The organism is Vibrio chagasii (assembly GCF_002954585.1).
In the GTDB taxonomy this organism is placed as follows: domain Bacteria; phylum Pseudomonadota; class Gammaproteobacteria; order Enterobacterales; family Vibrionaceae; genus Vibrio; species Vibrio chagasii_A.
Genome location: NZ_MSCI01000002.1, coordinates 231,951 through 286,878, shown reverse-complemented (window position 1 = coordinate 286,878; position 54,928 = coordinate 231,951). Strand labels below are relative to the sequence as shown.

General features: G+C 44.5%; 44 protein-coding genes, 1 rRNA gene, 1 pseudogene and 1 other annotated feature (2 of these 47 only partly in view). Of the genes and pseudogenes, 17 read left to right on the top strand and 29 right to left on the bottom strand.

The window, feature by feature from the left end; translation table 11 throughout:
• The 4 genes from BTO10_RS23950 to rluD all read right to left on the bottom strand — a co-directional run.
• Positions 1 to 319, bottom strand: a 16S ribosomal RNA gene (locus BTO10_RS23950); it reaches 1,243 nt to the left of the window's first position.
• Between the two features lie 524 nt (positions 320 to 843).
• Positions 844 to 3,417 carry an ATP-dependent chaperone ClpB gene (clpB, locus tag BTO10_RS09375; protein ID WP_105024377.1) on the bottom strand — a complete coding sequence of 858 codons (2,574 nt, stop codon included), beginning with the start codon at positions 3,415 to 3,417 and terminating at the stop codon, positions 844 to 846.
• 142 nt (positions 3,418 to 3,559) lie between these two features.
• Positions 3,560 to 4,300 carry a peptidoglycan editing factor PgeF gene (gene pgeF / locus BTO10_RS09370; protein ID WP_105024376.1) on the bottom strand — a complete coding sequence of 247 codons (741 nt, stop codon included), beginning with the start codon at positions 4,298 to 4,300 and terminating at the stop codon, positions 3,560 to 3,562.
• 2 nt (positions 4,301 to 4,302) lie between these two features.
• A complete protein-coding gene (gene rluD / locus BTO10_RS09365; protein ID WP_004739484.1) occupies positions 4,303 to 5,277 on the bottom strand; it encodes a 23S rRNA pseudouridine(1911/1915/1917) synthase RluD in 975 nt (324 codons plus the stop codon).
• 137 nt (positions 5,278 to 5,414) lie between these two features.
• Between rluD and BTO10_RS09360 the strand changes: the two genes are divergently transcribed.
• The 6 genes and pseudogenes from BTO10_RS09360 (at position 5,415) to yjjX (ending at position 13,052) form a co-directional block, all read left to right on the top strand.
• Positions 5,415 to 6,143 (top strand): outer membrane protein assembly factor BamD, encoded by a 729-nt coding sequence (locus tag BTO10_RS09360; protein WP_004739486.1) that lies wholly within the window; start codon positions 5,415 to 5,417, stop codon positions 6,141 to 6,143.
• A gap of 138 nt (positions 6,144 to 6,281) precedes the next feature.
• Positions 6,282 to 7,706 (top strand): MltF family protein, encoded by a 1,425-nt coding sequence (locus BTO10_RS09355; RefSeq protein WP_374955526.1) that lies wholly within the window; start codon positions 6,282 to 6,284, stop codon positions 7,704 to 7,706.
• A 422-nt stretch (positions 7,707 to 8,128) separates the two neighbouring features.
• On the top strand, positions 8,129 to 8,464 hold the full coding sequence (hpf, locus tag BTO10_RS09350; protein ID WP_004739490.1) for a ribosome hibernation-promoting factor, HPF/YfiA family: 336 nt from the start codon (positions 8,129 to 8,131) through the stop codon (positions 8,462 to 8,464).
• Positions 8,465 to 8,574: 110 nt separating this feature from the next.
• Positions 8,575 to 8,696 (top strand) — a sequence feature (Phe leader region).
• A 12-nt stretch (positions 8,697 to 8,708) separates the two neighbouring features.
• Positions 8,709 to 9,884 (top strand): prephenate dehydratase, encoded by a 1,176-nt coding sequence (gene pheA, locus BTO10_RS09345; RefSeq protein WP_105024375.1) that lies wholly within the window; start codon positions 8,709 to 8,711, stop codon positions 9,882 to 9,884.
• A gap of 269 nt (positions 9,885 to 10,153) precedes the next feature.
• Positions 10,154 to 12,568, top strand: a pseudogene (locus BTO10_RS09340) (putative bifunctional diguanylate cyclase/phosphodiesterase).
• The gene (yjjX, locus tag BTO10_RS09335) at positions 12,531 to 13,052 is read left to right on the top strand and encodes an inosine/xanthosine triphosphatase (RefSeq protein ID WP_105024373.1); all 522 of its coding nucleotides are present in this window, start codon (positions 12,531 to 12,533) and stop codon (positions 13,050 to 13,052) included. Before BTO10_RS09340 ends, yjjX begins: the two are co-directional and overlap by 38 nt.
• Before the next feature lie 126 nt (positions 13,053 to 13,178).
• On the opposite strand, the gene trpR is transcribed toward yjjX, so the two are convergent.
• Together trpR and sltY are read right to left on the bottom strand one after the other, a co-directional pair.
• Positions 13,179 to 13,472 (bottom strand): trp operon repressor, encoded by a 294-nt coding sequence (trpR, locus tag BTO10_RS09330; RefSeq protein ID WP_004739494.1) that lies wholly within the window; start codon positions 13,470 to 13,472, stop codon positions 13,179 to 13,181.
• A gap of 170 nt (positions 13,473 to 13,642) precedes the next feature.
• Positions 13,643 to 15,592: a murein transglycosylase gene (gene sltY, locus BTO10_RS09325; RefSeq protein WP_105024372.1), complete on the bottom strand. Its 1,950-nt coding sequence runs from the start codon at positions 15,590 to 15,592 to the stop codon at positions 13,643 to 13,645.
• Positions 15,593 to 15,855: 263 nt separating this feature from the next.
• On the opposite strand from sltY, the gene ettA reads away from it, so the two are divergent.
• The 3 genes from ettA (at position 15,856) to BTO10_RS09310 (ending at position 19,064) form a co-directional block, all read left to right on the top strand.
• The gene (gene ettA / locus BTO10_RS09320) at positions 15,856 to 17,523 is read left to right on the top strand and encodes an energy-dependent translational throttle protein EttA (RefSeq protein WP_105024371.1); all 1,668 of its coding nucleotides are present in this window, start codon (positions 15,856 to 15,858) and stop codon (positions 17,521 to 17,523) included.
• Positions 17,524 to 17,613: 90 nt separating this feature from the next.
• The gene (locus BTO10_RS09315; protein WP_105024370.1) at positions 17,614 to 17,982 is read left to right on the top strand and encodes a PilZ domain-containing protein; all 369 of its coding nucleotides are present in this window, start codon (positions 17,614 to 17,616) and stop codon (positions 17,980 to 17,982) included.
• 50 nt (positions 17,983 to 18,032) lie between these two features.
• Positions 18,033 to 19,064, top strand: a complete 1,032-nt coding sequence (locus BTO10_RS09310; protein WP_105024369.1) for a M23 family metallopeptidase — start codon at positions 18,033 to 18,035, stop codon at positions 19,062 to 19,064.
• A gap of 128 nt (positions 19,065 to 19,192) precedes the next feature.
• On the opposite strand, the gene tyrA is transcribed toward BTO10_RS09310, so the two are convergent.
• The 3 genes from tyrA to nagZ form a co-directional block, all read right to left on the bottom strand.
• Positions 19,193 to 20,320 carry a bifunctional chorismate mutase/prephenate dehydrogenase gene (tyrA, locus tag BTO10_RS09305; protein ID WP_105024368.1) on the bottom strand — a complete coding sequence of 376 codons (1,128 nt, stop codon included), beginning with the start codon at positions 20,318 to 20,320 and terminating at the stop codon, positions 19,193 to 19,195.
• 101 nt (positions 20,321 to 20,421) lie between these two features.
• Positions 20,422 to 21,495 carry a 3-deoxy-7-phosphoheptulonate synthase gene (locus BTO10_RS09300; protein ID WP_004739501.1) on the bottom strand — a complete coding sequence of 358 codons (1,074 nt, stop codon included), beginning with the start codon at positions 21,493 to 21,495 and terminating at the stop codon, positions 20,422 to 20,424.
• Positions 21,496 to 21,740: 245 nt separating this feature from the next.
• Complete coding sequence (nagZ, locus tag BTO10_RS09295) at positions 21,741 to 22,730, bottom strand: beta-N-acetylhexosaminidase (protein ID WP_105024367.1); 990 nt, start codon at positions 22,728 to 22,730, stop codon at positions 21,741 to 21,743.
• A 100-nt stretch (positions 22,731 to 22,830) separates the two neighbouring features.
• Here nagZ and BTO10_RS09290 point away from each other — a divergent pair, with 100 nt between their 5' ends.
• Positions 22,831 to 23,967 carry an anhydro-N-acetylmuramic acid kinase gene (locus BTO10_RS09290; protein WP_105024366.1) on the top strand — a complete coding sequence of 379 codons (1,137 nt, stop codon included), beginning with the start codon at positions 22,831 to 22,833 and terminating at the stop codon, positions 23,965 to 23,967.
• Between the two features lie 31 nt (positions 23,968 to 23,998).
• Positions 23,999 to 24,919 (top strand): N-acetylmuramic acid 6-phosphate etherase, encoded by a 921-nt coding sequence (gene murQ / locus BTO10_RS09285; protein ID WP_004739508.1) that lies wholly within the window; start codon positions 23,999 to 24,001, stop codon positions 24,917 to 24,919.
• 125 nt (positions 24,920 to 25,044) lie between these two features.
• On the opposite strand, the gene BTO10_RS09280 is transcribed toward murQ, so the two are convergent.
• Positions 25,045 to 25,395, bottom strand: a complete 351-nt coding sequence (locus tag BTO10_RS09280) for a DUF2799 domain-containing protein (RefSeq protein ID WP_105024365.1) — start codon at positions 25,393 to 25,395, stop codon at positions 25,045 to 25,047.
• A 333-nt stretch (positions 25,396 to 25,728) separates the two neighbouring features.
• Between BTO10_RS09280 and BTO10_RS09275 the strand changes: the two genes are divergently transcribed.
• From BTO10_RS09275 to btsR, 3 genes are all read left to right on the top strand, one after another.
• On the top strand, positions 25,729 to 27,216 hold the full coding sequence (locus BTO10_RS09275) for a carbon starvation CstA family protein (RefSeq protein WP_004739511.1): 1,488 nt from the start codon (positions 25,729 to 25,731) through the stop codon (positions 27,214 to 27,216).
• Positions 27,217 to 27,480: 264 nt separating this feature from the next.
• Positions 27,481 to 29,151: a sensor histidine kinase gene (locus BTO10_RS09270; protein ID WP_105024364.1), complete on the top strand. Its 1,671-nt coding sequence runs from the start codon at positions 27,481 to 27,483 to the stop codon at positions 29,149 to 29,151.
• Between the two features lie 102 nt (positions 29,152 to 29,253).
• Positions 29,254 to 29,985: a two-component system response regulator BtsR gene (btsR, locus tag BTO10_RS09265; RefSeq protein WP_061033337.1), complete on the top strand. Its 732-nt coding sequence runs from the start codon at positions 29,254 to 29,256 to the stop codon at positions 29,983 to 29,985.
• Positions 29,986 to 30,089: 104 nt separating this feature from the next.
• On the opposite strand, the gene ispH is transcribed toward btsR, so the two are convergent.
• The 6 genes from ispH to murJ form a co-directional block, all read right to left on the bottom strand.
• Positions 30,090 to 31,046, bottom strand: a complete 957-nt coding sequence (ispH, locus tag BTO10_RS09260) for a 4-hydroxy-3-methylbut-2-enyl diphosphate reductase (RefSeq protein WP_105025584.1) — start codon at positions 31,044 to 31,046, stop codon at positions 30,090 to 30,092.
• Between the two features lie 136 nt (positions 31,047 to 31,182).
• Positions 31,183 to 31,614 carry an FKBP-type peptidyl-prolyl cis-trans isomerase gene (fkpB, locus tag BTO10_RS09255; protein WP_105024363.1) on the bottom strand — a complete coding sequence of 144 codons (432 nt, stop codon included), beginning with the start codon at positions 31,612 to 31,614 and terminating at the stop codon, positions 31,183 to 31,185.
• Positions 31,615 to 31,772: 158 nt separating this feature from the next.
• Positions 31,773 to 32,273: a signal peptidase II gene (gene lspA / locus BTO10_RS09250; protein ID WP_004739521.1), complete on the bottom strand. Its 501-nt coding sequence runs from the start codon at positions 32,271 to 32,273 to the stop codon at positions 31,773 to 31,775.
• A gap of 160 nt (positions 32,274 to 32,433) precedes the next feature.
• Complete coding sequence (gene ileS, locus BTO10_RS09245) at positions 32,434 to 35,274, bottom strand: isoleucine--tRNA ligase (protein WP_105024362.1); 2,841 nt, start codon at positions 35,272 to 35,274, stop codon at positions 32,434 to 32,436.
• 63 nt (positions 35,275 to 35,337) lie between these two features.
• Positions 35,338 to 36,273, bottom strand: a complete 936-nt coding sequence (gene ribF / locus BTO10_RS09240) for a bifunctional riboflavin kinase/FAD synthetase (RefSeq protein ID WP_105024361.1) — start codon at positions 36,271 to 36,273, stop codon at positions 35,338 to 35,340.
• 70 nt (positions 36,274 to 36,343) lie between these two features.
• Positions 36,344 to 37,906 carry a murein biosynthesis integral membrane protein MurJ gene (murJ, locus tag BTO10_RS09235; protein WP_105025583.1) on the bottom strand — a complete coding sequence of 521 codons (1,563 nt, stop codon included), beginning with the start codon at positions 37,904 to 37,906 and terminating at the stop codon, positions 36,344 to 36,346.
• Positions 37,907 to 38,157: 251 nt separating this feature from the next.
• Between murJ and rpsT the strand changes: the two genes are divergently transcribed.
• A complete protein-coding gene (rpsT, locus tag BTO10_RS09230) occupies positions 38,158 to 38,418 on the top strand; it encodes a 30S ribosomal protein S20 (protein ID WP_004739529.1) in 261 nt (86 codons plus the stop codon).
• Between the two features lie 307 nt (positions 38,419 to 38,725).
• Here the strand turns inward: rpsT and BTO10_RS09225 are convergent, their stop codons facing one another.
• The gene (locus tag BTO10_RS09225) at positions 38,726 to 39,019 is read right to left on the bottom strand and encodes an ArsR/SmtB family transcription factor (RefSeq protein WP_004739532.1); all 294 of its coding nucleotides are present in this window, start codon (positions 39,017 to 39,019) and stop codon (positions 38,726 to 38,728) included.
• Positions 39,020 to 39,119: 100 nt separating this feature from the next.
• Positions 39,120 to 40,010 carry a transcriptional activator NhaR gene (nhaR, locus tag BTO10_RS09220; protein ID WP_004739533.1) on the bottom strand — a complete coding sequence of 297 codons (891 nt, stop codon included), beginning with the start codon at positions 40,008 to 40,010 and terminating at the stop codon, positions 39,120 to 39,122.
• A 389-nt stretch (positions 40,011 to 40,399) separates the two neighbouring features.
• On the opposite strand from nhaR, the gene BTO10_RS09215 reads away from it, so the two are divergent.
• Positions 40,400 to 41,545, top strand: coding sequence for a Na/Pi symporter (locus tag BTO10_RS09215; RefSeq protein ID WP_105024360.1), 1,146 nt, complete (start codon positions 40,400 to 40,402; stop codon positions 41,543 to 41,545).
• Between the two features lie 509 nt (positions 41,546 to 42,054).
• On the opposite strand, the gene BTO10_RS09210 is transcribed toward BTO10_RS09215, so the two are convergent.
• The 5 genes from BTO10_RS09210 to rppH are packed head-to-tail and all read right to left on the bottom strand — an operon-like array spanning position 42,055 to position 47,363.
• Entirely contained in the window at positions 42,055 to 42,906 is an 852-nt protein-coding gene (locus BTO10_RS09210) for a thymidylate synthase (protein ID WP_105024359.1), read from the bottom strand.
• Between the two features lie 9 nt (positions 42,907 to 42,915).
• Positions 42,916 to 43,737 carry a prolipoprotein diacylglyceryl transferase gene (lgt, locus tag BTO10_RS09205; protein WP_008221585.1) on the bottom strand — a complete coding sequence of 274 codons (822 nt, stop codon included), beginning with the start codon at positions 43,735 to 43,737 and terminating at the stop codon, positions 42,916 to 42,918.
• A 55-nt stretch (positions 43,738 to 43,792) separates the two neighbouring features.
• Complete coding sequence (locus BTO10_RS09200; RefSeq protein ID WP_004739541.1) at positions 43,793 to 44,584, bottom strand: sulfite exporter TauE/SafE family protein; 792 nt, start codon at positions 44,582 to 44,584, stop codon at positions 43,793 to 43,795.
• Positions 44,585 to 44,592: 8 nt separating this feature from the next.
• Positions 44,593 to 46,842, bottom strand: coding sequence for a phosphoenolpyruvate--protein phosphotransferase (ptsP, locus tag BTO10_RS09195; protein WP_105024358.1), 2,250 nt, complete (start codon positions 46,840 to 46,842; stop codon positions 44,593 to 44,595).
• Positions 46,843 to 46,844: 2 nt separating this feature from the next.
• Positions 46,845 to 47,363 (bottom strand): RNA pyrophosphohydrolase, encoded by a 519-nt coding sequence (rppH, locus tag BTO10_RS09190; RefSeq protein ID WP_004739545.1) that lies wholly within the window; start codon positions 47,361 to 47,363, stop codon positions 46,845 to 46,847.
• A gap of 617 nt (positions 47,364 to 47,980) precedes the next feature.
• On the opposite strand from rppH, the gene mutH reads away from it, so the two are divergent.
• A complete protein-coding gene (gene mutH, locus BTO10_RS09185) occupies positions 47,981 to 48,646 on the top strand; it encodes a DNA mismatch repair endonuclease MutH (RefSeq protein ID WP_105025582.1) in 666 nt (221 codons plus the stop codon).
• Between the two features lie 54 nt (positions 48,647 to 48,700).
• Here mutH and BTO10_RS09180 read toward each other — a convergent pair whose 3' ends face one another.
• The 6 genes from BTO10_RS09180 to recJ form a co-directional block, all read right to left on the bottom strand.
• Complete coding sequence (locus tag BTO10_RS09180; protein ID WP_004739547.1) at positions 48,701 to 49,012, bottom strand: DUF6482 family protein; 312 nt, start codon at positions 49,010 to 49,012, stop codon at positions 48,701 to 48,703.
• 201 nt (positions 49,013 to 49,213) lie between these two features.
• Positions 49,214 to 49,465, bottom strand: coding sequence for a hypothetical protein (locus tag BTO10_RS09175; protein WP_004739549.1), 252 nt, complete (start codon positions 49,463 to 49,465; stop codon positions 49,214 to 49,216).
• Between the two features lie 586 nt (positions 49,466 to 50,051).
• A complete protein-coding gene (gene vpsR / locus BTO10_RS09165; RefSeq protein ID WP_102426300.1) occupies positions 50,052 to 51,386 on the bottom strand; it encodes a cyclic-di-GMP-binding transcriptional regulator VpsR in 1,335 nt (444 codons plus the stop codon).
• Between the two features lie 272 nt (positions 51,387 to 51,658).
• The gene (lysS, locus tag BTO10_RS09160; RefSeq protein ID WP_105024357.1) at positions 51,659 to 53,191 is read right to left on the bottom strand and encodes a lysine--tRNA ligase; all 1,533 of its coding nucleotides are present in this window, start codon (positions 53,189 to 53,191) and stop codon (positions 51,659 to 51,661) included.
• Positions 53,192 to 53,242: 51 nt separating this feature from the next.
• Positions 53,243 to 54,341 (bottom strand): peptide chain release factor 2 gene (prfB, locus tag BTO10_RS09155; protein ID WP_100205982.1). Its coding sequence is split into 2 segments (ribosomal slippage): positions 53,243 to 54,265 and positions 54,267 to 54,341, totalling 1,098 coding nucleotides; the frame shifts between segments, so codons are not numbered across the junction.
• 235 nt (positions 54,342 to 54,576) lie between these two features.
• Positions 54,577 to 54,928, bottom strand: partial view of a single-stranded-DNA-specific exonuclease RecJ gene (gene recJ / locus BTO10_RS09150; RefSeq protein ID WP_105024356.1) — the 3' end only. The gene runs 1,385 nt beyond the window's last position; the window shows 352 of its 1,737 coding nt (coding positions 1,386-1,737); its start codon lies off the right edge, out of view — the gene reads right to left on this strand; the stop codon is at positions 54,577 to 54,579.

Sequence of the window (54,928 nt, the reverse complement as noted above, 5' to 3'; positions counted from 1 at the left end):
TGATCATCCTCTCAGACCAGCTAGGGATCGTCGCCTTGGTGAGCCATTACCTCACCAACTAGCTAATCCCACCTAGGCATATCTTGACGCGAGAGGCCCGAAGGTCCCCCTCTTTGGCCCGTAGGCATTATGCGGTATTAGCCATCGTTTCCAATGGTTATCCCCCACATCAAGGCAATTTCCTAGGCATTACTCACCCGTCCGCCGCTCGACGCCGTTATCGTTCCCCGAAGGTTCAGATAACTCGTTTCCGCTCGACTTGCATGTGTTAGGCCGGCCGCCAGCGTTCAATCTGAGCCATGATCAAACTCTTCAATTTAAGATTTTGTCGACTCAATGAATACTGATTACATTTTCTTCGCTTAATAAAAAGCTAAGTAATGTTGAATTGACTGTGCCGAATCTTACGATTCGAATTGGTCACTCAGTTCATTGAAATCAAGTTGAAACCGAAGTTTCATTTTTGATATTCATCAACGAGTGCCCACACAGATTGATAGGTTTAAATTATTAAAGAGCTTAACTTCTTAATCGCTCCTTTTCGTAAGGAGCCTCTCGAAGTGGACGGCCATTCTAGCGAATTGGGATTCAGTGTCAAACACTTTTTCCTGCTAATTTTTTCAAGCATCTTAAATGCTTATTTGCCGCTTCGCTGCTCGGTTCAAACCACTTGGTTATCCCTGACAACGGACGCGCATTATAGAGAGAATAATCTTGTGCACAAGGCTTAAAACGAAAAAAAGCCGCCACTGGCGACTGTTCGAATAGTATTTATACAAAGCGTTCGAAATAGGTACGATTTAGCCTAAATTTAGCGAATCGTACCTATTGTTTATGCCTCAATTACTGGTGAGCAATAATTCTGTCGTTATTAACCAATAGCTGCACTTTTTTATCCGGGTTAACCTTACCTGCCAATATCGCTTTCGCCAGCGGGTTCTCAACACTCTGTTGAATCGCTCGTTTTAATGGTCTTGCACCATAAACTGGGTCAAAGCCAACCTGAGCAATTAGGTCAAGCGCCTTCTCGGATACTTCTAACTCATAGCCATTGTCTTCCATTCGCTTACTTAAATGTTGAAGCTGAATAGAAGCAATCGACTTAATGTGTTCTTGTCCCAATGGATGGAACACCACACTTTCATCAACACGGTTCAAAAACTCTGGTCGGAAATGTTTACCTACCACTTCCATCACTTCATTTTTGATGCCTTGGTAATCAAGCGTATTGAAGTTTTCTTGGATTCTCGCAGAACCCAAGTTCGATGTCATGATCACTACCGTATTTCTGAAGTCGACCGTACGACCTTGTCCGTCGGTAAGACGCCCGTCATCAAGAACCTGAAGTAAAATATTGAAAACATCTGGGTGCGCTTTCTCAATTTCATCCAACAAGATTACTGAATATGGCTTACGACGAACTGCTTCAGTTAAGTAGCCACCTTCCTCATAACCAACATAACCCGGTGGCGCGCCGACTAAACGAGCAACAGAGTGCTTCTCCATAAATTCAGACATGTCGATACGTACCATTGCATCGTCACTATCAAACATGAAGTTAGCGAGCGTTTTACAAAGCTCCGTTTTACCTACCCCGGTTGGGCCAAGGAATAGGAACGAACCAATTGGCTTATTCGGATCCGATAAACCAGCACGGCTACGACGAATCGCATTCGAAACCACTTCTACCGCTTCGCCTTGCCCAATAACTCGCTTATGCAGAACCCCTTCCATCTTTAGAAGCTTCTCTTTTTCTGCTTCTAACATCTTGGAAACCGGAATCCCCGTTTGCTTTGATAAAACATCTGCAATTTCTGCATCAGTCACCTTATTGCGTAATAATGTCATCTCCTGCATTTCAGCTTGAGTAGCAAGGTCTAGTTGCTTCTCCAACTCTGGGATACGACCATATTGCAGTTCAGACATTCGATTTAGATCACCAGCACGTCTTGCAAAATCCATATCCATACGAGCTTGTTCTAGCTCTGATTTGATATGTTGCGTGCCAGACAATGCTGCTTTCTCAGCGTTCCACACTTCTTCAAGTTCAGCAAAATCACGTTCTTTATCTGAAAGCTCCGCTTGTAATGTGCGAAGACGCTTTTCACTGGCTTCATCGTTTTCATTAGTCAGCGCTTGTTGCTCGATCTTAAGCTGAATGATCTTACGCTCGAGTTTATCCAGAGATTCAGGTTTTGAATCGATCTGCATACGGATACTCGATGCGGCTTCATCGATCAGATCAATTGCTTTATCTGGCAGTTGACGATCAGAAACATATCGATGAGATAGTGTTGCCGCTGCGACAATGGCAGGGTCGGTAATTTCTACATGATGGTGAAGCTCATAACGCTCTTTCAAGCCACGAAGAATCGCCACCGTGTCTTCAACCGTTGGTTCATCGACCAGCACTTTTTGGAAACGGCGCTCTAACGCTGGGTCTTTCTCTATATGTTGACGGTATTCATCAAGAGTCGTCGCGCCAACGCAGTGAAGTTCACCACGAGCCAATGCTGGTTTCAGCATATTACCCGCATCCATAGAACCTTCACCTTTACCAGCGCCGACCATGGTATGAATTTCATCGATGAAGAGAATGATATTGCCCTCTTCTTTAGACAATTCATTGAGAACTGACTTCAAACGCTCTTCAAACTCACCACGGTATTTGGCACCAGCCACCAAAGCGCCCATGTCTAATGAAAGTACGCGTCGACCTCTTAAGCCTTCTGGCACTTCATTATTAATAATGCGCTGAGCCAAACCTTCAACGATAGCTGTCTTACCTACACCTGGTTCACCGATAATGACAGGGTTGTTCTTAGTACGGCGCTGAAGAACTTGGATGGTACGACGAATTTCGTCATCTCGACCGATAACAGGATCGAGCTTGCCTTGCTCCGCTCTTTCAGTCAGATCGATGGTGAACTTCTCTAACGCTTGGCGTCGGTCTTCGGCATTTGGGTCATCAACTTTTTGACCGCCACGAACCTGCTCGATAGCTTGAGATAATTTTTGCTCAGTAAGACCTAGCTCTTTAAGTAAGTTACCTAAAGGACCTTTATCTTCAATGGCGGCAAGTAGGAAGACTTCCGAAGAAATGTATGTATCTTGGCGCTTTTGTGCGACCTTGTCACATAGATTGAATAGAGTACCCATTGCATTCGAAAGCTGAACATCACCACCGATACCACTTACTTTCGGTACACGGTCTAATATTTCGCTTAGTTTTGAACGCAACTGAACCACATCAATATTCAACATGGTAAGCAATGGACGGATCGCACTACCATCTTGATTTAATAGCGACACCAATAGGTGTACAGGCTCTATATATTGGTGATCACGACCTAATGCGAGCGACTGAGCATCAGATATCGCAATTTGAAATTTACTAGTGAATCGATCGAGACGCATGCCAACCTTCCTACTCTTAGATATGTTTATCTTATGGCTAGAAGATGGATACGGTAACGCGGATTTTCAAGGGATAGGAATGAAGAATAGAGTTTATATAGAAATATAATTGCGCTGGATAAAAGCGGACACTTACTAAACGTTACTCTAGCCAAATAAAGGTAGCCTGACGGCCAGTAACGCCATCTCGACGATAAGAATAGAAAGCATCAGAATCGGCAAAAGTACAAAGGTTCGAATCCGTCACTTGCGAAACACCCACTTTAGTCAGTCGTTGTGTAGCAAGCTGAGACATGTTCGCTAACCATTTGCCCGGTTCAATTTTCGCTTTGAATGCAAGTTTGGCTTGAGGGTCAAAACTAACGAAAGCTTCTAACACATCATCACCAACCTCAAAGGCTTGTTTGCCAATCGCTGGGCCTAGCCAAGCAATGATCTGGTTGTCAGAGCTGAGATTAGAAAACTTTGCGACTGCATTTTCAAGAATACCACCAGCAAGACCACGCCATCCGGCATGAACCGCAGCAACTCGAGTGCCTTTAGTATCAGTAAGAATCACTGGTAAACAATCCGCCGTCATCGCTGAACACACAACCCCAGTCGCTGTAGTAAACGCACCATCAGCGTCGAGAACATTGGATGTTGGCTCTAAGACCGTAACAACATCAGTAGAATGTGTTTGGTTTAGCCATATCGGTGCTGCGGGCATGTTAGCGTGTTGCGTAAGCCATATTCGGTTACGTTCAACCAGTGAAGCATCATCCCCAACATGCATACCGAGATTTAGCCCTTGATATGCATCAGCAGAAAAACCACCAACACGCGTCGAAGCAAAAGCCTTCACGTTACTTGGTGCGTTCCAGTTAGGGATGATCATCGACATAATTAAATGTCTTCTTCTAGGTTATCGCGAGCATCAACGCGCAGTGCTTCGGCCATCACAACCATGTCATTTGGCACAGGTGCATGGAACTCAACTTCTTCGCCCGTAATTGGGTGAACAAATTTAAGCATAACCGCGTGAAGAGCTTGACGATCAAAAGCACGAATCATCTTCGTTAATTCTTCTGATGCGCCTTTTGGAATACGTGCACGACCGCCGTATGCAATATCACCTAACAGTGGATGCTGAAGGTAAGACATGTGTACACGGATTTGGTGAGTACGACCCGTTTCTAGGCGTAGACGAATACGTGTGTGTTCACGGAAGTGTTCAGCAACGCGGTAGTGAGTTACCGCTGGCTTGCCCGTTTCATTCACAGCCATCAAAGTACGCTTGGTTGCGTGGCGGCTAATGCCTTTTTCTACCATGCCACCAGCGGTCATTTTGCCGATTGCAATCGCTTCGTATTCACGAGTAATACGACGCTTAGCCAATGCACGAACAAGACGAGTCTGAGCTGGTACTGTTTTAGCAACAACCATAAGACCTGTTGTGTCTTTATCGAGACGGTGAACAATACCTGCACGAGGTACTTCAGCGATTTGTGGGTAGTGGTGCAGTAACGCGTTTAGCACGGTTCCATCCGGCGTACCTGCTCCTGGGTGAACAACAAAATCACGTGGTTTGTTGATCACCAGCAGATGTTCATCTTCAAAGACAATGTCTAGAGGAATGTCTTGTGCTTCCCAGCGCTCTTCATCTTCAAGTTCAGCTTGTAAGATGATCTCTTCTCCGCCCATAACCTTAACGCGTGGCTTGGTAATAACTTCGCCATCCACTTGGACTTTGCCGTCAAGAAGCCACTCTTTAATACGAGAGCGAGAAAAATCGGTAAATAGTTCAGCGACAGCTTGGTCTAAACGTTGACCTAACTGGCTGCTTTTTACTGTGTCTGTTAATGTGATCTGCTGAGCCATATCGAACTTTTTTAAAAACCGTGAGACTAATACCCATTAGTATGGATAAAATAGAATAATTGCATCATTGTATCTGTTACTGGTTAGAAAGTAACGGAAGCTTACGAAATATTTAATTCAAGGAATCGACGCCTGACATGAAACACCTTACTTTAGCGGGTCTATTAGCCGTATCACTCTTGGCTGGTTGTTCAAGTACCGAAGAGATAGTGCCAGATGTACCGCCATCGGTTCTCTATTCTGAGGCGCAAGAATCGCTACAAAGTGGTAGCTGGCTTTCTGCCATTGAAAAGCTAGAAGCCCTAGACTCTCGTTACCCTTTCGGCGCCTATTCTGAACAAGTACAGCTAGACCTGATTTACGCTTACTACAAAAATGATGACCTAGCGCTTGGCCTAGCGACCATTTCACGTTTCTTGCGTTTAAACCCAACTCACGAAAAACAAGACTGGGTTCTTTACATGCGCGGCCTAACGCACATGGCACAAGACAGAAACTTTATGCACGATATTTTTAATATCGACCGTAGCGACCGAGATCCTGAACCAGTAAAACTCGCTTTTGCTGATTTCAAACGACTATTAGAGCGCTTCCCTGCAAGCCCTTACGCAGAAGATGCACAAAAACGCATGTTCGCACTTAAAAACCGTTTGGCAGATTACGACCTAGCAACGGCAGATTTCTATCTGCGTCGTGAAGCTTGGATTGCTGCAATCAATAGAACGCAAGAGTTGCAAAAGACTTACCCAGATACCATCGCTGCGCGTAAGTCTCTAAAAATTCAGCTAGAGGCCTACAAACAGCTTGGCCTTGAGGATGCAGTTCAAAGAACAGAAGCCTTGATTGAGCTAAACCCATTACCTTAGCCAACCATTCCTTTTATGACTAAAAAAGCGCGCTAATTTACTAGCGCGCTTTTTTTAAACACATTCCACGAACTTGATGAATCGCACAATACACGGTATCTTCAATAAATAACTTTTAACAAAACATCAACATGGAGTGTGGGTGTGAGTAGGTTGTTATTATTTATTGGGATCGTGCTATTTAGCCAATTTTCCCACGCATTAGAGCTCTCGCCATTAAGCAATAAGCCTTACATGGGGGACCTAGATGTACTCAAAACCAAAGGAACGGTGAGAGTGCTGGTTTCTGCTGACCTCGGCTTTTACTACATAGAAGATGGCAAGCCCAAAGGCATCGTTGCCGAGATGCTTTATCACTTCGAAAAAAGTCTTCGTAAAAAACACCCTTACCTGAACGTTCAAATTATTCCTGTGCAACGAGATGACCTGCTCCCCTCTTTACAGTCAGGCTATGGCGATATTGCTGTTGCAAACCTTACCGTAACCGATAAGCGATTAAAGGTGATCGACTTTTCGGACCCTCTGATTAAAGACGGCAAAGAGCTCATTATCACAGGTAAGAACTTAGAACCGCTCACCGAGATCAAGCAACTCAGCGGTAAGGAAGTATGGATTAGAGCAAGCTCTAGTTACTTCGAAAGCGTGCAAAGGGTCAATAAAGAACTCAACGAACTGGGTTTACCGCCACTGCATGTCCACTTCATCGAAGAGTCCCTGCAAGACTATGAACTGATCGAACTCGTTAACCAAGGCTATATACAAGGTACGATTCTAGACAGCCACAAAGCGAAACTCTGGATCGATGTCATGGAAAACATCCAAGTCCATCACGACTTACCTTTACGCGAAAATGGTCAAATAGCGTGGGCATTAAGAAAAGACAGCCCTCAACTAAAGAAAGAGATAAACAAATACGTTAAGACCGCTCGAACAGGCACCCTGCTTGGGAACGTGATCTATAAGAAATACATCGATAATACTCGTTGGTTAGGCCGCGCGCTCAACCCGAACAAAGTTGACCGTGTTGCTAAACTGGCGGATGTTTTTGAAAAGTATTCGAGTAAGTATGAATTCGATCCTTTGATGATGTCTGCGCAAGGCTTCCAGGAGTCGGGCCTTGATCAAAGCAGAGTCTCCCACCGAGGTGCTATTGGAGTAATGCAGGTTCTCCCTAGTACTGCGAGAGACAAAAACGTCAACATCAAGAATATCCACATCGTCGATAACAACATCCATGCTGGCGTAAAGTACATGCGCTTCATTAAAGATAGATATTTTGATGACCCAGCCATTACTCCAGATAACCAGCTTTACTTTACTCTCGCCTCCTATAATGCAGGCCCCGCTAAGATCAGAAAAATGAGGAACCTTGCGAAGAAGAAAGGCTACAACCCAAACATCTGGTTTAAAAATGTAGAGATCATTACACGTAAATACGTCAGTAAAGAGCCTGTCACCTACGTTGCCAATATCAATCGCTACTTCGTCATATATAAGCAGCTAGAAGCAATCAATGCGATTAGAGAGAACGGCACAGCGAGATTGCTCAAAACGAATGATTAGAGCGACTTTAAACTTGAGTCAGACAAGAAAAGACATTGAGTAAAGACAAAAACACAAAAGCCGCATCAGCAAAGTTATGCGGCTTTTGTTTGTCTAATTCTGAGGAAGCTTACCTAGCGATATGTATCACGTGCTCTGGATCACAAAATGCTTTTGGATAAATATCCATCAAACACTTTCTGTAAGCTGTAAGACGCCCCTAAAAACTGATTTAATTTTTAGCGAAGCCTTGCCTCCAACTTATCGTTTTTCATAAGGATAACAAGCATTTTTCACCAAAAAGATATCAAGACTTGCGTAAGATCACATTTGATTTTAATGCTCATCCCACCCAACCAAAACAGGATCTAGATCACATTATCAATTCCCAAAAGTCGTAATCTGAAGTTAACCCATGAGGGATACAACAGAGGAAAACTTCTATGAAAATGAACATCACTGGTAAAAACATCGACATTACCTCTGCAATCCGTGATCACATAGAAAGCAAATTTAAAAAGCTGGATAAATGGCAAGTAGACATCATTGGTTGCCAAGCGAGCTTTAGTGAAGAGCCAAACAAGAAGAAGAAATTTGAAGCGGTAATCACTGTACCAAAAGGACAACTTGTAGCTTCATCAATCCATGACGACCTCTACGTGGCTATCAACGAAGTAGAACAAAAACTAGAGCGTCAACTCAACAAGCTACGCCATAAACCAGAAGCGCGCCGCGCTGAAAAGCCTGAAATCGAAGAGCTAGAAGCTGAAGTAGAATAAGGAAAGATAACAGATTAAAAAATAGCGCCTCAGGGCGCTATTTTTTTGCTTGACGCTCGTAGCTCGCTTGCTTATTGTGTTTAAACATTCATAAAACAATCACTTTTTATGCAAACTCAATCTTTGTTTATTTTTGACTTCTTTTTTCTTCCGTAAATCGGAGGCTAAGTCGTTTTAGAAAAACAAGTCAAAAACGAACAAGAAGCCTCCCAAACTAGGGAGGCTTTTTTATAAGGACACATTTATGACTGACCGCTCAATTTCACTGGATGATATCCGCCTTCGTCTTAATGATTTAGATGACGAACTACTGAAGCTACTTTCAGAACGTCGCAAGCTAAGTATCGAAGTGGCTAAAAGCAAGGTAGAGACATCAAAGCCAGTTCGTGATGCAGTAAGAGAACAACAACTGCTAGTTAAGCTGATTAACAACGGTAAAGACAAATACGAACTGGACGCTCAGTACATTACTAAGCTGTTTCACACCATCATTGAAGATTCAGTTCTACTGCAACAGTCATACTTACAAAACCTCGCCAATCCACAAAGCCGTAAGCCTTTGGCTCGCGTGGCATTCTTGGGTTCTAAAGGCTCTTACTCGCACCTTGCAAGCCGCGAATACTTCAGCCGCAGGAATATGGAGTTGATTGAGCTAAACTGTAGCCATTTCAAAGAGGTTGCCTCAACAGTAGAGTCTGGACATGCAGATTACGGTGTATTGCCGATTGAGAACACCAGCTCAGGTTCTATTAACGAAGTGTACGACCTGCTTCAACACACGACGCTTTATATCGTAGGTGAGCTATCTCAACCAATTGAGCACTGCCTAGTTGCTAAGAATGATATCCGTTTAGAAGACATCAAAACCCTCTATTCTCACCCACAACCTCATCAACAATGCAGTGAGTTCTTGAGCCGACTTAAAGATGTCACCCTTGAATCTTGTGCCAGCACAGCTGACGCCATGAAAAAGGTGAAAGATCTGGACGGTGATGATGTCGCGGCGATTGGTAACGCATCGAGCGGTAAGCTTTACGGGCTTCAGCCAATCCAAGGTAACATTGCAAATCAGACAGAGAACCACACGCGTTTCATCGTGGTAGCACGCAAGCCAGTTGAAGTATCAACGCAAATTCCAGCGAAGACGACACTAATTATGTCGACTTCACAAGAGGCTGGTTCATTAGTAGAGACACTACTGATTCTGCAACGCTTAGGTATCAACATGACTAAGCTTGAGTCTCGTCCGATTATGGGTAACCCTTGGGAAGAGATGTTCTATGTGGACTTAGAAGCACACCTAGACTCAGATAATATGCAGAAAGCGATCACCGAGTTGACGGCCATTACTCGTCACTTAAAAGTCCTTGGTTGCTACCCAAGTGAAAATATCAAAGCGACTCAGGTTAAGCTGTCGTAGCCGAAAACGAATAACGCTTTCAACCAGAATAAGTATTTGGCCTACAGTAGGCCAAATACTTAAAACTGGTTTATCGTTCTACACTACCTCCCCCTATCAGTAGCCCTACGCTTTTCTAATAGAAAACTCTTTAGTGGCTTTTTTATCAATAAAGACAAAACCTTACCGCCTTCACAGGAAAGCACCGTACAACGTGTAATTGATAGCGAGCTCACCCCAAGTAACATAAACTTACGCGCTCAAATTTATAAACCATGTTGTGAGTAGCCATGAAGCTAAGTACGAAAATATTACTTCTGATTGCACCCGTAATTCTGATAAGTACTGCGGCCTCCAGCTATATCATCTACTCGACTCAAAAAAACAGTTTCATCAAACGCGAAGATAACGCTCTACAATTAAGCATGGAAAAACTGGCCGGTCACTTTCGCCAGTCACGCTCTTTTCTTAATAGCTATTCTTATGCACTCACTAAAAGTGACATGATTAAACGCTTCTTCTTGGCAGAAGAGAACCCTAGCCAAGAACTCGCACTCATCGATGACCTGCACGAAACCGTTAAGTTATTGCAAGATGGCGACGACAGCTTTACCGGACTCGCTCTGCTAGACAGTGATCGCACTGTCAGCTATTACGCCGAAAATAGCCGAGATCCCTTTGCAGAGATGGATCCTAAAGTCTTAGAGTTCGTTGAACATCAATATCAAGAAAAACAAACCACTTCGAGTACTGACTACATCCAAAACTCACAAGGTGAAGGTGTGCTTGTTCACTATGAAGTACTCGATAAAAAGAGCGTTTCCGCTCCGATAAGCGAACAACTCAACGATGTGTTTTTTCTCGTCGTATCTGTTTCTCTCGATAAGTTTAATTCACTACGAAAACAGATAGAGTTTGACTATCAAACCAGCCTTTTCTTTACCAATGAGCCAATATCCCTCGGACATGGCTTAACTCAATCAGTAAAGCTAGGGCCTGAATTTTACGCAACACTCGACCCTGCTCATTTTTTGTTGGACAACAAACTCAAATCCATCTGGAATGAGCTCAGCGTGTCATTTGCTCTTTCTGCTTTTGTCAGCATGGGCTTATTACTCATGCTTTTATCTCGCTGTGTAATCAATCCAATCACAAGTTTGGATAAGCAGCTGCAACAGGTCGAAAAAAAGCAAAGAAAGAACATTGAGCGCTTAGGTACAAATGATGAATTAGGCCGCTTATCACAACGCTTTTACGACATGTATCAAGAGCTCGATAACACCTACCAACAAACCAAAGTGTTGGCAGAAAATGACCAGCTGACCCAGATCCCCAACCGACTTCAATTTCAGTCGTTTGTTCAGCAATCTCTTCCAGAACCCAACTCGAAAACCAATACCTGGGTGCTCTATCTAGACTTAGACAACTTCAAGTTTGTGAACGACAAATACGGACACCAAATTGGGGACTCGATTCTCATCTCCTTTGCTGAGCGCATCACAAAGCTCTGTAGTGAATATCAAAAAAGAGACAACGCTCACTGCATGCCTGCGCGCTTGTCGGGCGATGAGTTTGTTGTCTATATCAATGCCCCAGCGAATGCCGACAATATTGCGCATCAATTCTCTGAAAAGTTACTCGCTCCGCTACAAAAAGGGTTTATCACCGACTCAGGAAGCTTTCCAATTACAGTGAGTATTGGTATCGCGACCTATCCAAATGATGGGTATACCATCGAGAAACTACTCTCAAACGCGGACACCGCCATGTACCAAGCGAAACATGCTGGTAAGAATCAGTTCGCGGATTACTCGTTAGACTTGGATAAAACCATTCAACGTCAAGCCAATATTGAACGAGCTCTGAGAGATCAGAACTTTGATGAAGAGTTTAAACTCGTTTACATGCCATATATGGACGCTGCAGGAAACCACGTGATAGGGGTTGAAGTACTGCTACGCTGGGAGTCAGAACAGCTTGGTACAGTTGCTCCCAATGAGTTTATTCCAATTGCTGAGCAAACAGGCCTGTTCGAACTCGTCGATCGCTGGGTTATCGAGAATGCCTTTGCTTCTTTCCATCAGCTTCAGGCTCAATTTGATCACTCAATTCAGCTGTCTATCAACCTATCTTCTGCCGGGATAGAGACTACGCACCTCGCAGATTTCATTGAACAACATGCCAAGATTAATGGCATTCCACCAAGCTTGATTGATTTTGAAATCACCGAGACCTTCTATTCAAATTCACATGGCTTTCCGCTACTCAACGAACTCGCTCGAATGGGCTACCGATTAGCTATTGATGATTTTGGTTCGGGCTACACATCCATAACTCAATTGGTTGAGTACCCGACGCAAAAAATCAAATTGGATAAAGGTTTCTTGGAAGCCTTGATCGAAACAGACAATCAGAACATAGTTAAGCCTGTGATCGGACTGTGTCATGCGCAAGGCAAAACCGTGACTGCTGAAGGTATCGAAACCAAAGAGATGCACCAATGGTTACAAGACGCGCATTGCGACATGCTGCAAGGTTTCTACTTTGGTAAGCCTATGCCTCTCAATGACCTGAGTGACTGGTATCAAGAACACCAACAGCGATTTAAGCAGCAACAGAACGATTAACACGTACCAACTGAATCAACCGACTATAAGAATCGAACACATGAAATCTGTCATCATCGCCTCGCTAAATCCCGCTAAGATCAATGCTGTCAAAAGTGCTTTTGTCTCTGCGTTTCCCAACACCGAGTTTGAGTTCACGGGTGTAAGTGTGCCAAGTGGTGTTGCCGATCAGCCCATGAGCAATGATGAGACCTATCAAGGTGCAGTGAACCGTGTACACAACGCGACACAACAGCAACCTAATGCGGATTTCTATGTCGGGTTAGAAGCGGGAATCGAAGGCGGTGTCACGTTTGCTTGGATGGTGATTGAATCAAATGGTCAACGTGGAGAATCTCGCTCGGCAAGCCTGATGCTGCCACCAGCCGTTATTGAAAAGCTACAACACGCTAACGAACTTGGTGATGTGATGGATGAAGTGTTTGGTACAGACAATATCAAACAAAAAGGTGGAGCAATTGGTTTACTGACACATAACCAGCTTTCACGTAGCTCGGTCTATCATCAAGCGTTAATCTTAGCGCTGATCCCATTTGTGAATCCTGAACATTTCTCAGCTTAACCAATGAATGCTTCTCAAGCTCTCTAGCAACTCGATTGCAAGCTTGAGAAACTAAAAAACGCTAACCATCAGTTAGCGTTTTTTCAATTCGTACTCTCACTATCCAGTAATAGCTTAAGCCCAGTATTACTTAAGCAGCAGATCGGCAATAACCGCTTTCTCTTGTTCTGATTTTGCCTTGAGCTCATTCGAGCCTCTGGTGATGGTTGCCACGCCGACTCCCAGCATTTGGCTTACTTGTCTTTGAGACATTTCACCTTTCATTAGCTCACAAAAAATATTAATTCGAGCAACCAGAGCATCTCGCTCATCGGGCGTCATCATCATGGTCAACAACAGTTCATGCTGATCTTTCTCAACCGCTGTCTTAACTAAATCCATGAGTTGTTGCCAGTTATCATATTCAGGTTGTGATGCCATATCTCTACACTTACTTTTAAATTCAGACTTTAAAGAGTCGCTTATCGATTGAAAGCGTTTACCACTTTATACCGAAATACTGGATGTGATCCAATGTAAAAAGGCAGTAAGCGGAAATGGTTCGCACTCACTGCCTTCGATTGTCACTCAGTTTCAGGCCTTATCGGCCTCTAGTATTTAGTTTTCACCTCATGGGGAGCCAAAAACTCACCCTGCTCACCTAAGATGTCTCGGTAATAAGTCTCAAACATTAAGATATTCTGAACGTAACCGCGTGTCTCTTTGAATGGAATCATCTCAATAAAAGCGAAGGCATCAAGCTTTTCATCACTGCGAGAACGCCACTGTTTCACACGGCTCGGACCTGCATTGTAGGCTGCAAAAGCGAAGATACGGTTGTTGTCATATTGAGTAAGCAAACCATCTAAGTAGTGGCTACCAATTTCGATATTCTTGCCGACATCGTAAAGGTCATCGCTACCCTTGTACTTAATCTTGTGCTTGTTCGCCGTGTATTGCGCTGTCTTTGGCATAATTTGCATAACACCACGCGCTCCAACAGGAGAACGAGCTTCAGAATCCATCGCACTCTCTTGTCTTGCTAGAGACATCAATGTGATTGGGTCAATATCATGCTTCTCTGCGTAGAAGTTAAACCACCACTTATGAGCGACCGGGAAACGCAACGCAATGTTATCCCACATTTTCGCTGAAATACTGGCAATCACAGTGAAGTGATTCCAACGCTGTGTCGCAGCGTAAGCAGCAAGCATCTCTTTTTGCTCTTTATCTGCGTTGGTAAGTAGCCAGCGCCATTCACTTTTGGCTGCGGCAATTTTATCGCGAGTGATCAGTTCATCGATACGAGTCAGCGAAGTACTAAAAGGCTTCACTGTTTCTGGGTTGTATTTCAACGTAGAGGTTGGATATTGAATCGGTTTACCTAACTGCTTTGCCGCCGCAACACTGTAGAAATTACGCTGACCTAAAATATCAGACAGACGTTGGTTACCCTTTGCGGTATCACCTGTTGCTATTTCAGCCCTGCCTAACCAGTATTGCCAGCGCAATGACGCTTGGTGCTTGTCGTCTAAGCGGGCAATCCACTCTTTCAATCCAGTCCAATCGGCATGCTGAATAGCCAAGCGGGCGCGACGTTCGAGTAAGACTTGTTTCGACGAACTCGCCAATACCTCGTCTCGCCATTCCATCAACTCTTCAGAATCGGTATTAATCAAACGGAAAGTCAGGTAATCCGCGAGCTCTTGAGATTTCTCTTCAGAAAACTTCTGAGCCTTGATGACACCATCGAATACTTCTTGGGCACTGCTAGCCGATTTTCGCGCGAGCTTCTCAAAAGCAAACTCCGTTTGAGCTTGATAAAACTCATTGGCTGGATGCTTCTTCGCGAATGTGAGCACGTTTTCAGGCTTGTTGTACAACGCCTTCATCTGCTTAGCTTGAGCAATTGACTCATTATGATCCAATTGCTTGATCAGATAGGTCATCAGCTTACCGTTACGTCCTTCAAACGCTAACAGCATACGCTCTAAAATCAGTTCATCGGTTCTTAAGCCTGCTTGATCCCAACTCTTAAATAACGGGTCGCAAGCGTCATCAACACCATCACCGCTCAACCAAAGCTGCTTCGCCCCTTTAAAAGCCAATTCTTGATTACCTTGCTCATAGTTCGCTCGGTAATAAATGCATTGGTACTTTTCACCCACCGGCTCTTTGGTCTGAAATTCGAGGATGGTTTGCCACTGTTTTCTAGAAGCCAGCACATCTAGATATGGTGCTCGCATACGATTAGAAAATGGTAGGGCTTTGTTCTCTTCAATAAACGCATCCACTTCCGCCGGAGTGCGATCACCTAAGCCAATAAGGAAAGCTCGATAATCGGTGTAAGGCGTGAGAGGGTATGTTTGAATTTTGCTGCGCAGTGCTGAATAAGCTTTTAGATCACGGTTGTCTAAAACCTCTTGCGCTCTATCATAAACATCACGCTGCATTTCTAACTCTGAGGCATTGCTAGCCATAGCCATTGGAGCCAGTAAAACTGAAGACAAGATTGCCGATGCAGCCACAGCAACCTTCGTATTACCAATTCGGAAAAACATTCGCTCTTTCCTTAGTGCGTGTATGAATACGTGAAATCTATTTACGCCCGACACCACATAAAATGTAAAGGAATTGAGTGTAAATATTATTAATATTTAACACTTCATCTAAGAAGCATATTAAATATAGTTTTAATAACCAATGTGACAATAGTAAGTAAGAATTCGTTCAAGAATGGCTTTTCTTTCCTAGGAGTAACATCTTTAGGGATATTGGTATAAAATAGCTAACAATTTTGAACAATAACTAGGATCGATCGGCAATGGCTGAATACGTATATACCATGTCTCGGGTGAGCAAAACTGTTCCACCTAAGCGTCAAATTCTTAAAGACATTTCTCTTAGCTTTTTTCCTGGCGCTAAAATCGGTGTTTTGGGTCTAAATGGTTCAGGTAAATCTACCCTACTACGTATCATGGCTGGTATTGATACTGATATCGATGGCGAAGCTCGTGCACAACAAGGCCTTAACGTAGGTTACCTACCTCAAGAGCCGGTACTAGACGAATCAAAAACAGTTCGCGAAATCGTAGAAGAAGCGGTTTCTGATGTTGCTGACGCACTTAAACGTATCGACGCAGTTTACGCGGCTTATGCTGAACCAGATGCAGATTTCGATGCGCTAGCAAAAGAGCAAGGCGAACTAGAAGCACTTATCCAAGCAAAAGACGGTCACAACCTAGAAGCAGCTCTAGAGCGCGCGGCTGACGCACTTCGTCTTCCTGAATGGGATGCTAAGGTTGAACACCTTTCTGGTGGTGAGCGTCGTCGTGTTGCTATCTGTCGTCTACTTCTAGAGAAGCCAGACATGCTGCTTCTTGATGAACCAACGAACCACCTGGATGCAGAATCAGTTGCATGGCTTGAGCACTTCCTAGTGGACTACAGCGGTACTGTTGTGGCGATTACCCACGACCGTTACTTCCTAGACAACGCTGCTGGTTGGATTCTAGAACTTGACCGTGGTGAAGGTATCCCATGGCAAGGTAACTACACGTCTTGGCTAGAGCAAAAAGATGAGCGTCTAAAGCAAGAGAAAGCTGGCGAAAGCGCACGTCAAAAGACTATCGAGAAAGAACTTGAGTGGGTTCGTCAAAACCCTAAAGGTCGTCAAGCTAAATCTAAAGCTCGTATGGCTCGTTTTGAAGAACTGACGACTGGCCAATACCAGAAGCGTAACGAAACCAACGAACTATTCATCCCGCCAGGTGAGCGCCTAGGTGACAAAGTTCTTGAAGTTAAGAACCTAACTAAGTCATACGGTGACCGCGTTCTTATCGATGACCTATCGTTCAGCATGCCTAAGGGTGCAATCGTGGGTATCGTAGGTGCCAACGGTGCGGGTAAATCAACACTATTCAAGATGCTAAGCGGCGCAGAACAACCAGACTCAGGTACGGTTGAACTGGGTGAAACAGTTAAGCTTGCTTCTGTTGATCAGTTCCGTGACAGCATGGACGACACTAAGACAGTATTCCAAGAGATCTCTGAAGGCGCTGATATCATCAAGATCAACAACTTCGAAATCCCAGCACGTGCATACTGCTCTCGTTTCAACTTCAAAGGCAACGACCAACAGAAGATCATCGGTGAGCTTTCTGGTGGTGAACGTAACCGTGTTCACTTAGCTAAGCTACTAAAAGCGGGCGGTAACGTACTGCTACTCGATGAGCCTACCAACGACCTAGACGTTGAAACGCTACGTGCTCTTGAAGAAGCACTACTTGAGTTCCCTGGCTGTGCAATGGTTATCTCGCACGACCGTTGGTTCCTAGACCGTATTGCGACCCATATCTTAGACTACCGTGATGAAGGTCAAGTTAACTTCTATGAAGGTAACTATACTGAGTACACAGAGTGGCTGAAGAAGACTCTTGGCGCACAAGCGGCAGAACCACACCGCATCAAGTACAAACGTATTGCTAAGTAAATAAGCTTGTATTTTGAACAAAGGCCGCGATAATAGCGGCCTTTGATATATCTGGCTTACGTATTACGTATCGATATAGAGAGAATACTTATGATTGAAAGACGTCAATTTTCACGAGTTGTTTATCAAGTTCCGAGTGAAATCTCACAAGAACACATAAATGTATCAGGCTCAGTGCAAGACTTGTCTCTCCATGGTTTACTCATTCAATGCGATGAATTACAACGATTCAGCCAAGATACCCCTGTTCACGTTAGCTTTAAGCTGGCCAACAGCGATATCAACATTCAGTTAGAAGCAACGATAGTCTCTACCATCAATACCTCAATGCGTTTACGCATAGAGCATTTAGATATTGATAGTATCAGCCACCTTAAGCGCCTTGTTGAGCTTAACGTTGGTGACGATGAACTGCTTTATAGAGAGATTGAACACCTTACCGACTTAGGCGAGGAATAGTGTCTCCATTACCCTTTTTTCTTTTAGAAGCATTTAGTTAATACAGAACCATGTCTAAAAAAGTATCCATTACTATTCCCTCAAGCCAAGGGGAACAGACGTTTTACTTCGGTCGAAAAGCCGTACTCTTATGCATGACCTCCCTGCTCTCAGTACCAATATTGATTGGTGGTGCGACCTACATGCACTTTGAGAGTAAAAACAAGCTGGCTGCACAAGCCGGTGATGCACAAGAGTTAATTGAAACTCTGATTGTTGAAAAAGAGCAGACCGAGTTTTTATACGCGGAACAGGTTGAAACCAACCATAACCTATCTCAAGCATTAACTGAGAAAGAAGGTACGATTCAGCTACTCGGTAAGCGTGTATTCGATGTGGAATCCGTTCTTGGCCTGGCTGATGAAGAGTTACACACCGATGAGGTTTCATTAGAAGACCGTATTGATGCAGCAGCCGTCGATTCAGCGGTAAGAGCTACCATGTTCCGCTTAATTCCTAATGATAGTCCGATGGCTTATCAACGTATCTCGTCTTCTTACGGTCGCCGTACTAACCCAATTACCGGCAAACGCCACAACCATACTGGTATCGACCTTACTTGTAAGCGCGGCGAAGATATCTTAGCGCCTGCAGATGGTGTGATTGAAACGGTTCGTCCAAGCAAGAAAGGCTTTGGTAACTTTATCACTATGCGCCATTCCTTCGGCTTCATGAGCTCTTACGCGCATCTGCAAAAATTCAAAGTTCGCAGCGGTCAGTTTGTCAGTAAAGGTGATGTGATTGCGAACTGCGGCAACTCAGGTAACTCAACCGGCCCACACCTGCATTATGAAGTACGCTTCCTTGGCCGCTCATTGAACCCTCAATACTTGATGGATTGGACACCAGAGAATTTCAATTACGCGTTTGAGAAAGAGAAAAAGGTGAAATGGGGCCCGCTGGTTCAACTTATAGATAACGTGGTTCGCTTGCAGATCAACCTAACTAACGTGCCTTACATCAGCTCAACGATCGATACGGTATCAAGCGAAGATAACCGAGTATCGAACGAGAATAACAAAGCGCCTATCGCGACGAACTAGGGCTTGTCGTTTGGCCCATGATGATCCAAAAGCATTTTATCTACCATAGGCCAAATGCATTGCGAGCATTCAACACAAACAAAAAGAGCGACCAAATGGTCGCTCTTTTTTATATCTTTAAACCGCGATTAGCCACGATGAATCGAGTCATGTGCTTGTTTTAAAAGACTTTGACTCTCTTGCAAGAATTGCTGTGAGTAGTCACCAAACCAGTCACTCACCTGATTAAAACTCTCAACAAACTTGGCTTTATCTTTTCCGTCTAAGATCTCGAGTGCTTCACCAAAACAACGGTGGAAGCGTCGAATCATCTCAATGTTCTCATCTGAAGAGAGGATGATATCACCGTACAAGTTCGGGTCTTGAGCAAACAGACGGCCAACCATCGCAATTTCTAGACGATAGATTGGAGAGCTAAGCTTCAAAAGCTGATCGATGTTCGGATTCTCTTTGCTTAGGTGTAGGCCGTAAGCAAAAGAGGTAAAGTGGCGAAGTGCTTGAATCAGAGTCATGCCGTGGTCGTGCTCAGCAGCATCCATCTGGCATAGGCTTGCGCCCCAGATACTAAATTGTTCCAGTAGCCATTGGTAGCTTTCAGAACCACGCCCATCACTGTAAACAATTACCTGTTTCGCTAAGCTTGGTACATCTGGGCCAAACATAGGGTGTAGACCGACAACAGGACCTTGGTGCATGTTCATCATTGCTTGCAGCGGCTTTGATTTAATCGATGTTAAATCACAAAGGATACAATCGCTTGGCAGGTTACCAAGTTTCGCAATCACACCTTCCGTTAAGTGAATTGGAACGGTAACAACCACGAGACCTGCGTTATCTAGGATTTCATCGGCTCTATCCCAATCTTGGCTACCAAGAACTTTAACTTCATAGCCAGAAAGCTTAAACATGCGGCCAAATAAGCCGCCAAGCTGACCATTACCACCAACGATAACCACTGAACGCAATTGTGGGTTGAGACACTTAAAACCAGAGTCTTTTTCGCTGGCATAAGATTCACGCATAGTTCGACGCAAAATATCTTCGATGAGCTGTGGTGGAACCCCTATTTTTTCTGCTTCTTGACGACGAGACGCCAACATTGCCGCTTCACGCTCCGGCACATAAATAGGTAATCCATGTTCACTTTTCACCTCACCAACTTTCTCAACGAGAGCAAGTCGCTGAGCCAGTAAATCCAGCATTTGTTTATCGACAGCATCAATTTGGTCGCGTAATTCGTTCAGTTCAACGGCCATTTTATTCCTTACTAATCTATAAGCCCGTACCAACGCCGATTTCGTTAGCAACAGATCTTAAAATGCCCCATTAGATGAGGCACTTAACTTTTAAACTCTGACTAACCTTTCAAACGGTTCTCTAAGAACGGGACTAGTTCCGTATGTGCATGTTTCAATAGTGCCTCAGTTGTGTCCCAATTGATACACGCGTCGGTAATTGAAACGCCGTATTTCATCTCATTGAGAGGTATATCAGAAGATTGGTTTCCTTCGTTGATATGGCTTTCAATCATAAGGCCGATGATCGACTTGTTACCTTCACGGATTTGGTGAATCACATCTTCAGCAACCAGAGGCTGGCGACGGAAATCTTTGCGAGAGTTAGCATGACTACAGTCAACCATCAGTGCCGCTTCTAAACCTGACTTACCTAGCTCTTGCTCACATTCGTGTACGGATACTGAATCGTAGTTCGTTTGCTTACCGCCACGTAAAATAACATGACCGTTTGGGTTACCTTGAGTAGTTAATAGTGCAACTTGACCTTCACGGCTGATACCCATGAAACGGTGGCTAGAAGAAGCCGCCTGCATCGCATTGATTGCTGTGCCTAAGTTGCCATCGGTACCATTCTTAAAGCCGATTGGCATTGAAAGACCACTGGCCATTTCACGGTGAGTTTGTGATTCAGTTGTACGTGCGCCGATCGCCGCCCAGCTGAATGTATCTGCTAGGTATTGTGGGCTGATTGGGTCTAGTGCTTCTGTTGCCAGTGGAATTTCCATCTCAGCAAGTTCAACCAGTAGCTCACGACCTACATGCAAACCATGCTCAATGTCGAAAGTACCATCTAGATGAGGGTCGTTGATTAAACCTTTCCAGCCCACCGTAGTACGAGGCTTTTCAAAGTAAACACGCATAACAATATACAGTTGATCGCTAAGTTGCTCAGATAAAGCTTTTAGGCGTTTCGCGTACTCTTTTGCCGCTTCAACATCATGGATAGAACACGGGCCACATACAACCAGCATGCGGTGATCTTTCTTATGGATGATGTTTGCGATAGTTTGACGAGACTCTTGAATGAAACGACGAGCATTATCACTCAAAGGCAGTTTTGCTTTTAACTCCTCAGGAGTAATCAGTACCTGTTCGTCGATAATATTGACATTGCTTAATTCACTTTTCTGCATAACTCAACCTGTATATTTATTTTTACACCCACATTTCCATTTGGGTTAACAATCTTTAAAAACACAATAACAGCTACAAAAACGATTGCAAGCGTAAACAATAAAAAACATTTAGTGTAAATTTAATTTTACACGTGGGTTTTGAGTCGTTTTGATTAGATTAATGACTTAAACCACAGTCAATACAAACAAAAAAGGCGATATTTCTCATATCGCCTTCTTTAAACTTGTAGAGTGTTTATTTATCACTCATCGCTTAGCATTCGCTTAATCTGCTCTGAAGCCTCTTTCCATCGGGCATCAGAGTGAAGAGTCGACAAATCAAAGCTGTATTTTTTAAGCAATGAGTTGGCTAAAGGCACCTCTTGAATCGCTAAGTGATCAAGAGCCTCAATTTGTGCATCTCGTTTATTACACATCAACACCATGTCACAGCCCGCATTCAAAGCTGCTTTTGCTCTGTCAGCCGGCCCGCCCATGATCGCAGCGCCTTCCATCGTTAAATCATCAGAGAAGATCAGACCTTTAAAGCCCAGTTTTTGTCTCAATACTTTCTGTAACCAATATTGAGAGCCACTTGCTGGTTGGTCATCATAATGAGAGAAAACCACGTGTGCAGGCATCATCGCATCTAATATTCCCGCTTCAATTTGCGCCTTAAAGATCGCCATGTCGGTGTCAAAGATATCGTCTCGAGGGTCGTAAGGGGTTTCAAGGTGCGAATCGGCTACCACACCACCATGACCAGGGAAGTGCTTTCCAGTTGTCGCCATACCAACCGACTTCATGCCTTTGATGAATGCACTACTGTGACGAACGATGGTATCAATATCTTCACCAAATGCTCGGTTACCAATCGCCTTACATTGATGACCTTTATCTAATACTGGAGCAAAACTTAGATCGATATCGTGAGCAATCAGCTCCGCCGCCATCAACCACCCTGCTTGTTCTGCTAATTGTTCACCATTGTTGTGAGTCGCGAACTCTTGAGCGGCTGGGATAATAGAAAAACCATCACGGAAACGCTGTACTCGTCCACCTTCTTGGTCAACACCAATTAAAATAGGACGCTTAGCCGCTTTGCGAATCTCTTTATTTAATGCCGATAGCTGCTTGCTATCGTGGTAGTTTCTAGCAAATAAAATGAGACCACCAACGGTTGGGTGCTCTAAAATTTCTTTGTCTTCCGCAGTCAGTTCGTAGCCTGCAACGTCAACCCACAACGGTCCCATATTTATCCCTTATTTAACCTAATTTCATAAACTTCCCGAGATTATTCTCTTTAAATTTGCTTTACAATGTTTTTAAACCAATCTGTGGAAGACTTTAGAAATGCAGTGCAATTGCGTAGAGTTAAAACATAAAGAACTGTATATCGGCGTGATGTCAGGCACGAGCATGGACGGCGTTGATACGGCACTGGTGTCGATAGAAGACAACCGGATCACACTGCTTGCTCATGATGAGTTTCCAATGCCAAAGGAACTCAAAACACGCTTGCTGGATGTATGTATTGGTCAGCAAACTGACTTGATTGCCATTGGTGAGCTCGACCACCAGCTTGGCCACCTATTTGCTGATGCCGTTCTACAGCTTCTCGACAAGTCAGAGACTCCTGCATCGGCTGTCACTGCAATTGGCAATCATGGTCAAACGGTATTCCACCAACCAACGGGCGACTCTCCCTTTACCATGCAGTTAGGCGATGCCAACGTTATTGCCGCTAAAACCGAGATCCAAACCGTCGCTGATTTCAGACGTAAAGACATGGCGCTTGGCGGACAAGGTGCACCACTGGTCCCCGCTTTTCATCATACTATTTTTCAGCCGCAAGAAAGCTCAGTTGTGGTTTTGAACATTGGTGGCATATCGAATATTTCAGTACTGCGCCCGAATCAACCAACACTTGGTTATGATACAGGCCCTGGCAATATGTTGATGGATGCTTGGGTAGATAAGCATACGGGTGAAAAATTTGACCGCGACGCTCAGTTCGCACTTCAAGGTCAGGTCAATCAAGCCTTATTAAAACAACTATTGGAAGAACCTTACTTATCTCTAACACCACCGAAAAGTACCGGTAGAGAGCTTTTCAACCTGCCTTGGTTAGAGCAACAATTAACAGAATTTAATGACATCTCAGCACAAGATGTCCAGCGCACGCTTTGCGAATACACGGCTTTGACGATAGCCAATGAAGTCGAGGCTTACCGCTTAGGCAACGCACCAGCATTGTATGTATGTGGTGGTGGGGTTAGAAACCCACTGTTGATGAAGAGGCTGTCTGAGCTTTTACCAAGCTGGGAGGTTGCCTCAACCACTAGCAAAGGTGTAGACGCTGACTATATGGAAGCCATGGCTTTTGCTTGGCTTGCTCAGCGTCATGTTCATCAACTACCGAGTAATTTACCAGAAGTGACTGGTGCAAGCAGAGCTGCCTCTCTAGGCGTTCTATACAGTGCTAACTAAACCATTTTAGAATCATCATTTAAGGATCATTATGAGTAACGACGCTCTCATATCAGCGCTCTCGCACCTCGTTTCGGAGGGGAGAAACCCTGACACTATGGATATTGATCTACTCACTTCTCTTGAAGTGGTCGAAAAGATTAACCAACAAGACAAACAAGTCCCACTAGCGATCGAAGCTGAACTGCCACAAATTGCTAAAGCCGTTGATAAAATCGCTCACGCCTTTCAAAACGGTGGGCGACTGATTTACATGGGTGCTGGCACCAGTGGTCGATTGGGCGTATTGGATGCCTCAGAGTGCCCGCCTACATTTGGTGTTTCTGACAAAATGGTAATCGGCCTTATCGCCGGCGGACCAGAAGCCATTTTAAAAGCAAAAGAAGGGGCTGAAGATTCACTGACGTTAGGTATCGATGACCTGAAAGCGATTCAATTTTCAGAAAAGGATGTTGTGGTTGGCATTGCGGCAAGCGGGCGTACACCTTACGTGATTGGCGCACTAAACTATGCCAATCAAATCGGTGCGGTGACGGTTGCTCTGTCTTGTAATCCAGATTCGCCAATTGCTGATATTGCTCAGATCGCGATAAGCCCGGTGGTTGGCCCAGAAGCCCTAACAGGGTCAACAAGGCTGAAATCCGGTACAGCGCAAAAGCTGGTGCTTAATATGCTAACCACAGCGAGCATGATTCGTATTGGTAAGAGCTACCAGAACCTGATGGTCGACGTAAAAGCAACTAACGAAAAGCTGGTTGCCCGCGCTGCTCGTATCGTTATTCAAGCAACAGAATGTGATAAAGCGTTGGCAGTGTCGACACTTAAAACTACCGATTATGACGTAAAACTAGCGATCTTGATGATTCTGACCGGGCTTGATTTGCAAGCGGCTAAGGCTCAACTGGACCAGCAGAACGGCTTTTTAAGAAAAGCGGTCGAGAATAATCAGTAAATGTCGGATTAATCTTCAATACTGATGAAAGCGTGATACAAAAACCAGTACGCATAAGGTACTGGTTTTTTTTCGATTTAAGCTTGATGATTCCGCTTCCGAGATGTGACTAATCACGAGCGAAGTTAGTGGTCGTTGGAGAACTCATCCCAGCCACGTTGCCACTCCATTCGGAAACGCTGGGCATCTTCGGTACCAGAACAAACACCTTCATACACCTGACCTGATAAGCCAATCTGATAAGCGTGGTTCGGGTTACAATATTCAGTCACACCGATTTGGTAACCTTCGTTGTAGCTTGCTTGGTCAACGGCACCCAGTTCTGCCATCTCTGAATAAGAGCGTTGAGTGTTGCCTTTGATACCATCACGGTAGCCAATCTCTTGCCAGTTACCTTCTGCCGCTAAGTCTTGAACATTGGCGCTGCATCCTGCAAAGCTAAATGCTACGGCGAATAGTGCTATTATCTTTTTCATTTCAATCCTTTATATTTCCCTAGCCACTTCTAAATGAAGCTTTGCCTCTGGTAGTAATTCTCCGCTGAACGGGGGCTAATGTCCACTCATCTCTGTTATCTACCGTTGATCTTTATTACGCGCCGTTTAATGCCCACCATCGACCACTTAACAGAAGCACGATACTTCTCAACACTTCTACCCCACCACTCAACAAAGGTCACAAACCACTAAACCGGTTATAACACCACTTAATTAGCTATTCGACCACTCACTCCAGTAGCGGAAGTTTCTTTCCATACACTCCTCTAATATACACCCTGACTTAATTAATACATTCAGGGATAACAAATTATGATGTGGTTTCTTACCTGTGTCGCAGCACTCATTGGTGGCTACTTTATTTACGGTACCTTTATCGAGAAGATTTTCGGTATCAATGAAAAGCGCCAAACACCGGCTCACACAAAGCAAGACGGCGTGGACTACGTTCCAATGTCGACTCCAAAGGTTTACCTAGTTCAGCTGCTTAACATTGCAGGTGTAGGTCCAATCTTCGGTCCTATCATGGGTGCCCTATACGGCCCGGCAGCAATGCTATGGATCGTACTAGGTTGTATCTTCGCAGGTGCAGTACACGACTACTTCTCAGGTATGTTATCTATCCGTAATGGCGGTGCTTCGGTTCCAACCATCACTGGACGTTACCTAGGCAATGGCGCAAAACACTTTATGAATATCTTTGCCATTGTTCTGCTTCTTCTAGTTGGTGTGGTATTCGTTTCTGCTCCAGCAGGCATGATCACTAACCTAGTGAACGACCAAACTGATTTCGCGATGTCTGCAACGACTATGGTTGTTGTTATCTTTGCTTACTACATCATCGCAACGATTGTCCCTGTCGATAAAATCATTGGTCGCTTCTACCCACTGTTCGGTGCTCTGCTTATCTTCATGTCTGTAGGCCTAATCACTGCAATTGGCTTCTCTGATGAACACCAAATCATGGGTGGTTTTGAAATCAGCGACATGTTCACCAACATGAACCCTAACGATCTACCGCTATGGCCTGCTCTATTCATCACTATCGCTTGTGGTGCAATCTCTGGCTTCCACGCAACTCAGTCACCTCTGATGGCGCGTTGTATGGAAAACGAGAAGAACGGTCGCTTCGTATTCTACGGTGCAATGATTGGTGAAGGCATCATCGCTCTTATCTGGTGTGCACTTGCACTATCGTTCTTCGGTTCAGTTGAGTCTCTATCTGAAGCGGTAGCAAACGGCGGCCCAGGTAACGTGGTATACAGCGCTTCATTTGGCCTACTAGGTGTATTCGGCGGTATCCTTGCTTTCCTAGGCGTGGTTATCCTACCAATCACATCTGGTGACACAGCATTCCGTTCAAGCCGCCTAATCCTTGCTGAATACTTCAACATGGAACAGAAGACACTGCGTAACCGCCTACTAATGGCTCTACCGCTGTTCGTTATCGGTGGCATCCTGACTCAAGTAGACTTCGGTATCATCTGGCGCTACTTCGGTTTCGCTAACCAATCAACAGCAGTAATGATGTTGTGGACAGCGTCAGCTTACCTACTACGTCACAACAAACTGCATTGGGTAACGACAGTTCCAGCTATCTTCATGACGTCTGTGTGTATCACATTCATCCTGAACAACAGCCAACTTGGTTTCGGCCTACCTATGCAAATCTCAACTATCGTTGGTGTGATTAGTGCGCTGGGTGTTGCGGCTTACGTAATCAAGATTTCTAAAGGCAAAGGCGAAACTGACCTTGCTAATGAAGAAAAAGAAGCAAAAGGCGAGACCAAAACAGCCTAGTTCTTAGACTCTTTGCAAAAGAGACCAGTCTTCATAGAAAGACAAGAACAGCCAAACACAACTTCGCTTGTTCCGGCAATCACTCAGTGATTCATGGATATTAAGACTAAAGCCCATCCCCTGTGATGGGCTTTATTGTCTGTACTGGTTAAGCAAGAAAGTGAGAAGCGCTAATCGCTCGAGAAAAGCCTTACAAACAAAAGCAAAACTACCCTTACCACACAATGAGCTTTACACTTAACAAGCGTCTCGATAGGTGAAAATATGGAACTCATTCTCTCTCTGCTTCAACAAACCTGTGTCTACTTAGTGATCGCTTACATGCTAAGTAAAACCCCACTGATTCTTCCATTATTGAGCATCTCTTCACGCTTAAGCCACAAGATCAGTTGTTACGTTCTGTTCTCTCTGTTCTGCATTATGGGCACCTACTTCGGCCTACAGATAAATGACGCCATCGCCAACACACGTGCAATGGGAGCGGTGATGGGCGGCCTGTTTGGTGGGCCTGTGGTTGGCTTTGCAGTGGGTTTTACCGGCGGGATTCATCGCTACTCATTAGGTGGCTTCACCGACTTAGCATGTGCGATTTCAACCACTGCAGAGGGCCTAATTGGTGGTTTGCTGCATGTGTACTTAGTCAGAAAGAACAAAGCCAGCCAGCTATTTAATCCGATGGTGGTGTTCTCTGTGACGCTCTTTGCAGAGATCATTCAGATGTTGATTCTGCTTGCAGTCGCCAAACCATTTGAACAATCTTACGCGCTGGTTTCCGACATTGCAGCGCCGATGATCATTGCCAACTCCGTGGGTGCTGCACTGTTCATGAGTATCATCCAAGACCGTAAAACCATCTTTGAGAAGTACTCGGCGACTTTCTCGCGTCGCGCACTGACCATTGCCGAACGTTCGGTAGGTATTCTGCATGGTGGTTTCACGTCTGATAACGCGCAGAAGATCGTGCGCATCATCTACGAAGAGACCAACGTAGGTGCTGTGGCAATCACTGACCGAGAAAAAATTCTCGCTTTCGTTGGCATTGGCGATGAGCACCATATTCCCAACACCCCTATTTCATCGCAAAGCACACTGACTTCGATGGAACAGAACGACATCATCTACCTGGATGGTAAAGAGAACCCATACCAATGCTCTCTCTCACAGGATTGTAAGCTGGGGTCAGCGCTGATTATCCCACTGCGTGCTGGTAACGAAGTCGTCGGCACCATCAAGCTGTATGAGCCTAAACTGAAGCTGTTTTCAACCATCAATATGTCGATGGCTGAAGGTATTGCTCAGCTGTTATCGAGTCAAATCCTGTTCAGCAACTATCAGCAACAGCAAACCCTGCTCACTCAAGCTGAAATCAAACTGCTGCACGCACAGGTCAACCCACACTTCTTGTTTAATGCACTCAACACCATCAGTGCCGTAACACGTCGTGACCCAGATAAAGCACGTGAGCTCATTCAGCACCTGTCTCACTTCTTCAGAAGTAACCTTAAACAGAATATCAATACCGTAAAACTCAAAGACGAACTCGCGCACGTTAATGCATACCTGACGATTGAAAAGGCACGTTTTACTGACCGCTTAGAAATTGAATGGGACATAGACCCACAACTGTTTGAGTCACAACTGCCAAGCTTTACCCTGCAACCTCTGGTTGAAAATGCCATTAAACACGGGATTTCAAATATGCTGGAAGGCGGCAAAGTGAAGATCTATAGCGAAGCTTTCCAAGGTGGATTTAAACTGATCGTCGAAGACAACGCTGGTAACTACCAGAAGCCATCTCAAGATCATGTTGGATTAGGGATGGAAATTGTTGATAAACGACTCACTAATTTCTTTGGACAAGACTCAGCACTAAAAATAGAATCTCAACCACAGCAATTTACTCGAATGAGCTTTATCATACCTATACTAAAATAATGGTGTTTCGTAGGTAATCGCTTCTCAGTAGCGACATTTAGAAGCAGGCATTAAAAAGATAAGCGGAATAAGCAGGGACAGAACAAAAATGAAGATTGCAGGATGTTAAAAGCACTCGTTATCGATGATGAGCTTTTTGCTCGCGAAGAGCTGATTGAGCTACTGACTGAAACGGGAGAAGTGGAAGTCATCGGTCAAGCAAGCAACGCGATCGAAGGACTTAAGCAGATCAACCTTCTTAAACCCGACGTGGTGTACCTAGATATTCAGATGCCTCAAGTTACGGGTATTGAGTTGTTGAGTATGCTTGACCCGGATACCATGCCTTACGTGGTATTTGTGACTGCTTACGACCAATATGCAATTCAAGCCTTTGAAGACAACGCCTTTGATTACCTGCTTAAACCCGTTGAGCCCTGCCGACTCAATAAAAGCGTCTCTCGACTGAACAAAGTCGTTAAGCAGAACCAAAAAGCACCAGAGCAAGATGTTGCTTCGATTGCCCCTTCCCGCTTAGAACAGATTCCATGCATTGGTCACAACCGCATTGTGATCATGGCGAGCCAAAGTGTCGAGTGTGCCTATTCTGATATCAGCGGCGTGCATGTTCGTTGTTCATCGCAAACGGCCACTTCACAGTTAACGCTAAAGATCTTAGAAGAGAAGACCGATTTGATCCGCTGTCATCGACAATATTTGATCAACATAAAATCGATCCAAGAGATCAAGTTACTCGAGAATGGATTAGCAGAGATCGTCACGCTTACCGGGTTTGAAGTGCCTGTGAGTCGTCGCTATCTCAAGACACTAAAAGAACAACTCGGTATCCAATAGCTTATCAAAGCGCACGATCAAAAAAGCCAACGTATCAACGTTGGCTTTTTACTGCTTGCGAATCGACTGTATGACGAATCGTTAATGCCACGAATCGATAGAGATTAATCGACTTGTTTAATCTGTAGCTCTTTTGGTACTTCGAAGAACATGTTCTCTTCACGACCTTGAATCTCTTCAACGTCAGTAGCACCTAGCTCGCGAATACGATCTAAGATTTGATTTACTAGCTCTTCAGGAGCAGATGCGCCAGCCGTTACACCGATTTTCTTCTTGCCTTCAACCCATTCTGTTTGAATGTCTTCAGGACAATCCGTTAGGTAACCTGGTGTGCCTAATTTTTCAGCCAGCTCTTTCAAGCGTGTTGAGTTCGATGAGTTCTTAGAACCAACGACAATCACAACGTCAACGTCGTTTGCCATCTCACGCACGGCGTCTTGACGGTTTTGAGTCGCGTAACAGATGTCATCTTTACGAGGGCCTTGAATCTCAGGGAATACACGACGTAGCTCTTCGATTACGTCAGCGGTTTCATCAACAGATAGCGTCGTTTGGCTCACGTAGTGCAGGTTAGTTGGATCGTTTACCACTAGGTTTTGCACGTCCTCTGGCTTCTCAACCAAGTACATACCACCCATTTGGCTCGCGTATTGACCCATAGTACCTTCAACTTCAGGGTGACCTGCGTGACCAATCAGCACCACTTCCATATGTTTACGGCTCGCACGCGCAACCTCCATATGGACTTTAGTTACTAAAGGACACGTTGCATCGAATACCGTTAGCTCGCGCTCTTTCGCTTCTTTACGAACCGCTTGAGACACACCGTGAGCAGAGAAGATCACAATGTTATCGTCTGGCACTTCGCTAAGTTCTTCGACAAAAATAGCACCGCGTTGTTTTAGCCCCTCAACAACAAAGCGGTTGTGTACCACTTCATGACGAACGTAGATCGGTGGCTGGTACATTTCGAGTGCGCGCTCGACAATGCTGATCGCACGATCAACACCGGCACAAAAGCCACGAGGGTTAGCTAACATTATTTTCATTTCATTGCTCATCATTTACCGCGGTACTAAGGTTGTTTCTATAGAGTTCGCCGTCGGCGAGGCTCGCATTCTACAGTGAAGCGCCTAGACAGTGAAGCTCTGGGTGACATCTCAGCTGTAAGGCGGTGTTATTCTAACGTTCAGAGAGTTAGTCGACAGATAAGATATTGACGTCAAACGTAACATCTTGGCCTGCTAGTGGGTGATTAAAATCAACCGTCACAGAATCGCCAGCGATCTCAGTGATAATACCTGGGATTTCCATACCGTCAGGGCCAGAAAATGCCATGATAGTGCCCACTTCAACCTCAGAGTCACCAACAAATTTAGCACGATCCATATGGTGGATATGATCTGGGTTAGGCATACCAAACGCATCTTCCGCTTTGAGGTCGATAGACTTTTCAGTACCTGCTTCAAGCCCAAGTAAGCACGCTTCAAAGTTCTCGCTTAGGCTACCATCGCCCATCACGAACTTCGCTGGTTTGCCCATATTTTCGGTACTATCGGCAACTGAACCATCCTTCATCTTAATCGTAAAATGTAGGGTTACTGCTGAATCATTTTTAATTGCTGCCACGTTACTTTCCTTAGACTTCTTTATTATTTGAGGATGCATTTTTTATGCTTCCTTGTTGACTGAAGCATAAAAAAAAGCGCCACCGGAATCAACCGACAGCGCTTAGGGCTATTCTATTCTGTGAGTCATAGACTGACTTTAGAGCATCTATTTAAAAGCTATTTGCTTTCGTCTTTCTTACGGAAACCATCTAGGATGATCATCGCGGCACCAATACAAATTCCCATATCGGCTAAGTTGAATGCTGGCCAGTGGTAAGTGCCCCAGTAGAAATCTAAGTAATCGACAACAAAACCATGTACGACACGGTCAAATACATTACCTACCGCACCACCAATGATGATGGCATAAGCGATGTTGTTCCACTTTTCTGTCGCTGGTAGCTTGCTCATCCAGTACGTCAGCATACCCGTTACAGCAAAGGCAATACCGGTAAATAGCCAACGCTGCCAACCACTTTGATCACTCAAGAAGCTGAATGCGGCGCCGTAGTTGTGAACGTACAAAAAGTTAAAGAACGGCAACACCTCAATACGGTTTGCCCAGCCATACCCCATGTTGTCCATAACAAAGAGTTTGATGCCAATGTCTGCAAGAAAAACCAGCAGAGCTAACCATAACCAACGTACACCAGATTGTTTTAACGAAACTTCACTCATTTCTATTCCTAGTATTTACGAAGCGATTCCTCATTCGCACACTCGGTTTGAGTCGCCATTAAGAATCAGCTTGGTTAAACACATTTCCTATAACTAAAAATAACCCCAGTTGATACTGGGGCTATGATTTTTACAAAAAGTTCAGTCTTTCTCTGAGTCGTTATGCGAACTTACGCACTTCGCCTTCACCATCAACGTTTGATACACAACGGCCACAGATCTTCTCGTGTCCTTCAATTGTGCCTACGTCTGGTGTGTGGTGCCAACAACGGTCACACTTCTCAGCTTCTGTTGCTGCAACTTCAACGAATAGACCTTCAACGTCTGTCGCTTGAGCCGCATCAGACTTCTCGCTCAGTGGCTTAACAACCGCTGCAGAAGTGATAAGTACGAAACGTAGCTCATCTTCTAGCTTGTTGATCTTAGCCGCTAGTGCGTCGTCAGCGTATAGCGTTACTTCAGCTTGCAGTGCACCACCGATTGTTTTCTCTTTACGAGCATCTTCAAGAAACTTGTTCACAGCGCCACGAACCGTTTGGATTTCAGCCCAGAATTCGTTGCTTAGCTCTTCGCCTTCAGCAAGACCGAATAGGCCTTCGAACCATTCGCCAGTAAACACGAACTTGTCACGTTGACCAGGCATCTCGTTCCAGATTTCATCTGCAGTGAACGACATGATAGGTGCCATCCAACGAACTAGAGCTTCTACGATGTAGTAAAGCGCAGTCTGACAGCTACGTTGAGCATGGCTGCCCTGTTTTGCTGTGTACTGACGGTCTTTGATTACGTCTAGGTAGAAAGAACCCATTTCGATAGAACAGAACTGCATTAGACGCTGAGTTACACCGTGAGTGTTGTACTCGCCGTATGCTTTCACGATCTCTTCTTGTGCAGCTTGTGCACGGCCAACAGCCCAGCGATCAAGTGCAACCATCTCTTCAGCAGGCACTAGGTCAGTTTCAGGGTTGAAACCGCTTAGGTTTGCTAGGAAGAAACGAGCAGTGTTACGAATACGACGGTAAGCATCAGCAGAACGCTTCAGGATTTCATCAGAAACCGCTACTTCACCCGTGTAATCCGTAGAAGCAACCCATAGACGTAGGATATCTGCGCCTAGTTTGTTGGTTACGTCTTTAGGAGCAACAACGTTACCGATAGATTTAGACATCTTACGGCCGTTACCATCTACTACGAAACCGTGCGTTAGCACTTGCTTGTATGGTGCTTCGTCTTTCATCGCGATAGATGAAATTAGAGAAGACTGGAACCAACCACGATGTTGGTCAGAACCTTCAAGGTAAAGATCTGCACTGTTGCCGTTGTACTCTTCGCGAGAATCAACAACAGAGAAGTGCGTAACACCTGAATCGAACCATACGTCTAGTGTATCTAGCACTTTTTCGTACTTGTCTGCGTCTTCAGCGCCCATAAGGTCTGCTGCGTCTACATCCCACCAAGCTTGAATGCCTTTCTCTTCAACTAGCTTCGCTACTTTTTCGATTAGCTCAGAGCTATCTGGGTGAAGTTCTGACGTCTCTTTATGAACGAACAAAGCAATTGGCACACCCCAAGTACGTTGACGAGAGATACACCACTCAGGGCGACCTTCGATCATACCTTCGATACGGCTTTGACCCCACTCAGGCATCCACTCAACATTCTTCGTTGACTCTAGTGCTTTTGCACGTAGGCCAGCTTGATCCATAGAGATGAACCACTGTGGTGTTGCACGGAAGATGATTGGAGTTTTGTGTCTCCAACAGTGTGGGTAGCTGTGCTCGTAAGCGTGGTGATGCAGAAGTGCACCTTTCTCTTTTAGAACTTCTAAAACAGAGTCGTTCGCTTTGAATACGTGCTGACCAGCAAATAGCTCGGTATCTGGTAGGTAAACGCCGTTAGAGCCTACTGGGTTAGCGATTTCTAGGTTGTATTTCTTACCAACCACGAAATCCTCTTGACCGTGACCAGGAGCAGTGTGAACCACACCAGTACCTGAATCAGTCGTAACGTGATCACCTAAGATCGCAGGAACTGTGAAGTCGTAGAACGGGTGGTTGAACTGAGAAAGCTCAAGATCAGCACCAGTTGCAAAACCTAGGTTATGGAAGTGCTCGATACCCGCACGATCCATTACGTCTTTTGCTAGTTCAGAAGCAACAACGATACGTTGAGCGGGCTGGTCGCCATTCGCTTCAACTTGGATAAGCACGTATTCAAGATCATCACGTAGACATACTGCGCGGTTAGCTGGCAGAGTCCATGGTGTTGTTGTCCAGATAACGATAGAGATTTCGCCTTGACCAGCGTGGCCGTCAGCTAGAGAGAATTTCTCTAGAAGCGCCGCTTCGTCAGCTGCAGTAAATTTCACATCGATAGATGGAGATACTTTATCTTTGTATTCAACTTCAGCTTCAGCCAGAGCAGAACCACAGTCAGTACACCAGTGAACAGGTTTGAAACCTTTCAGTAGGTGACCTTTGTCTGCGATTTTGCCTAGTGAACGAATGATGTTCGCTTCTGTGCCGAAATCCATAGTGCGGTAAGGTTTGTCCCACTCGCCCATGATACCAAGACGTTTGAAGCTCTCTTTTTGACCTTCAACTTGGCCCGCAGCGTACTTACGACACTCTTCGCGGAATTCAGCAGCCGAAATCTTCTGACCTGGCTTACCTTTCTTCTTCTCAACCATTAGTTCGATTGGAAGACCGTGACAGTCCCAACCAGGGATGTATGGAGCATCAAAGCCAGAAAGGGTCTTAGATTTAATAATAATGTCTTTAAGAATCTTATTCAGCGCGTGGCCAATGTGAATGTCGCCGTTCGCGTATGGAGGGCCATCATGCAGTACGAAAGATTTTTTACCTTTCTTTGCCTTACGGATTTCGCCGTAAAGATCTTCTTTGTACCAACGCTTAAGCATTTCTGGCTCACGATTTGCCAGATTGCCGCGCATTGGGAACCCTGTTTCTGGTAAGTTCAGGGTATCTTTATAATCACTCATCGATTCTTAATTCCGTTATATTGGGCGAAGTTAGACATTATGTTAATCGGTGGAATCATCCGATTAATTCTTTAGCTGAAGCAGCCACACCCTTGCGGCTTCAGCATCCAATTCTATTTGATTCTTTAATGCGTCGAACGATTCAAATTTTATCTCGTCGCGCAGTTTGTGCAAAAGTCGTACTTCTAACTGTTTACCATACAAATTGGCTTTAAAGTCAAAAAAGTGCACTTCTAATTGCTGCCTTACACCATTCACCGTTGGTCGTTGTCCAATATTAGCAACGCCACCGACAGGAACCCCGTCGATATCCAATGCTTCAACAACGTACACTCCCGACACAGGAGAGACACAACGCTTTAATGGAATGTTAGCGGTAGGGAAACCTATGGTTCTCCCAAGTTTTCGACCATGGGACACACGACCACTAATGCTGTAATCACGTCCTAACATGGTAGCACTTGCAGCCAAATCATCGACCGCTAATGCATTTCGTATCTCAGTACTGCTGACACGTAATTGATTTAAGCAATAGCTTTGGGTGCTTACCACCTCAAAACCGAACTTCTCGCCCGCTTCTTTGAGCATAGCGAAATTGCCAGTGCGGCCTTTGCCAAAACAAAAGTCATCACCAACCACCAAAAACTTCACGCCAAGCTTATCAACCAAAAGATCTTTAATGAATGCTTCCGCTGATAAACTTGCAAAGTACTGATTAAAATTGACACACAATAAACGACTGATACCTAGCTTGCTCAGTTGCACGTACTTATCGCGTAAGCGAGTTAAACGTGCCGGCGCTCTATCTCGGGCAAACAGCTCCATAGGCTGCGGTTCAAACGTCATAACAACAGAAGGTAACCCTAATGCTGCCGCTTGTTCAGAAACCTGACCAAGAACCTCTTGATGTCCTAAATGAACACCATCGAAGTTACCTATGGTCAATACACAGCCGTGATGCTGCACTTTAATATTGTGTATACCTCGGATCAGTTCCATTATGATCAGCTAAAACCTGTTATTTGCATCATTCATTGTGTGAAACCGACGGATTATATACTAATCAGTATTAATCTGTCGCTGCTTTTAAATGTTTTACTCGGATACCTAAAACCAGTACCGAAACAATATAAACAAAGCCACCAAGTCCAATCAAGCCTGTTAGCATCAGCGCTCTCTGACTAAAGCTCCATTCAAGCCACTGTTGCATATTATCCAACTGCCACAAAATAGCCGCGACCATCACGCCGCCTGAGACAATAAGCTTCGCGCAGAACAGTAAAGTGGTCTTTGTCAGTTTATAGACACCAGCAAGGTGTAAACCGCGATATAACAAGGCCATATTCACAAAAGCTGACAGAGCGGTTGCAATCGCCAAACCGATATAGCCATAGAAATAAGCAAAGATAGCGTTAAATACCATGTTCGTGACCATTGCGATAATGCCGTACTTCACTGGGGTTTTCGTGTCTTGACGAGAGTAATAACCCGGAGCCAATACTTTAATCAGCATGAAGTTAAGCAAACCGGAGGCGTACGCAACTAAAGACATCGATGCCTGTTGCACGTCGTGAGGAGAGAACTCACCACGCATGAATAACACCATCAACATCGGTTTTGCTAAAACAATAAGCCCCAACATAGCCGGAATGCCAAGCAGTAGCACCATACGCACGCCCCAGTCCATGGTATGTGCAAAACCTTCCCTTTGAGCATCAACGTGCTTACGAGACAAAGCAGGAAGAATCACAGTCGCAATTGCAATACCGAATAGACCTAGTGGGAACTCAAGCAATCGATCTGAGTAGTACAACCAACTAATAGAGCCTGTCGCTAGGAAGCTGGCAATAAAGGTATCAAACAGTAGGTTGATTTGGCTAACTGACACACCAAACAGAGCTGGGATCATTAATGTGCGAATCTTAACGACGCCCGGATCTCTCCAGCCCCACTTCGGCTTAACTAACACGCCTGCTTTAATAAGGAAAGGCATTTGGAAAAGGAATTGAACTAAGCCACCAAGAAACACACCGATCGCCAAGCCGATTTCTGGCTGTTCTAAGTTCGGGGAGATAAACCACGCTGCGCCGATGATCATGACATTCAAAAACACAGGGGTAAAAGAGGAGACCGCAAACTTACCCAGTGTATTGAGAATGGCACCGGATAACGCGACGAAAGTGATGAACCATAAATAAGGGAAAGTAATCTTGAGCATAAAGCTCGCTAGCTCGAACTTAGGAGCCGCAGGGCCATCATTTAGCCAGTCGATAAACCAACCCGCACCAAACAGCGCGGTAATCGCCCCAGAGCCCAGTACACCGATAATAGTAACAATAGAGACTAATACTCCGAGCGTACCCGACACCTTAGCGATTAAGTCTCGGGTTTTCTCTTTATCACCAGCCGCGTGATATTCTGTTAATACTGGGACAAACGCTTGAGAAAAGGCACCTTCTGCAAACAGTCGACGTAAGAAGTTCGGGATTTTATTAGCGAAGAAAAATACGTCGGCACTCGCTCCTGCTCCCATCAAATTTGCTACTACTACATCACGTACTAGCCCCAATACACGGGAAACAAAAGTCATTGCACTGACAATCAGGCCTGACTTTAATAGTCGTTTACTCACAGAAACCTCTGACACTGGTTGATTACTTTCAAGGGAGGATAAATACTATCCTGTCCTAAGAAGCATATTTATTAGCATTGGTCTAAAAATGCTGTTAGAATCCCCGCCATCTTAACCGCGATGACCTTTCCATTCCAAAGTTTGTTTGGCTACGATTGGTTTTTGCACAAATCATTTGACAATTAAGCGCTAATGAGGGATAGTCCTCGCCCTTAAATTGTCACCGAACTAAGTTTTTGGGAGTTAGACCCTTGGCAAACAGTAAATCTGCTAAGAAGCGCGCTATCCAAGCTGAGAAACGTCGCCAGCACAACGCTAGCCGTCGTTCTATGATGCGCACTTACATGAAAAAGACTATCGCAGCTATCGCAGCTGGTGATAAAGAAGCTGCAACTGCTGCTCTTGTAGAAGTTACACCACTTCTTGACCGTATGGCGACTAAAGGCCTTATTCATAAGAATAAAGCTGCACGTCATAAGTCTCGTTTCGCTGCTGCAATCAAAGCTCTTTAATAGAAATTTGATTACAACGCAAAACGAAAAAAACCGGCTTAGGCCGGTTTTTTTATATCTGAATTTTGAGTAGCACAATGAAACGACTGACTGACAGTAGTTAAAAATAACGAACAGACTCAGATATCGATAGGGAATAAAACAGAGAAGAGTCAAATAGATAGGTAATGACTAAATAGCTAGAAAGTAGATAAGTAGCTAAAATAGATAGTGAACAGACAGCTTTAAACGTTCGACGCGAAATACTGACACTTCCTTGTGTCGACCTTATTCCTGATAAGAAACCACTTTTCTTACCAACAATAAACTACTTGCAATATAGACCATGCAGTAGGTTAATCATTGCTTTTACTTCTTCACTGCTCAATGTGTAATACACGGTTTGAGCTTCTTTACGAGTATCGACCAAACCATCTCTTCTCAACCAAGCAAGATGTTGAGATAAAGCCGATTGACTCAGTTCCAACTTGCCACACAACTCCCCAACCGACAGCTCAGTACCATGTAAAAGGCACAAAATCTGTAAGCGACGTTCGTTGGCCATGGCTTTGAGTAGAATCACAGCTTGTGCTGAATTCTTCTCCATCTCTTTTAAGTTCATAGTTTGGCTCCCTACAACCTTTACGCCAACTACGGGCTATCAGTATTTACGGCATATTGCGGGGTTATCATAGTCGATATCAATTCATTAACAAACTACCTCATTCGAACAATTTGCTAAAATCTGCGTCACATACATTTTTTACGGCTGGATGTTGGATCATCCTCTCAGCAAAAATGACATAGTACTCTTCTTTTAACTCTTCAATACCGCCTAATAATTGCAAGGAGGTGTCTTGCTCCACTTCAGACATGTACAAGGTTGGTGCTAAGAAAATAGCATCATGGTGGTAACGAGCGAACGCTTTCATCAGTGCTGCATCATCAAACTCACCCAAAATATCCGGTTTTAGACCCTGTCTATCAAACCATTGCAGTATCTTGCGCCCCATAGAGGTTCGACTTCCTGGGATCAACAACTTTCTTTGCTCTAATACGGCTGGGAAATTAACCCCTTTCACTTCACCAGAGCTGAAGAAGCTCATACCACTCTCACCCAACTTCTTGCTGAATAAGCCTGGGCTTTGGCTAGAGTCCACTGGGCAGTCAGACAAGATCATATCGAGCTTATGTTGAGAGAGCTGTTCAAGCAGCATTTCGTGAGTCGATTCAAAACAGCGAAGGTGGATACTGTTATCTTCAGGAATCGTCGACATCAAGATCTTACTAACCAGTCGTTTCGAAAGAGCGTCTGCCACACCGACATCAAACAGGATATTTGAGTGCTGACTGTAGTTCACGATATCCAGCATTTCGTAGCTCAGACCAAACATACGATCCGCGTATTTGAAAACCAACTGCCCAAGCTCTGTTGGTTCAACACTGCGACCATTGCGCTTGGTCAGCTTACCGTCCATTCGCTCTTCTAATGCTTTTATCTGGCCAGTGACCGTTTGAGGTGTGAGAAATAGAGCTTCTGCTGCTTTGGTAACAGAACCTTGCTTGCAGACCATCCAGAAGTAATAAAGATGGTTATAGTTGAGGTGCGACATAGGTGTGCCGTAATAAAAGAGTCGATTCCTTTTTATATCAAATATGACACCTCCGCTCAACAAACTCGGAAAAACCAACTATAAAACCATTTAACTGCTAATTTTTTCGAAGTGTTTGATTTCATAATGTAATATTAACGCCAATTTTCTCAATTTTTTTCTAACTTTTAAGATCTATATCACCCATCAAAAACCGCAATAAAATCATTTATAAACAAACACTTAAAACAATCATATTTACTGTCAGAATATTTAAACAGTAAATCATCACAAAAAAGTCCTACCTCAACCAAAATGTAATATTACTGAAATATTTCCCCTCTAACATCACGCTCAGATTAAACAAACAGACCAAACACAGACTTAAACGGTCCTATGGAGAAAACATTATGAACCAAGCTACTACTGCAGCAGCGCCGATTTCGAGCACAACTCGTTGGCTACGCTGGGCTAACTTGGCATTCATGCTTTACCTACTATTACTTTCAGTTTCAATGGTTGGAACAGGCTTCAAATGGGCAACAGGCGAACAAGCAAAAGTTCTTTTTGAATTTGCTTCACACCCAGTTGCAGGCTTAATGATTGGTTTAGTTGCAACCGCACTTATTCAATCATCAAGTACAGTTACTTCAATTATCGTTGGCCTTGTGGCAGGTGGTTTACCTGTTGAGCTAGCAATCCCTATGATCATGGGGGCAAACATTGGTACTACAGTAACCAATACGCTAGTTAGCCTTGGTCACGTTCGTTGTAAAGAAGAGTTCAAGCGTGCATTCGCAAGTGCGACGATTCACGACTTCTTTAACCTATTGGCCGTAGCTATCTTCCTACCGCTAGAGATGGCGTTTGGTATTCTAGAGAAGATTTCTCACTGGTTGGTATCTCCGATGCTAGCAACAGGTGATATGAGCATGAAGGGCCTTAACTTCATCAAGCCGATCACTAAACCAGTAGTAAGCGCAATTAAAGAGCCTCTATCAACATTTGGCGACACGATTGGCGGCATCCTGCTTATCGCTTTAGGTATCGCAACTATCTTCGTAGCTATCACTGTTATGGGTAAGCTGATGAAGAGCCTAATGGTTGGTCGTGCTCGTGAGATTCTTAAGAACGCAATTGGTCGTGGTCCAATCCACGGTATCGCTTCTGGCTCTATCGTTACTATCCTTGTTCAGTCTTCTTCAACGACAACAAGCTTGATGGTTCCACTAGTAGGCTCAGGTGTTCTTAAAGTACGTGATGTTTATCCATTCACTCTAGGCGCAAACATCGGTACATGTATTACCGCTCTACTTGCAGCAACAGCAGTATCTGGTGAGTTCGCAGTATTCGCACTTCAGATTGCTCTAGTACACTTGGTGTTCAACATCATGGCAACGGTATTCATCTTCGGTATCCCGTTCCTACGTGAGCTACCAGTTAAAGCGGCAGACATGATTTCAGACATGGCTGTGAAGAACAAAGCTGTTGTTGCCGGTTACCTTGTTGCGGTATTCCTTGTACTGCCAGGCACAATCTTGTCTCTGACTGCTTAATAGCAAAATACACATCGCTTATAGCAAAGCCCGCAACCTAGGTTGCGGGCTTTTTCTTTGTTAAGAGCAGATGCGGGGAACAAAAAAGATGCGGGATTCGAGTAAACGAGTAACGAAGAGCCCGTTTACTCGCACCTATATATACCCTCGTCACTCCCTACAGCGAGGAACGAGCGGGATAGGGAATCTACGCAGCGCATAGCACCCAGAGATTCCCTACTCCTTCCTTCGTCAGTCTAGGGAATGACGAATTGAAAAAAGATTCAAGATGAGAGTAAACGGGTAACGAAGAGATAAAGCCAGGTACGAATGGCGAAAAACTCGAACTCTAATTTTCTTATTTAATATCTAACCTACCTCTCAAACTAAAGATGCTCTTCGTATCCCTAGTCTCGTTTACCCTTATCTGCTCCTGATCTTCGCATATCGAGACCCGGTTACTCATCACTGCCCCTTAAATAAAAAAGGCTGCACAGTGGCAGCCTTTCAATCAAACAAAACGAATTTGGTTAAACCGAGAATGGGTACTTAATCGCTTCGTGGCATTCGTAACCTTCAACCCAGAAGTCATCCATCGTTACCCAAGTTTCTAAATCCTCTAGAGACTTAATCTCAGGGTTGATGTGGAACGTTGGGCCCGCTAGAGGCTCACGCTTCAGCTGAATATCACGCATAGGTGCCAGTTGGTCTTCATAGATATGAGCATTAACTAGCTTGTGGTAAGCCATACCCGCTTTTTTGCCTGTGATTTGCGCCATAATCGCTAGGAACACATACACTTGAACCATGTTGAAGTTCAGACCTAGTGGAACATCACAAGAACGCTGAGTACTGTTTAGGTACAGAGTGTCACCAAGTAGAGAGAAATGGTGGCTGTACATACACGGACGCAAGCAGCCCATGTGGAACTCGCCTGGGTTGTAGAAGTTTAAGATCTCACCACGGTCATCGATACCATTCGTCAGGTCATCTACAATCTTCTTCAGTTGGTCGATATGACCACCATCAGGCTTTGCCCATGCTCGGCCTTGAACGCCATAAACACGCCCCATGTCATCTTCACCCTTACGGTAAGGATTGTTCAGCCATGCTTCGTTCAAGTTCGAGTTTGCATCCCAAGTTTTTGTACCTAGTTTGCGAAAATCTTCAGCGTTGTCGTAACCGCGAATGTAGCCAAGCAGTTCAGCAACAGCAGCTTTCCAAAAGCTCTTACGCGTAGTGACAAGTGGGAACTGGTTGTTGCCAACATCATATTCAAGGTCAGCATTGATTACGGTTAGGCAGCGCTTGCCTGTGCGTTCATTTTCAATCCAAGTACCGTTATCAACGATACGCTGACAGAGATCTAAATACTGTTTCACACCAATTCCTTACTTCGTTTGTTGTGGTAATTCGTCTTTGTAGTGACCACGCTTGTATGCCCAAACCATCATCAGCGCACCGATGATAACCATTGGCAGTGACAGGATTTGTCCCATAGAGATAAACCCGCCGAACAAGCCTAGATGAGCATCTGGTTCACGTACGTATTCTACTAAGAAGCGGAATGTACCATATCCTGCAAGGAATAACCCTGATACAGAACCAAGAGGACGTGGCTTTTTAATAAACCAGTTCAAGATGAAGAACAGCACAATGCCTTCAAGTGCCATTTCATAAAGCTGAGATGGGTGGCGAGGAAGTGGACCGCCATTCGGGAATACGATTGCCCATGGCACATCTGTAACACGGCCCCAAAGTTCACTGTTCATGAAGTTGCCTAAACGCCCCATGCCTAAACCAAAAGGCACCAATGGTGCAATCATGTCGGCCACGCCAAAGAAAGTGCGACCATTCTTTTTCGCATACCAGAACATTGCGGTAATAACACCAAGCAGGCCGCCGTGGAAAGACATACCGCCAGTCCATACCTTAAATAGGTAAAGAGGATCGGCTAGGAAAAGGTCAAAGTTGTAGAACAGTACGTAGCCAATACGACCACCAAGTACCACACCTAGAAAGCCAGCGAACAATAAGTCTGAGACTTGCTCTCGAGTCCAACCGCTACCCGGCTGATCAGCTCGGCGATTTGCTAGCCAAAGAGCAAACATAAAACCGACAAGGTACATTAGGCCGTACCAACGAACTGAGATTGGTCCTAGTTCAATAAGAACAGGATCGATATTTGGGAATTCAATAAAACCCTGAGACATACTTGGCTCTCTATCTAAATTGAATAACGGTTAGCTCAATCGCTAACGAAAGACACTACAGCAGCATGGTCGCTGCTATAAACATTAAAAATACCGCAAAGAACTTCTTAAGTACTGGTGTTGGTAATTGCGTAGCCAGCTTCGCACCCACTCGTGTGGTCATTACTGATGTGCACGATATCGCAACCAAGGCAGGTAGGTAGACATAACCAAGGCTAAACGCGGGCAGCCCCTCGACAGACGAGCCATGCCAAATAAAGCCTAGCATCCCAGAGATAGCGATAACAAAACCACACACTGAAGATGAACCCACCGCCTTACGCATTTCCACACCATGATGGTTAAGGAAAGGTACAGACAACGAGCCGCCACCAATACCCGCGAGGCTTGAAACCAAACCAATGCCACCACCACATAACATGGTTGTCGCAGAGCCTGGCATCGCTTTCTGGCTCTTAGAGCGAATCGACAACAGCATCTGCAGTGCCAGCACTAACACAATCACACCAAAAACTTTAGGCAAGTACTGAGAAGGAATAACGTCAGCTACAAAGGAACCAAGAAAACCGCCAATCACAACCCCTGGCATTAACCACTTCACGACAAATATCTCTACGTTACCCAACTTTAAGTGGTTAATCGCAGACGATCCTGACGTAACAATAATGGTAGATAGCGAGGTCGCTAATGCCATTTGCATTGCAAACTCTTGAGGAATACCCGCTTTCGGGAGCAAGAACAGTAAGGCCGGAACCACCAACAACCCACCGCCAATACCTAGCAAGCCAGCTAAAACACCAACAACAGCACCAAGGCCTGCCAGCAAGCCTATCAGTTCATATGACACGTTAATTCCTATTTTTTACCTGCTCGAATGAAGCCTGTAAATTCACGCTCTTCGAAATAGTTCAGCATCATACTATAGATGTCACTGCCATACGGCTTTGAAAGTGCCTTATTTGCCAAATCCTGTAATTCGCTCAAGTTAGATTGACGAATCAAATACTTGGTTCTAGCCACATTCGAGGTGTTCATACTTAACGTCTGATAACCCAATCCAAGCAGTAACAATGCACCCATTGGATCACCGGCTAGCTCTCCACAAATACACACAGGTAATTGATATTGCTTACAAGTATCATGAATCTGTTTCAATGCCATGATCACAGCAGGGTGCATAGATTCATAGACATCAGAGACTCGAGAATTGTTCCGGTCAACGGCCAATAAATATTGGGTTAAGTCATTGGTACCAACAGAGACAAAGTCGACCTTGTCAGCAATCAGCGGTAGCAGATAGAGCATCGAAGGCACTTCAATCATGATACCGATACGAGGCATTCGTACTCGATTATCAAGTTCATGCACTTCATCATACGCTTGCTCAATCAACTGTAGTGCGTCATCCAACTCCTGAGCGCCCGAGATCATCGGTAGCAGAATGCTCAAGTTGTGGCTTTCACAACTCGCACGTAACATGGCACGCAGTTGGATAATGAAGATATCTGGATGATCCAGCGTAAAGCGAATACCACGCCAGCCAAGGAATGGATTGTCTTCCTCGATTGGGAAGTAAGGTAATGCCTTATCACCACCAATATCGAGCGTACGCATCACCACTTGTTTATTTGGGTAGCTAGAAAGTACAGAGCGATACTGCTTAAACTGTTCATCCTCTGATGGGAAACGTTGTTGTAATAAGAAGGAAATTTCCGTTCGATACAGGCCAACCCCATCAACGCCTTGATTGATGGCAATATTGGTATCAGCGCTCAAGCCTGCATTAAGTAGGATTTCAACCTGTTGATCATCTTGGGTTTTCGCAGGTAGATACAGCTCGCGATTGACCATTGAGGAGAGTTCACTCTCTTCAAGAATCAGCCCTCGATACTCTTTGAGCAGGCTCTTGGTCGGCTCGATAAAGATCTCGCCACTATAACCATCGACGATGGCTTGCTTGCCATTCGCTTGCTCGAGGTTAATGTTAACTCCCATCACCGAAGGGATGCCAAGCGCACGAGATAAAATCGCAGCATGCGAGTTCGCCGCCCCTTCCAAAGAGATCACTGCCAACAGCTTCTCTTTTGGAATCGACGCTAATACAGAAGCCGTTAACTCACGAACTACCAGGATAATAGGTTTATCTAAGGTACGAAGCTCATATTCGGAGTTATGGAGGAAATACAACAGCCTTTGACCGAGCTCTCGGATATCCTGTGCCCTTTCACGCAGATAAACATCCGACATACGAGCAAAGCGATTGGAATAACTCTCGACTACCTGCCTTAGTGCCCAGTCCGCTTTATCGCCTTTCTGAATCTGACTTTTTAGATCCTTACGCAACATAGGATCGTTGAGTAAGTGCGTAAACAGATCAAAGATAGCTAATGCGTCTTTATTGATTTCACTGTCTAGGCGCTTTCGCATGCGTTTAAAGTCGTTGAGGGCATTTTCAACTGCCACTGCCAGTAACTCTTGTTCGCGCTCAATATTGAGCGTCGAAGCAGGATACACATCCGTTAATTCAGGTTGAGTGTTATCCCACCACAGATCACCAATGGCAACCCCAGATGAGGCAGCAATACCTTTGATGCCTGGCAGCTTCTGTTGCTCCAACAGCCAATGACCTTGGGTTTGGGCGTGCGCCACAATAACCGCAAGTTGAGCTGAGAGCGTAACAAGGAAAGACTCTTCCATCTCGCTGAATAAACGAGGCGTCTTTTGTTGGATAACCAATACACCAAGCACTTGCTTGCGATGGATAATGGGAGTGCCAAGAAAAGAGTGGTAAATGTTTTCTCCAAGTTCTGGAAAAAACTTATAAGCAGGGTGAGCAGACGCTTGTGCAAGGTTAATAGGTTCAGCGCTTCGTTTGACTAGGCCAACCAGACCTTCATCGAAACCAATGTGAATACTATTCCCTTCAAAGATCAGGCCTTGAGTTGCCATCAACTCAAGGCGCTGCATATCATTATTGGCTAAATACACGGTGCAACATTCCGTCTGCATCGCACTGCATGTCTCTTTAACTAGAATATCAAGTGCTGTTGATACATCTTCAACTCTTGATACGTGTTCAACTATTTCCCTTAGTTGACTGAGCATGCTTAACCTCTACGCAATTTGCGTTTTCCTTTTGTTTTTCGCTCTTTAAACGGCATTGCTAAAGATGCGAACTCTTTCATCGCTCGACGGTAAACGTCTCGCTTAAAAGAAACAACTTGTCGAACTGGGTACCAGTAACTCACCCAGCGCCAACCATCAAACTCAGGTGTACTCCCACGCTGCATATTGATACGCGATTCATCGCAATCTAAGCGTAAAAGGAACCACTTCTGTTTTTGTCCAATACAGACAGGTTTAGAATCCCATCGAACCAGTCGTTTGGGTAGCTTGTAGCGTAACCAATGACGACTTGTCGCGACGATCTTGACATCCTTTTTAGTAAGGCCAACCTCTTCATACAACTCACGGTACATTGCCTGTTCCGGAGTTTCACCTTCATCTATTCCCCCTTGAGGGAATTGCCATGAATGTTGCCCGTATCGTTTAGCCCAGAAGACCTGACCATGGTTGTTACAGATTACAATACCAACATTTAATCGGTAACCATCGCCATCTATCACTGGCCAACCTCTATCTAAATTTTTAATTACACTGATTTTTCCACATATCCCCAATTGGAGCAAACTTAGTGACGTGATAAGCGCTATATTTATGAATATTATCTGTGGATATGGATAAGTTTTGCTCAAATTTGAGTTACCCACACAATAGTGAGACCTAGACCACATTTATTCACCTTTTCTGTGAATAACTATGTGAAGAATTAGTCGCAATCGTTTTTTTTAATCCATAGATTCATCAACACCAACACAACACCTCGGAGAAAACAAAAATTAAAGACACAAAAAACAAACACTTAAATATAAAACACAAAAACAAAGAACAATAAAAAACCAAAAGATCTTTTGAAAACACAAGCTGCTCAAAGATCAACCACCCCGGTGTTTATCCACACTGCCAAGTGAAAGATTCATTTTACACCCCATTTGGCAAGCATTTTATCCACCAAAAACCCCTGTTTATTTATCCACTAAATTAATATTTCAATTAATCACCTTTATGTCCTGTGGATAACCCTAACTTTGATCCCTTTTCAGGCTAGGGGATCATTTCTTAACCAGTCGTCATTTGGTGATAACTTCTGATAAAATCGTTTTTTTTGATCATGCTTTTTATTATGAAACCAGAACCACAAACACAAGAAGAGCTGTTAGAGCGAGCGTATGCGATCGCCGGGATGACCTTCAAAGAGCTCGCCGATGAAGCAGAGATGGACATGCCTAACGATCTAAAGCGAGATAAAGGATGGGTTGGACAGCTGTTAGAGTGGCACTTGGGCGCACCTGCTGGCAGTAAACCAGAACAGGATTTCGCGAAACTAGGCATCGAACTTAAGAGCATTCCTATTGGCTATTCTGGTAAGCCACTCGAAACCACCTTTGTTTGTGTTGCACCATTAATGGGTGTGCAAGGGCTGACATGGGAAATCAGCCACGTTCGTAACAAGCTATCTAAAGTGTTGTGGATTCCAGTAGAAGGTGAAAGAGAAATCCCATTGGCAGAGAGACACGTTGGATCACCACTGTTGTGGACGCCAAGCGAGGCTGAAGACGAAATACTGAAAAGAGATTGGGAAGAGCTGATGGAGTTGATCGTTTTAGGGAATGTTGAACAGATCACTGCAAGGCATGGAGAAGCACTGCATCTGCGTCCAAAGGCCGCAAACAGCCGCGTTTTGACCGAGGCCTATGGTGCGAGTGGAAAGCCAATCAAAACCAAACCTCGTGGATTCTATTTACGAACTCAATTTACTCATAACATACTCACGACACACTACGCGTAGTATCTTCATAGTCATGCATCAATGACTAAAAAGTAAGGTGCTAAGGGCTTGTATCTAATGAGGTTTCAACGCTAATTCAATATCGCAGTAGCTTTGACTTGGCTCATTACCAAATTCGTCGTAAGCATTGTGTAAACGAAGGTAGGCCTTCTCAAAGCCTAGCCGGAGTAACTCCTCTTTCACTTGATCCAAAGATCCAAAGTGAAGCGGTTCACCATCTTGTTTTACTGGCTCTAGCTTGTGTTTGTACTCCACGGCTAGTAGATACTCTGAGATGTCAGAACAGCCAATAACGTACACTTTCGGTGTCTGGTACGAGTCTTTGTGATCTCCATGTAACCACATGTCTAACTGATGCTTTTGCATAACAGGCCTCCCTTGCTCTCTATAGCTTAGTAGAACTCTTTTTGTTTACTAGGGTGGGTTGATCTTTCACGCTTAAAAAAGCAAAAAAGAGAAGCCAGTGCTTCTCTCTTTTTGCCAGTTCTAGTTCAAAGCTCCCACTTTGACACCTAACCATCACTGTCGATTATTTAAGGGGTTGATGGTGCTATCAACCCCTACAGATTACGTCGGTATTCGCGCACTAAGGACACGACGAAGGTGACGAACGCGACGTTCAATTGTGACTACTTCAGGTTCAGAGAAACCAATTGGACGACCATCGGTCTCAAAGCCAATATCTCTTAACAAATGAGCGTTGTGCCATGGTAGGTCTAGTGAACTACGACGCACTTTTCGCTGCCATTCCCGCTCTTCACGACGAAGATCGGCACGGATAAGGGCTGTTGCTAATTTTAAATATACTGAGTGACGCATAATAACTCTCCAGTTGTTGAATAAACTGAGGAAAAATAGCGTGTTAGATAGTATGAGGGCTTCTCACTTAGCTGCTATTTTTCCGCAGCCAAATAAGGATACGGATCTATTAGTTAGGTTTATCTTGGGTGTTTCGATCGGCCATGGCTGAAATTTGTGACATAACAGTCACCATGTCAGAACACGGATCAAACGAAGCGCAAATATGCTGTATAAAATCGAAATGTTTCATTTGCGCCTCCAAGCTAACTAAAAAATCCAAAAAGAAATAGGGGAGTAAAAGCAGACAAGTCTTTGTTAAAACGTTGCTTTCACGGTTAAAGTCTAACCAAGTGAGTATATTATTCAACCTATAACTGGTTAACATTTTCAAAACAATGCATTCACCTAAAATATCAGTTGCATATTCATTTATATATAAGATATTCACTATGATTATATAAAATCACAGCATATCTCTCTTAATGACCAAGAGTTCATCTCTCGATTGTTCGAACATAAAGGCAGCAATTAGCAACAAAAAAGCCACGCATCATGCGTGGCTCTCAAATTTACACTAACAGATTTAATGACTTAGAGGGGAGTTCTACACAACCCCCTCAGAAATCAGACTATGCTTATTCAGTAAACGGTACATGGTTGCCCGTGACACACCCAGTTCCTTAGCGGCTAATGAAACCTGTCCACCATAAGATTCCAAGACGATCAGTAAGGCATCACGCTCTGAACGTTCGCGAATGCTCTTCAAACTGCGTCGCTCATCATTCTGCTTTGGCAGGTCAAGCTGCTGCTCCTCAATGATTACAGCATCCGACATCAACACAACGCGCTTTATCTGGTTCATCAATTCGCGAACATTGCCAGGCCAGTGATAGCGATTCATCGAGCGAATAGCATCTTCTGAAAAACTCTTTGCCTGAGCGTTAAACTCTTTCGAATACTCTCGTAGGAAATGATTGGCTAATACGGAAATATCACTCACGCGCTCTTTGAGGCTCGGTACATGAATGCGTAGCACATTAATGTAGTGATAAAGCTCTTCGTTGAAATCCCCTTCGATTAAGGCTTTTTCGATATCAGACGAGTTTGCTGCCAGAATACGTACATCAACAGACTTAGGTCCATCAGCCGTTTCAATCTTGCCTTCTTGTAAAAAACGCAGCAGATTCAACTGTTGATTACGTGGCATCGCCAAAACATCATTGAGCAAGATGGTGCCGCCATCAGCCTCTTCTAACATACAAGGAGAAGACATTGGCTGTTCGGAGATACCAAATACCTCAGATTCTATTCTCATTTCAGACAAGGCACGGCAGTTCACCGTTAGAAATGGCTTTTGAGATCGTGAGGAGTTTTGATGAATAGAGCGCGCAATCGTCTCTTTACCTGAGCCGCTCTCTCCATAAATCAGAATACTGACATCCGTTGGGCCAATACGCTTCACTTGGTCTCTTAAGCGTTTCACAGCCACAGAGTCGCCTAGTAACCCCATATTGTTGTTGATGCCATAGTTTGGCCATACCTTCTGCTCAAGCTTAAGCATTCCTAACTGGTGACCAATGGTGCTTAACAACTGGGCGTCTGGGATCGGAGCAGTGAAAAAGTCGATACAAAAGTTAACGATAAATTGGCAGATCGTATCTGAACTTAATTGAGACTCACGGATAAACGCGAGCCATCTTACCTGCTTGTTGTTACTCACAAGGTTAGCAATACCATTAAGGCTGAATTCATCATGGCTAAGATCCACAATGCCAATACATGGACCAATTTCATTAATCAAGGCATCCGCTTTTCGTAAATCGGCACACTGGGTACACTGCCAACCCACTTGCTCTAATACAGATAACCAGGGTTCGTACGCACCACCAACGACGATAAGAGAACCTGGCAAGGAATCCATCTTAAATTGAGTTCCCATCCTTCTTCCTTATTCTATTTTTATTTAAATCAGGCTAATACGAGTCACCGCTTATTCGCGTGGCAAAATGCCGCGAGATCGTATTCAATGCAGAAACCTATAGTAGAGAGACTATCTTAGATTTTATGTCTCATTAGTAAGACTATGTCAGAAATAATGATTTTTCGAATCAAGAGTGCGGTACAGGCTGGGTTTTGAGGCCTAAAAACAGAAAAAGCCACCCGAAGGTGGCTTTTTTATTGGATTGGGCTGCGATAACCCGTAAGCGATAATTACGCTTGTGGGCGCATTGCCGGGAACAAGATCACGTCACGGATTGTGTGCGTGTTTGTGAATAGCATTGCTAGACGGTCGATACCGATACCTTGACCCGCTGTTGGCGGTAGGCCGTGCTCAAGTGCTGTGATGTAGTCTGCATCGTAGTACATTGCTTCATCATCGCCTGCGTCTTTCGCGTTAACTTGTGCTTTGAAACGCTCGTCTTGGTCTTCTGCATCGTTAAGCTCAGAGAAGCCGTTTGCTACTTCACGGCCACCGATAAAGAACTCAAAACGGTCTGTGAAGAACGGGTTGTCATCGCTACGACGAGCTAGAGGAGAGATGTCCGCAGGGTAACCAGTGATGAACGTTGGTTGAATTAGCTGAGGCTCAGCCGTTTCACCAAAGATCTCTTCTAGAAGCTGACCACATGTCCAGAATGTCTCTACTTCAACGTGTACAGATTTCGCGATTGCTACCATCTTCTCACGGTCTTGTAGATCTTCTTCTGTTAGCGCTTGAATCTCAGCGTGCTCAGGGTTGTAGTGTTTGATTGCTTCAAACATGCTCATACGAGCGTACTTACCACCAAACTCTACTGTCTCGTCACCGTAAGGCATAGAAGTAGAACCAAGAACGTCCATAGCCGCAGTGCTTAGCATCTCTTCTGTTAGATCCATCAGATCTTTGTAGTCAGAGTATGCTTGGTAGAACTCCATCATTGTGAATTCTGGGTTGTGACGTGGCGATAGACCTTCGTTACGGAAGTTACGGTTGATCTCGAATACACGGTCAAAACCACCCACTACTAGACGCTTCAGGTAAAGCTCTGGAGCAACACGTAGGTACATATCGATGTCTAGTGCATTGTGGTGAGTGATGAATGGACGTGCAGTTGCACCACCAGGGATCACGTGCATCATTGGCGTTTCAACTTCTAGGTAGCCTTTTGAGCTCATGAAGTTACGGATTGAAGAAACAAGCTTAGAACGTACGATGAATGCGTTGCGAGAATCTTCGTTCACGATTAGGTCAACGTAACGCTGACGGTAACGCATCTCTTGGTCAGTTAGACCGTGGAACTTCTCTGGTAGAGGGCGAAGTGCTTTAGTTAGCAGTTCGAACTCTTCCATGTTCACGTAAAGGTCACCTTTACCTGACTTGTGAAGTGCACCTTTAACGCCGATGATGTCACCGATATCTAGGCCTTGGTACTGCTCTTTAAGTACTTTTTGTACGTCTTTTGCTGCGTATGCTTGGATACGGCCAGACGTCTCTTGAATAGCTAGGAATGGACCACGCTTAGCCATTACACGACCGGCAATAGCAACAATGTGGTTTAGCTCTTCTAGTTCTTCTTTAGTCTTTTCACCGAATTCCGCTTGAAGGTCGCCAGCTAGGTGCTCACGACGGAAGTCATTTGGGTGGCCGTTTGCTTTGCAGCTCTTGCGGATATGATCCAGCTTGGCACGACGTTCAGCAATTAGCTTATTCTCTTCAGGTAAAGAGCCTTCTTGTGCGTTTTCGTTTTGAACAGCATCAGTCATTTTCGATGTATCCTGTCTTTCTTTATGAAAATAGTTTTGTCGGTGAAAAGCTTATAAACCTGATTTCAGGCTAGCTTCGATAAATTTATCTAGGTCGCCATCAAGAACCGCTTGAGTATTACGGTTTTCAATGCCAGTGCGTAAATCTTTGATACGTGAATCATCCAGTACGTAAGAGCGGATTTGACTGCCCCAACCGATGTCTGATTTAGTATCTTCGTTCGCTTGTTTTTCAGCATTTTGTTTTTGAATCTCAAGCTCAAAAAGCTTAGCACGTAGCTGCTTCATCGCTTGATCTTTGTTCTTATGCTGCGAACGGTCATTCTGACATTGAACCACTGTGTTAGTTGGAACGTGAGTAATACGTACCGCAGACTCAGTGGTGTTTACGTGCTGACCACCAGCGCCCGAAGCACGGTATACGTCAATACGTAAATCAGAAGGGTTAATATCAATCGTAATGTTGTCGTCAATCTCTGGGTAAATAAACGCAGAAGCAAATGATGTATGACGGCGGCCGCTTGAATCAAATGGTGATTTACGAACTAGACGGTGAACACCTGTCTCTGTACGTAACCAACCGTACGCGTACTCACCAGAGATACGTACTGTTGCACCTTTCAAACCAGCAACTTCACCTTCAGATACTTCGATAACTTCAGTTTTGAAGCCCTTCGCTTCCGCCCAACGTAAGTACATGCGTAGCATCATTGAAGTCCAGTCTTGTGCTTCAGTACCACCTGAACCCGACTGTAGATCGATATAGCAATCTGAAGCGTCATGCTCACCAGAGAACATACGACGGAACTCAAGTTTACCTAGCTTAGCTTCAAGCTCCGCTAGTTCTGGTTCAATTTCGTCGAACGTTTCTTGATCTTCTTCTTCAACCGCTAGCTCTAGTAGGCCATCAACATCCTCAACCCCTTGGTCAAGTTGGTCAATCGTTTCTACTACCGCTTCCAGTGCAGAACGCTCTTTACCTAGCGCTTGAGCACGCTCAGGTTCGTTCCATACATCCGGTTGTTCTAATTCTGCGTTTACTTCTTCTAGACGCTCTTTCTTAGCGTCATAGTCAAAGGTACCCCCTCAGGATATTTGTGCGCTCAGACACATCCTGTAGACGGTTTTTTATAGGATTGATTTCAAACATTTTAGCTCATCATTTATGAGTAGAATTTAACCGGAGAATTGTACTCAAAAGTGTGACGGAGATACAGAAATTTTTAGAAGGCAAACCAATATTCAGTCACTTACAACAATATAAAGTTTTTAGCTCAGAAATTAGCGCGATTTAGGCATAAAGCAGAGGCAAAACAAGCCCGGAATTCGGCGCCGAGCTTGTTATTAGAATAGTGCGATGAAAGCCGTACTCTCGGTGAAAGCGGCTATTTTGCTTCGATGTGGTCAACCATTAACTGCAATGACTGGTTACCACGAAACTCGTTAATATCCAGCTTATAGGCAAGATGCACAGTTTTCACTGAAGCATCTGGCCAGCGACGTAAATCAACATTAAAAGCGATACCATCGATCATGACATTGGTTGGGTGACCTTTGTATAGTGGCTCTAACATCAACTTCAGGTGTTTTTCACCTACCAGCTTTTGATGCAGTACTTTAAACTCACCATCGAAGATTGGCTCTGGGAATGCTTGCCCCCAAGGACCACCCGCGCGCAGCGTCTCAGCGGTGTGCATAGAGAACTCTTCAGGTAACAATTCACCGTCAGATAAGATG

Excerpts from the sequence above, each read along its gene's own strand:
- hpf (WP_004739490.1), top strand. The coding sequence starts at position 8,129 with ATGAAAATGAACATCACTGGTAAAAACATCGACATTACCTCTGCAATC.
- mutH (WP_105025582.1), top strand. The coding sequence starts at position 47,981 with ATGAAACCAGAACCACAAACACAAGAAGAGCTGTTAGAGCGAGCGTAT.
- BTO10_RS09315 (WP_105024370.1), top strand. The coding sequence starts at position 17,614 with ATGATTGAAAGACGTCAATTTTCACGAGTTGTTTATCAAGTTCCGAGT.
- ettA (WP_105024371.1), top strand. The coding sequence starts at position 15,856 with ATGGCTGAATACGTATATACCATGTCTCGGGTGAGCAAAACTGTTCCA.
- ispH (WP_105025584.1), bottom strand. The coding sequence starts at position 31,046 with ATGAGCAATGAAATGAAAATAATGTTAGCTAACCCTCGTGGCTTTTGT.
- ribF (WP_105024361.1), bottom strand. The coding sequence starts at position 36,273 with ATGGAACTGATCCGAGGTATACACAATATTAAAGTGCAGCATCACGGC.
- ptsP (WP_105024358.1), bottom strand. The coding sequence starts at position 46,842 with ATGCTCAGTCAACTAAGGGAAATAGTTGAACACGTATCAAGAGTTGAA.
- BTO10_RS09270 (WP_105024364.1), top strand. The coding sequence starts at position 27,481 with ATGGAACTCATTCTCTCTCTGCTTCAACAAACCTGTGTCTACTTAGTG.
- pheA (WP_105024375.1), top strand. The coding sequence starts at position 8,709 with ATGACTGACCGCTCAATTTCACTGGATGATATCCGCCTTCGTCTTAAT.
- BTO10_RS09290 (WP_105024366.1), top strand. The coding sequence starts at position 22,831 with ATGCAGTGCAATTGCGTAGAGTTAAAACATAAAGAACTGTATATCGGC.
- BTO10_RS09215 (WP_105024360.1), top strand. The coding sequence starts at position 40,400 with ATGAACCAAGCTACTACTGCAGCAGCGCCGATTTCGAGCACAACTCGT.
- btsR (WP_061033337.1), top strand. The coding sequence starts at position 29,254 with ATGTTAAAAGCACTCGTTATCGATGATGAGCTTTTTGCTCGCGAAGAG.
- BTO10_RS09310 (WP_105024369.1), top strand. The coding sequence starts at position 18,033 with ATGTCTAAAAAAGTATCCATTACTATTCCCTCAAGCCAAGGGGAACAG.
- BTO10_RS09360 (WP_004739486.1), top strand. The coding sequence starts at position 5,415 with ATGAAACACCTTACTTTAGCGGGTCTATTAGCCGTATCACTCTTGGCT.
- nhaR (WP_004739533.1), bottom strand. The coding sequence starts at position 40,010 with ATGTCGCACCTCAACTATAACCATCTTTATTACTTCTGGATGGTCTGC.
- murQ (WP_004739508.1), top strand. The coding sequence starts at position 23,999 with ATGAGTAACGACGCTCTCATATCAGCGCTCTCGCACCTCGTTTCGGAG.
- BTO10_RS09175 (WP_004739549.1), bottom strand. The coding sequence starts at position 49,465 with ATGCGTCACTCAGTATATTTAAAATTAGCAACAGCCCTTATCCGTGCC.
- vpsR (WP_102426300.1), bottom strand. The coding sequence starts at position 51,386 with ATGGGAACTCAATTTAAGATGGATTCCTTGCCAGGTTCTCTTATCGTC.
- ileS (WP_105024362.1), bottom strand. The coding sequence starts at position 35,274 with ATGAGTGATTATAAAGATACCCTGAACTTACCAGAAACAGGGTTCCCA.
- clpB (WP_105024377.1), bottom strand. The coding sequence starts at position 3,417 with ATGCGTCTCGATCGATTCACTAGTAAATTTCAAATTGCGATATCTGAT.
- BTO10_RS09300 (WP_004739501.1), bottom strand. The coding sequence starts at position 21,495 with ATGCAGAAAAGTGAATTAAGCAATGTCAATATTATCGACGAACAGGTA.
- pgeF (WP_105024376.1), bottom strand. The coding sequence starts at position 4,300 with ATGTCGATGATCATCCCTAACTGGAACGCACCAAGTAACGTGAAGGCT.
- BTO10_RS09225 (WP_004739532.1), bottom strand. The coding sequence starts at position 39,019 with ATGAACTTAAAAGAGATGGAGAAGAATTCAGCACAAGCTGTGATTCTA.
- trpR (WP_004739494.1), bottom strand. The coding sequence starts at position 13,472 with ATGGCATCACAACCTGAATATGATAACTGGCAACAACTCATGGATTTA.
- nagZ (WP_105024367.1), bottom strand. The coding sequence starts at position 22,730 with ATGGGACCGTTGTGGGTTGACGTTGCAGGCTACGAACTGACTGCGGAA.
- lysS (WP_105024357.1), bottom strand. The coding sequence starts at position 53,191 with ATGACTGATGCTGTTCAAAACGAAAACGCACAAGAAGGCTCTTTACCT.
- BTO10_RS09280 (WP_105024365.1), bottom strand. The coding sequence starts at position 25,395 with ATGAAAAAGATAATAGCACTATTCGCCGTAGCATTTAGCTTTGCAGGA.
- BTO10_RS09275 (WP_004739511.1), top strand. The coding sequence starts at position 25,729 with ATGATGTGGTTTCTTACCTGTGTCGCAGCACTCATTGGTGGCTACTTT.
- BTO10_RS09180 (WP_004739547.1), bottom strand. The coding sequence starts at position 49,012 with ATGCAAAAGCATCAGTTAGACATGTGGTTACATGGAGATCACAAAGAC.
- tyrA (WP_105024368.1), bottom strand. The coding sequence starts at position 20,320 with ATGGCCGTTGAACTGAACGAATTACGCGACCAAATTGATGCTGTCGAT.
- sltY (WP_105024372.1), bottom strand. The coding sequence starts at position 15,592 with ATGTTTTTCCGAATTGGTAATACGAAGGTTGCTGTGGCTGCATCGGCA.
- lgt (WP_008221585.1), bottom strand. The coding sequence starts at position 43,737 with ATGTCTCAGGGTTTTATTGAATTCCCAAATATCGATCCTGTTCTTATT.
- rluD (WP_004739484.1), bottom strand. The coding sequence starts at position 5,277 with ATGGCTCAGCAGATCACATTAACAGACACAGTAAAAAGCAGCCAGTTA.
- lspA (WP_004739521.1), bottom strand. The coding sequence starts at position 32,273 with ATGAGTGAAGTTTCGTTAAAACAATCTGGTGTACGTTGGTTATGGTTA.
- yjjX (WP_105024373.1), top strand. The coding sequence starts at position 12,531 with ATGAAATCTGTCATCATCGCCTCGCTAAATCCCGCTAAGATCAATGCT.